This is a genomic window from Membranihabitans marinus (genome assembly GCF_021729155.1).
Lineage (GTDB): Bacteria > Bacteroidota > Bacteroidia > Chitinophagales > Saprospiraceae > Membranihabitans > Membranihabitans marinus.
On the sequence record NZ_JAJQYA010000019.1, the window covers coordinates 1 to 57,671 of the forward strand.

The 57,671-nt window shown below is 38.4% G+C and carries 35 protein-coding genes (1 of these 35 running past the window's edge); 33 read left to right on the plus strand and 2 right to left on the minus strand.

Annotation, left to right across the window (positions count from 1 at the left end; all coding sequences use genetic code 11):
* The 28 genes from LVD51_RS12465 to LVD51_RS12600 all read left to right on the plus strand — a co-directional run.
* A partial coding sequence (locus LVD51_RS12465) for a hypothetical protein (protein WP_236971709.1) occupies nt 1-492 on the plus strand: 492 nt, incomplete at its 5' end.
* A gap of 33 nt (nt 493-525) precedes the next feature.
* Entirely contained in the window at nt 526-9,903 is a 9,378-nt protein-coding gene (locus tag LVD51_RS12470; protein ID WP_236971710.1) for a hypothetical protein, read from the plus strand.
* Between the two features lie 631 nt (nt 9,904-10,534).
* Nucleotides 10,535-11,989 carry a glycosyltransferase family 39 protein gene (locus tag LVD51_RS12475; protein WP_236971711.1) on the plus strand — a complete coding sequence of 485 codons (1,455 nt, stop codon included), beginning with the start codon at nt 10,535-10,537 and terminating at the stop codon, nt 11,987-11,989.
* A gap of 115 nt (nt 11,990-12,104) precedes the next feature.
* Nucleotides 12,105-12,911 carry a hypothetical protein gene (locus LVD51_RS12480; RefSeq protein WP_236971712.1) on the plus strand — a complete coding sequence of 269 codons (807 nt, stop codon included), beginning with the start codon at nt 12,105-12,107 and terminating at the stop codon, nt 12,909-12,911.
* Between the two features lie 173 nt (nt 12,912-13,084).
* Nucleotides 13,085-14,404 (plus strand): DUF3472 domain-containing protein, encoded by a 1,320-nt coding sequence (locus LVD51_RS12485; RefSeq protein ID WP_236971713.1) that lies wholly within the window; start codon nt 13,085-13,087, stop codon nt 14,402-14,404.
* A gap of 426 nt (nt 14,405-14,830) precedes the next feature.
* Nucleotides 14,831-15,469 carry a GntR family transcriptional regulator gene (locus LVD51_RS12490; protein ID WP_236971714.1) on the plus strand — a complete coding sequence of 213 codons (639 nt, stop codon included), beginning with the start codon at nt 14,831-14,833 and terminating at the stop codon, nt 15,467-15,469.
* 1,041 nt (nt 15,470-16,510) lie between these two features.
* Nucleotides 16,511-19,693 (plus strand): SusC/RagA family TonB-linked outer membrane protein, encoded by a 3,183-nt coding sequence (locus LVD51_RS12495; RefSeq protein WP_236971715.1) that lies wholly within the window; start codon nt 16,511-16,513, stop codon nt 19,691-19,693.
* Between the two features lie 17 nt (nt 19,694-19,710).
* Nucleotides 19,711-21,504: a RagB/SusD family nutrient uptake outer membrane protein gene (locus LVD51_RS12500; RefSeq protein ID WP_236971716.1), complete on the plus strand. Its 1,794-nt coding sequence runs from the start codon at nt 19,711-19,713 to the stop codon at nt 21,502-21,504.
* A gap of 33 nt (nt 21,505-21,537) precedes the next feature.
* Nucleotides 21,538-22,446, plus strand: a complete 909-nt coding sequence (locus LVD51_RS12505; RefSeq protein ID WP_236971717.1) for a DMT family transporter — start codon at nt 21,538-21,540, stop codon at nt 22,444-22,446.
* Nucleotides 22,443-23,534 (plus strand): hypothetical protein, encoded by a 1,092-nt coding sequence (locus tag LVD51_RS12510; RefSeq protein ID WP_236971718.1) that lies wholly within the window; start codon nt 22,443-22,445, stop codon nt 23,532-23,534. Before LVD51_RS12505 ends, LVD51_RS12510 begins: the two co-directional genes overlap by 4 nt.
* A gap of 2 nt (nt 23,535-23,536) precedes the next feature.
* Nucleotides 23,537-24,922 carry a Gfo/Idh/MocA family protein gene (locus LVD51_RS12515; RefSeq protein ID WP_236971719.1) on the plus strand — a complete coding sequence of 462 codons (1,386 nt, stop codon included), beginning with the start codon at nt 23,537-23,539 and terminating at the stop codon, nt 24,920-24,922.
* Nucleotides 24,923-24,924: 2 nt separating this feature from the next.
* The gene (locus LVD51_RS12520) at nt 24,925-25,881 is read left to right on the plus strand and encodes a 3-hydroxyacyl-CoA dehydrogenase family protein (RefSeq protein WP_236971720.1); all 957 of its coding nucleotides are present in this window, start codon (nt 24,925-24,927) and stop codon (nt 25,879-25,881) included.
* A gap of 268 nt (nt 25,882-26,149) precedes the next feature.
* On the plus strand, nt 26,150-27,382 hold the full coding sequence (locus tag LVD51_RS12525; protein WP_236971721.1) for a Gfo/Idh/MocA family protein: 1,233 nt from the start codon (nt 26,150-26,152) through the stop codon (nt 27,380-27,382).
* A 132-nt stretch (nt 27,383-27,514) separates the two neighbouring features.
* Nucleotides 27,515-28,879, plus strand: a complete 1,365-nt coding sequence (locus tag LVD51_RS12530; RefSeq protein ID WP_236971722.1) for an aspartate aminotransferase family protein — start codon at nt 27,515-27,517, stop codon at nt 28,877-28,879.
* A complete protein-coding gene (dgoD, locus tag LVD51_RS12535) occupies nt 28,876-30,054 on the plus strand; it encodes a galactonate dehydratase (protein WP_236971723.1) in 1,179 nt (392 codons plus the stop codon). Before LVD51_RS12530 ends, dgoD begins: the two co-directional genes overlap by 4 nt.
* Before the next feature lie 38 nt (nt 30,055-30,092).
* Nucleotides 30,093-30,860 (plus strand): SDR family NAD(P)-dependent oxidoreductase, encoded by a 768-nt coding sequence (locus LVD51_RS12540; RefSeq protein WP_236971724.1) that lies wholly within the window; start codon nt 30,093-30,095, stop codon nt 30,858-30,860.
* Between the two features lie 6 nt (nt 30,861-30,866).
* Entirely contained in the window at nt 30,867-32,255 is a 1,389-nt protein-coding gene (locus tag LVD51_RS12545; protein WP_236971725.1) for a neutral/alkaline non-lysosomal ceramidase N-terminal domain-containing protein, read from the plus strand.
* A complete protein-coding gene (locus LVD51_RS12550) occupies nt 32,252-33,823 on the plus strand; it encodes an SLC5 family protein (protein ID WP_236971726.1) in 1,572 nt (523 codons plus the stop codon). Before LVD51_RS12545 ends, LVD51_RS12550 begins: the two co-directional genes overlap by 4 nt.
* A 344-nt stretch (nt 33,824-34,167) precedes the next feature.
* Nucleotides 34,168-34,731 carry an RNA polymerase sigma factor gene (locus tag LVD51_RS12555; protein ID WP_236971727.1) on the plus strand — a complete coding sequence of 188 codons (564 nt, stop codon included), beginning with the start codon at nt 34,168-34,170 and terminating at the stop codon, nt 34,729-34,731.
* Nucleotides 34,718-35,443, plus strand: coding sequence for a tetratricopeptide repeat protein (locus LVD51_RS12560; RefSeq protein WP_236971728.1), 726 nt, complete (start codon nt 34,718-34,720; stop codon nt 35,441-35,443). Before LVD51_RS12555 ends, LVD51_RS12560 begins: the two co-directional genes overlap by 14 nt.
* Nucleotides 35,444-35,554: 111 nt before the next feature.
* Nucleotides 35,555-38,110 (plus strand): CHAT domain-containing protein, encoded by a 2,556-nt coding sequence (locus LVD51_RS12565; RefSeq protein ID WP_236971729.1) that lies wholly within the window; start codon nt 35,555-35,557, stop codon nt 38,108-38,110.
* A 106-nt stretch (nt 38,111-38,216) separates the two neighbouring features.
* Nucleotides 38,217-38,915, plus strand: coding sequence for a hypothetical protein (locus LVD51_RS12570; RefSeq protein WP_236971730.1), 699 nt, complete (start codon nt 38,217-38,219; stop codon nt 38,913-38,915).
* Between the two features lie 95 nt (nt 38,916-39,010).
* The gene (locus tag LVD51_RS12575; RefSeq protein ID WP_236971731.1) at nt 39,011-40,222 is read left to right on the plus strand and encodes a hypothetical protein; all 1,212 of its coding nucleotides are present in this window, start codon (nt 39,011-39,013) and stop codon (nt 40,220-40,222) included.
* A 670-nt stretch (nt 40,223-40,892) separates the two neighbouring features.
* On the plus strand, nt 40,893-41,486 hold the full coding sequence (locus LVD51_RS12580) for an RNA polymerase sigma factor (RefSeq protein WP_236971732.1): 594 nt from the start codon (nt 40,893-40,895) through the stop codon (nt 41,484-41,486).
* Between the two features lie 219 nt (nt 41,487-41,705).
* Nucleotides 41,706-42,911, plus strand: a complete 1,206-nt coding sequence (locus LVD51_RS12585; protein WP_236971733.1) for a FecR family protein — start codon at nt 41,706-41,708, stop codon at nt 42,909-42,911.
* A 180-nt stretch (nt 42,912-43,091) separates the two neighbouring features.
* Complete coding sequence (locus tag LVD51_RS12590; RefSeq protein ID WP_236971734.1) at nt 43,092-46,394, plus strand: TonB-dependent receptor; 3,303 nt, start codon at nt 43,092-43,094, stop codon at nt 46,392-46,394.
* 19 nt (nt 46,395-46,413) lie between these two features.
* Nucleotides 46,414-47,946, plus strand: a complete 1,533-nt coding sequence (locus tag LVD51_RS12595) for a RagB/SusD family nutrient uptake outer membrane protein (RefSeq protein ID WP_236971735.1) — start codon at nt 46,414-46,416, stop codon at nt 47,944-47,946.
* 82 nt (nt 47,947-48,028) lie between these two features.
* Complete coding sequence (locus tag LVD51_RS12600) at nt 48,029-49,276, plus strand: ADP-ribosylglycohydrolase family protein (RefSeq protein WP_236971736.1); 1,248 nt, start codon at nt 48,029-48,031, stop codon at nt 49,274-49,276.
* Nucleotides 49,277-50,247: 971 nt separating this feature from the next.
* Here LVD51_RS12600 and LVD51_RS12605 read toward each other — a convergent pair.
* A complete protein-coding gene (locus tag LVD51_RS12605; protein WP_236971737.1) occupies nt 50,248-50,865 on the minus strand; it encodes a GNAT family N-acetyltransferase in 618 nt (205 codons plus the stop codon).
* Between the two features lie 122 nt (nt 50,866-50,987).
* Entirely contained in the window at nt 50,988-52,355 is a 1,368-nt protein-coding gene (locus LVD51_RS12610; protein WP_236971738.1) for a Gfo/Idh/MocA family protein, read from the minus strand.
* 537 nt (nt 52,356-52,892) lie between these two features.
* Here LVD51_RS12610 and LVD51_RS12615 point away from each other — a divergent pair.
* The 5 genes from LVD51_RS12615 to LVD51_RS12635 form a co-directional block, all read left to right on the plus strand.
* Complete coding sequence (locus LVD51_RS12615) at nt 52,893-53,732, plus strand: formate dehydrogenase accessory sulfurtransferase FdhD (protein ID WP_236971739.1); 840 nt, start codon at nt 52,893-52,895, stop codon at nt 53,730-53,732.
* Nucleotides 53,733-53,928: 196 nt separating this feature from the next.
* Nucleotides 53,929-54,813, plus strand: a complete 885-nt coding sequence (locus LVD51_RS12620) for an IS1595 family transposase (protein ID WP_236971740.1) — start codon at nt 53,929-53,931, stop codon at nt 54,811-54,813.
* 825 nt (nt 54,814-55,638) lie between these two features.
* Nucleotides 55,639-55,899, plus strand: coding sequence for a hypothetical protein (locus LVD51_RS12625; protein WP_236971741.1), 261 nt, complete (start codon nt 55,639-55,641; stop codon nt 55,897-55,899).
* 228 nt (nt 55,900-56,127) lie between these two features.
* Entirely contained in the window at nt 56,128-57,036 is a 909-nt protein-coding gene (locus tag LVD51_RS12630; protein ID WP_236971742.1) for a dihydrodipicolinate synthase family protein, read from the plus strand.
* 84 nt (nt 57,037-57,120) lie between these two features.
* Nucleotides 57,121-57,671 carry the 5' portion of a sialidase family protein gene (locus LVD51_RS12635; RefSeq protein WP_236971743.1) on the plus strand. Its footprint extends 541 nt past the window's final position, so the window shows 551 of its 1,092 coding nt (coding positions 1-551); its start codon is at nt 57,121-57,123; its stop codon lies beyond the right edge, outside the window.

Below are 57,671 nucleotides of genomic sequence, written 5' to 3' on the forward strand. Positions count from 1 at the left end.
GAATATATTGAGGACTTTGGTGTGGATAGTTTTTATGTGGAAGTGATCTTTAGCATTGATCCAAACATATTGACAGCTGAGAGTGCAGACTGCGATTACACCAACGATTTTGGAGGTAACAGTGGTTTGACCAACGTAGCCGTGATCAATGATGCAGTTCCATTGGATAGGGATACGGTATGTAGAGAGATTCCAATGCCAGGGGTATTGTTGACGAAGGATGTATTGGCTGAAGCCACACCTACAGGTAATGTGAATGAATTTACCATGACCTATGTCATCCGAGTAGAAGATACCACAGGTGTGAGAGCTTACTACGACTTAAGTGATACGATTAAGTATGGCTTGGGTGCAGACTTTATCAGTGCGGAAGTGACTTATGGCGGAGATGATGGCATACAGACTGGTATAGTTACTGCCAATCCGACGGATACTGCTTACCAGATAGTAGACGATGAATATATCGAGGACTTTGGTGTGGATAGCTTCTAAGTAGAGGTAATCTTTAGTATTGATCCTAATATATTGACAGCGGAAAGTGCAGACTGTGACTACACCAACGATTTTGGGGCCAACAGTGGTCTGACCAACGTGGCCGTGATCAATGATGCAGTTCCATTGGATAGGGATACGGTATGTAGAGAGATTCCAATGCCAGGAGTATTGATGACAAAGGATGTATTGGCTGAAGCTACTCCTACCGGTAACGTGAATGAATTTACCATGACTTATGTCATCCGAGTAGAAGATACCACAGGTGTAAGAGCCTACTACGACTTAAGTGACACGATTAAGTACGGCTTGGGTGCAGACTTTATCAGTGCACAGGTGACCTATGGAGGGGATGATAACTTACAGACCAGTATATTAAATGCCAATCCTATAGATACGGCCTACCAGATTGTCGATGATGAATATATCGAGGACTTTGGTGTGGATAGTTTCTATGTAGAGGTAATCTTTAGTATTGATCCTAATATATTGACAGCGGAAAGTGCAGACTGTGACTACAATAACGATTTTGGGGCGAATAGTGGTCTGACCAACGTAGCTGTGATCAATGATGCAGTTCCATTGGATAGGGATACGGTATGTAGAGAGATTCCGATGCCAGGAGTATTGTTGACGAAGGATGTATTGGCTGAAGCCACACCTACTGGTAATGTGAATGAATTTACCATGACCTATGTCATCCGAGTAGAAGATACCACAGGTGTAAGAGCCTACTACGACTTAAGTGACACGATAAAGTACGGCTTGGGTGCAGACTTTATCAGTGCAGAGGTGACTTATGGCGGAGATGATAACTTACAGACCAGTATAGTTACTGCCAATCCAACGGATACGGCCTACCAGATAGTCGATGATGAATATATCGAGGATTTTGGCGTGGATAGCTTCTATGTTGAGGTAATCTTTAGTATTGATCCGAATACATTGACAGCGGAGAGTGCAGACTGTGACTACAATAACGATTTTGGGGCAAATAGTGGTCTGACCAACGTAGCCGTGATCAATGATGCAGTTCCATTGGACAGAGATACGGTATGTAGAGAGATTCCAATGCCAGGAGTATTGTTGACGAAGGATGTATTGGCTGAAGCCACACCTACAGGTAATGTGAATGAATTTACCATGACTTATGTCATCCGAGTAGAAGATACCACAGGTGTAAGAGCATACTACGACTTAAGTGACACGATTAAGTATGGCTTGGGTGCAGATTTTATTAGTGCGGAAGTGACTTATGGCGGAGATGATAACTTACAGACCAGTATAGTTACTGCCAATCCAACGGATACGGCCTACCAGATCGTAGATGATGAATATATCGAGGACTTTGGGGTGGATAGTTTCTATGTAGAGGTAATCTTTAGCATTGATCCGAATATATTGACAGCGGAAAGTGCAGACTGTGACTACACCAACGATTTTGGGGCCAACAGTGGTTTGACCAACGTAGCCGTGATCAATGATGCAGTTCCATTGGATAGAGATACGGTATGTAGAGAGATTCCGATGCCAGGAGTATTGATGACGAAGGATGTATTGGTAGAAGCCACACCAACTGGTAATGTAAATGAGTTTACCATGACTTATGTCATCCGAGTAGAAGATACTACAGGTGTTAGAGCTTACTACGACTTAAGTGATACGATTAAGTATGGTTTGGGTGCAGACTTTATCAGTGCAGAGGTGACCTATGGAGGCGGTGATAACTTACAGACCAGTATAGTTACTGCCAACCCTGTGGATACAGCTTACCAGATCGTGGATGATGAATATATCGAAGACTTTGGTGTAGATAGTTTCTACGTAGAAGTAATCTTTAGTATTGATCCGAATATATTGACAGCGGAGAGTGCAGACTGTGATTATACCAATGATGGTGGGGCGAATAGTGGTCTGACCAACGTAGCTGTGATCAATGATGCAGTGCCGTTGGACAGGGATACGGTATGTAGAGAGATTCCGATGCCAGGAGTATTGTTGACGAAGGATGTATTGGCTGAAGCCACACCTACAGGTAATGTGAATGAATTTACCATGACCTATGTCATCCGAGTAGAAGATACAACAGGTACAAGAGCCTACTACGACTTAAGTGACACGATTAAGTATGGCTTGGGAGCTGACTTTATCAGTGCAGAGGTGACCTATGGCGGAGGTGATGGATTACAGACTGGTATTGTTACTAGTAATTCAATGGATACGGCTTATCAAATCGTAGACGATGAATATATCGAGGACTTTGGCGTGGATAGCTTCTATGTAGAAGTAATCTTTAGCATAGATCCGAATATATTGACTGCGGAGAGTGCTGACTGCGATTACACCAACGATTTCGGAGCCAACAGTGGTCTGACCAACGTAGCTGTGATCAATGATGCAGTTCCATTGGATAGAGATACGGTATGTAGAGAGATTCCGATGCCAGGAGTATTGTTGACCAAGGATGTATTGGCTGAAGCCACACCGACCGGTAATGTGAATGAATTTACCATGACCTATGTCATCCGAGTAGAAGATACTACAGGTACAAGAGCCTACTACGATTTAAGTGATACGATTAAGTATGGTTTGGGTGCTGACTTTATCAGTGCAGAGGTGACCTATGGCGGAGGTGATGGATTACAGACTGGTATTGTTACTAGTAATCCAATGGATACGGCCTACCAAATTGTAGACGACGAGTATATCGAGGACTTTGGTGTAGATAGTTACTATGTAGAAGTAATCTTTAGCATTGATCCCAACATATTGACTGCGGAGAGCGCTGACTGCGATTACAGTAATGACGGTGGAGGGAACAGTGGCCTGACCAACGTAGCTGTGATCAATGATGCAGTGCCATTGGATAGAGATACGGTATGTAGAGAGATTCCAATGCCAGGAGTATTGATGACGAAGGACGTATTGGTGGAAGCCACTCCGACGGGCAATATCAATGAATATACTATGACTTATGTCCTCCGAGTAGAAGATACGACAGGTACAAGAGCTTTCTATGACTTAAGTGATACGATTAAGTATGGTTTAGGAGCAGACTTTATCAGTGCAACTATTAATTATGTAGGGAGTAGTAGTTTGGAAAATGGTCTCGTTACATCTAGTACAACTGATACAGCATATCAGATTGTGGACGATGAAATCGTAGAAGACTTTGAGGTTGATAGTTTTGAAGTTGTGGTAATCTTTAGTATTGATCCTAATATAGGTACGCCAGAGAGTGCTGATTGTGATTACACAAATGATAATGGAGGTAACAGTGGATTAACCAACGTAGCTGTGATCAACGATGCGGTACCGTTGGAAAGAGATACGGTATGTCGAGAGATTCCGTTCCCAGGTGTATTGTTGACGAAGGAAATATTGGTGGAAGCGACACCTACAGGTGTAGTGAATCAATTTACAACGACTTATGTGATTCGTGTAGAAGATACGACAGGTAATCTGGCTTACTACGACTTAAGCGATACGATTAAATATGGTTTAGGAGCTGAATTTGAAAGTGCAACGGTAAGTTACGGAGGAAGTAATGGTTTACAGACTAATATTGTTACAGTAAATCCAACAGACACAGCATACCAAATTGTAAACGACGAGACTGTTGTCAATTTTGAAGTGGATAGTTACTTTGTAGAAGTGATCTTTAATGTTGATCCTAATGTGTTAACTGGTGCAAGTGCAGACTGTGATTATAGCAATGATGGAGGTGCTGCCAATAGTGGATTGACCAACGTAGCCGTCATTAATGATGCTGTACCATTGGATAGAGATACGATTTGTCAAGAAATACCCAAACCTGGTGTATTAATGACGAAGGAGATATTATTAAGTGCAAGTCCAACTGGTAATGTAAATGAGTTTACTACCACCTATGTAATCCGGGTAGAAGATACTACGGGGTATAGAGCCTACTACGACTTAAGCGATACGGTTAAGTATGGACTAGGAGCTGATTTCCTTAGTGCGGAAGTGAGTTATGGCGGTACAAATGGTTTACAGACGAATCTGGTGACTATGAATACAAATAATACATCATTCCAGATTGTAGATGATGAGTATATAGAAAACTTTGAAGTGGATAGTTTCTATGTGACTGTGACCTTTATGATAGATCCTAATGTAGTGACACTGGAGAGTGCTGACTGTGATTATACTAATGATGGAGGTGACAATAGTGGATTGACCAATGTAGCTGTCATCAATGATGCTGTACCATTGGCTAGAGATACGACTTGTCAAATGATACCGATTCCAAGGGCGGAGTTAATAAAAACAATAGTTGAAGGACCACTGCCTACTGGTAATACCTTAGAGTATTTAATTACTTATAAGATTTCGGTAAGAGATACTATGGGTATAGCAGTATTCTATGATCTTAGTGATACTTTAAAATACGGAGCTGGGGCAGATATTCAATCTATTTCGATTGAATATGTAGGAAGCCATGGTTTGCAAACATCGATTTTGAATCCAAATCCTAGTGATACAGCCTATCAAATTGTAATGAACGAATTGGTGGATAGTTATGATGTCGATGAGTATATGATAGATGTAGTATTTACTGTTAATCCGGCAACCTTTACTAAAGAGAGTGGAAAATGTGTAGATGGACTGATATCTAATGAAAACCGCGGTTTAACGAATATGGCAGTAATAGACAATGCTATACCGGTTGATCGAGATACTGCTTGTACTGATATTCCATCTCCATGTTTACCTGTAAACTGTCATGGAAGAATCAGTATGGGATTTGGAGATAATTGTGAAATTTTGGTCACTCCAGAAATGTTGTTAATTCATGATGGAATAGCGAGTATTTCTCCTGAATTGTACAAAGTAGAGTTATTTTATGGACCCGGTATCCCTATTCCTAATAACATACTGAGACCAGAGCATGTGGGTAGAACGATTACAGCTCGAGTTACTTTTTTGTTGGATGATTGTGGTGGTGGATATTGTGAATCAACGATAGTGTTGGAAAAACCTTCAGGTTGTATTATCGAAGGGAATTTGGATACTGTGGTTTACTGTATTGATCCGTTTTTGAATCTTGATGTTTTTGATGATGCATATCCTAGACCGTCTTTGAGACGACCGTGTTTACCTTCATCATCAGTTGAGTTGAGATATGGAGGAGAATGGATTGATGCTGATTTTGATTGTACTAGTGATACTGCTAAGATTATTTATCGACAGTGGGAAGGTATAACGAACCAAAATGATATTTGTACAGCTTACGATACCATAGTGGTTATGCAATTGCCTAAACTTCTTCCTACTTCATTTGTCGATTCGTCAGAACATCGAATTTATTGCGACTTGAATTCTCGCCTTAATTTAGAGAAAATAGACAAGCGTTACAATTCATGGAAACAAGCCATCGGATTGCATGATTATGAATTACCTGATAGTAAGCTACGAGGACTGGTTTATGCATTGCCAACAGAATTGATGATCGATCATTTGAACAAAGCCATAGATCAATCGCTGGAATCAGAGTATTTATCATGTGAAATATTGCGCAAGTCAAATGGAGAAGTGGTGACAATAGGTGAGATCTTAAATGGAGACTATATAGATAATCTATTGTCGACGTGGTCATCGCAAAGACTAGGCTATGGTATTTTAGATTTGATTGAATCTGGCCAAATATTACCTGAGAATGAAGGTGGATATACTTTCTATCCATACATTGTAATGGAAAAAGGAGACAGGGTATTGTCGGCCAATGGAGAATTTGAGGAAGTATTGTCATCATGGTTCTACAATGGTTCGGGTAATAGTCCTTATTGGTTTGCAGGAGGCTGGCCTGAATTATATGGAGGGGCATTCACAAGCTATTGTGATGGGTATATGGAAGAGGGGCCATCTCAATGTATTGGTGTGGTATTGCCAGCGTTGACTGCCGATGGATATAGTGAAACCTCATGTGATACATTGTGTTTGGCTGAAGGAGTTCATTGTGGAATAACCATATCATCGAAGGTAGAAGAGATGGCGGGACAATGTCCTCAGAAAGGTGGGGTTACTTATAAAATAACCCAGACCTGTTGGGCAAACAGTGAGTCGGCATCGAATGCTATGGCGGCTTGTAGCAATGGTGATCCAGATTGGGTGGATGATTATCGCGACAATAATAAGCGAGTGCAGATAGAACTGAGCAGATGGGAAGAGCGATGGGATACTATGGGACCGATTTTCGATTTCAACTATCCTATAGGTAGCGTTTTTGAAGGTTGTGAATCTATTGATGTTCCATCAGGTAATTGGGATGGAGAAGAAATAGAGGCTGCGATTCGATCGGGACAACAGTATGAGTATGCCAGGGCGTCAGAATTCTGTCAACCGACGATTTACACGATTACTGACCATGGATGTGATGTGAAAGTATATCTTCCATCGATCGATGTCATTGATCAATGTTCAGGAATTGCTCAGGTAAAGGCCAGTGTTGTTACTGGATTAGGAAGACAGTCGGTATTATTAGAGTTGTCTCACAGTCGACGTATTGTGTTAGATAATGGAGATAGTTGCACGGTCTTCACTTATGAGCATCGAAGTAAACCTGTTGTTCTTCCATTTATTGGCTGTGATGGAGATCTTTATGAGATTGAGTATGAGGCAGCGGATTCCTGTTGGAACCAAAGTTCATGGACTAAATTTGTGAAGATTGAAGATGGTACTGGGCCTATTTTGGTGGTCGATGATGAATTGGAAGTGTCTCTTGAAGGAGAATTCGGTTGGTTAAAAGCATCGTCGATATCAGAGGGTAGTTATGATAATTGTTCTACTGAAATGTCATTGGCACGTCGCAGTGATTATTTATCGGATAGTTTGTTTATTGGATTCTGTGAGGTGTTGAATAATGGAGAGGCATATTCAAATTATGTGGACATCTTAAGTGATCTCGGATTAGATAAAAACCAATTGATCCAGGCTGCTCAAGGTATTAACTTGCCTGCAGAGGCTGTGAATGATGAATTCGATATAGAAGCACTGGATAAATTATTTAATGTGAATGTGTTGGGCAATCATTATTTGAAGGATTTAAGATGGATGTGGGAAGATGGCTCCAAGTGTGGAGAAAAAGTGGTCCATGGATGGTTGTTTGCCTTGGCAGAATTTATAGGAGATCAATGTGGTGGTGTAGATGAACACGGAAATGCACTAAACAAACGCGACCTAATTACATTGTTTGATCATCTATTTGGAAAGGTTGGATATGGTGAAGAGCTCTATGTCTTAGGTGGAGGTTGGACCAAAGAAGTGGTATATAACTGCAGCGATGTCTGTGATAAGGTATCCACGGAATATTTGGCCTTAGATGTTTGTTGCAATTGGAGTAAAGCTTGGTTAGATGTAACGGTCAATGATGAATTTAAGGGCCAAGTATTACAACCATTGTCTGATCTATCGATATCGAGTGAAGCGTATTTATTGTTTTATCAAGAGATTTTCGACTCTGTATTAGAAAGTGGAGATTATTCGTTGTTGGATTCTCTATTTGGTAAGTACAATATTGAAGCCTGGTCAAATAATGGAGAAGATGAGGCGTGGTTGTATAAAACCGAAGGCTATAGCTATACTGATATTTCTTGTATAGAGGAAATAGTAAGTGAGAAGTTAAGTGTTGAAAATCATGACGGTACCTTGGATTGGAAAGATGTATCTCAATCGAAAACAGTATTGGATACACTGACTAAAGAAGGAAGAGATGGTTATGTACGATACAATTGTGCCAGCGAAGTGAGACAGGATGTATGGATAGATCTAGACGATTGCCGACAAGGTCGTATAAAACGACGTTTTTTCATCTATAACAACTGTGATAATTCAACGGATACATTGGTATTGGAACAGGTTATAGAGATAAATGCAGGATGTAATTTAGATTTATCCATGTTAGAATTGCCAGAAAACTTGGGCAGTATGGAGGATCCGCTGTGTTTGGGATCAGAATTGAGCTATAGTTATTTCCCCGATACCTTAGGGCGAATGAAGGTCAAGCCATTATTTGAAGAAGTGTTGGACAAATCTATAGCTATTGGACGTGAAATCTTTAACTATGAGATTGTAGGACAGCCGGAATTGACTAAATATGAGATCGTATGGACGGTATCAGATTGGTGCGCATCAGGAAGTCCTTCTTCTCTGACATATGTACAAACCATCATCGCTCAAACGTCTGGGGATTGTAATCCGATCCAAGAGGATTCCCTATCATTACAGGGCCGAATCTTAACGGAATTAGGTAGTACGGTTCAAGATGTGAAGATGAGGACAGTGGTCAATGATGAGGTTAAGATGGCAGACCTATTGTCTTCAAGTGGAGAGTTCAATATGACTTTGGCAGCGGGAGATTCCGTCATGGTATCGCCTTGGAAGAATATCAATCATTCAGAAGGAGTAAATACTTTGGATTTGATATCTATTCACAAGCATGTTATGGAGAAGGAAAAATTGTCTAGTCCTTACCGCATCAGTGCAGCCGATGTAAACAACAATGGTATTGTCGAGATCCAAGATGTATTAGAGCTTAGACAATTGGTGTTAAATCCCAAGCGAACTTTGAGCAACAATAGCAGCTGGCGATTCTACGACAAGGGTACTGGATTGGAATGGTATGAAGATGGTTCTGTAATAGAGGATGGAAATGTGGAATTCGTAGCGGTAAAAGTTGGTGATGTGAATCAATCTAGTGATCCATCGAGTCCGAATAGGAGAGCTGAAGGTGAATTAGAATTGACAATAGCCGATATTGAATTGGATCCTGGACAATTGTATCAAATGGATATTAAGTCAACCGACTTTGATGATGTTACTGGACTGCAGTATACACTGGAGTATGATGCTGTTAAATTTGAAATTGTAGGTGTGGTGTCTGGAAGATTGAATGTAGATGAGGACAATTATTATCATTATGCTCCGGGCCAAGTGACCTTTAGCTGGCATAGTTACCAGGGAATAACAGGGTCGAAGGATGATGTATTGTTCAGTTGGTTATTGCGTCCTAAAACTACTTTTGAATTGAGGGATGGATTGCGGATGAGCAGTCGAGTGGTTGAGACGGAAGCTTATCAGAGTACTGGTAGGGTATTGACTGTGAATTTATCCTATACATCCACTGGTGGAAAATATCGATTGTATCAGAACCGTCCGAATCCATTTACTGGAGAGACCATTGTAGGATTTGAGTTGCCGAATAATGCTGAGGCAGAGCTCAATGTATTCGATGTTCGAGGTCGGTTGTTATACAGTGAAAAGGCTTTCTATCACAAAGGATACAATGAGGTGAGATTCCGATTGGATGAGGGTACAACAGCAGGAGTTCTGTTCTATCAATTGAAATCAGGAAATTACAGATCTATGCGATCAATGATATTGATTAGATAAAGGAGTGATGTGTGAAATAAATTTTTAATTAACGGGAATCTGCGATTTATGAGAAGTGGAGACTCAAAATCTTGGGTCTCTACTTCAAATAAATAAATTAGAAGATAAGGCCAGAGTCAGGGGCTAAAAATTTATCGAATTATGTTGCAGTCACGCCTCCGCGTAGAGACATGACGGAATGAAGTACAAAGTACCCAATCGACTTAACGTCGATAGGATGAGTGAAGACGACCTCGGTGTCGTGAGTGGGTTGGCTTTGCGTCTTCGTTAATACAATTTAAGTATTACTGTAAAATCTAGTTAATAGAGGCTGCCCAACTCAAGATTTAAGACTTGTGTTGGGCATTTTTTTTATTCAATTTAAGCGAGTTAGCTAAATTTCGAAAATGGATATGGTGTTAACGACACCCAATTTAGGTGCCCGTAATGCCTTTTAGAATTCATTTCATATTAGATCTTTTGATATTGGGGGAATTAATTGAATTTGTATATAAATTAAATAAGCCCAGGTTATTAATTATTTAATTAAATCCAATTTTTTTCTTTATTTTCACGACTTCCATCATTTCATATTACGACTAACCCCTTATTTAGTATTGAATGGAAAAGGAATATAGGGTTAAGAATAAATATGAAAAAAATCCAAATAAATCAAAATACATGGATTGGCCTTTTTTGGGTAGGGCTGAATTTTGTGTCTAAAGTGTTGTTTTTATCTAAGCAAAATGTTGTAGGTGATGAGGCTTTCTCAATCTTTTATGCACAGATGTCAATACCACATCTTTTTGGAGAGTTGGTAAAAGGGAATAATCCACCTTTATATGAAATAATTCTACATGGGTGGACCTTTGTATTTGGGATTTCACCCATGTCTGTTCGATTTTTGTCTTGTGTTTTTGCCTCGATCACAGTTTATATCATCTATCAGATTGGGGTCCAGTTTTTTAGCAAAAGGATTGGATTGCTTGCTGCTGGATTTTATACGTTATCCAATTTCTTTATTTTCTTTTCACATGAAGCTAGGGTGTATGCACTTTTTGCATTACTGACTACTTGGTCTTTTTTATTGTTCTTCAAATTAGGAGATGGCCAAAAGAATTACCGTCGTATTTTTTTACTGGCTTTGGTAAATTCGTTATTGTTATACTCGCATTACTTTGGTACTGTCGTCATTTTTATCCAAGGATTGGCATTTATATTGATTAGAGGGTATCGGATTTTATTTTTAAAATCATATTTATGGTCTTATTTGATAACAGCTGGATTTTATTTGCCTTATGCTGGTTACTTTTTGAATAGGTTAAATTCTGTACACCAAGATGGTACTTGGCTAAAACCTCCGAATGGGTTAGAGCCGATTTATGCCCTCGTTGTCAAGATGAGTAATGCACCAGTTATAGCTGTATTTTTTCTATTGATATTGGTGATAGCATTAATCAAGACCATCAGATCGAAAAGACTCGAATCTATTTCGAAAGAACAATATGTCATTTTTATTTGGTTTCCAGTTTCCGTCTTATTGGTGTTTTTATTTTCTTTTGTAATGCCTTTGTTTTTAAATCGTTACCTTTTGTATTCGGGCATTGGTTTCTATTTTCTATTGGCTTTTTCGATTGAAATATGGAGGGAAAGAAGTTATTTAAGGTCAATATTGACTTTTTTATGTCTTGGTGGAATGTTGTTTACTATTGATCTGAATCCCAGCAATCACCGCGAGGTAAAATCAATGGTGAGTTATGTAAAAGAGCTCAATAAGGAATCCAATAATATAGTGTTTATGTGCCCAGATTATTTGCATTTATCCTATGTATATCACCATTCTCGAGATTGGTTTAATCGCGCTGAGGATTTTCAGAATGATGAAGCCTTTAAGGAGGTTTTGAGAGAAGAGAATATTTTTCCCATTTCTTCTAGTAAAGGATTGGATTTTAACAAAATTAAGACCTTTGATAAGGTTATTTATATCGATGCTGCAGCCAATTTTTCGTATCCCAACAATGCTATTCTACCTACCTTAGAAGATTCATTGAAATTAATTGGCAAGAATCATTTTGAGACTTTATTTGATGTTTATGTATTTGAATAATACGATTTTTGGAAATTATGCTCAATAATGTGATTTTATTATCTTAAAGTATAGGCAATTGTAAACTTTCTGGTTTTCAACTGGTTGAAATGTAGAATCAATTGAAATTTATACCATGTTAGATTATAATCAAATGGATAAATCCATTCACCAACTGAGTCAAATTATTGCGAAAGCCAATAGAAGTTATGTGCCCAAAGAGGCCGATGATGGACACACTAATTTTTATTATGATCCCTTATCTAACCGAATTTTGGGACGCTGGATAAAAGTGGGAAATCAAAGTGTGTTATTGGCTTTGGATTTAAATAGATTCGAATTTCAGTGGTTGAATAACTCATTACACCTATTATCGAGAATATCGATTGATGGTAAAACCAGCGAAGAGGTTGAATCTGAAATTGCTCAAACTTTACCTAAAATAGGTTTAGGAGTTGTAGGGGTGAATAAGGTAGGTTTTAGAGATGCATTGCATTTTGAGATTCCCAAATACTCATTCACAGAAAGACCTTACAGTGAATTTCCACCAACTAGTGTAAAATTATGGAGTGATTATCGCAAATACGCCAATGAAGTATGTTTCTCAGTTTTGGGATATTTGCAGGCCAAATCTGAGGTGAGAATATGGCCTCATCATTTCGACACCGGAATATATGCCGATTACAATGAGGATATGAATTTGGGTTTTGGTTGGGCAATGGCGGATACTATTGTAGATCAACCTTATTTTTATTTTGCGGCTTATGAAAAAGGTAATCACAGTATTTATTCAGAAACACTTCCCAGATTGACTTATGGTGAGTGGAAGGTTTCTACCAGTTGGAAAGGGGGAGTATTGCCTATGGATTTTATAGAATTATTGTCCAAAAACAAAGTAATAACTTTTGTTCGTGAAGTGGCCAATGTTTATTTGAGAGCTTAGGTAGAATTGATTAAATTAAAATTATTGCTGGTTTATTTATAATAATATTCATTTCTTTATTGAATGATATGCCTCAGTTTATTGAGATTGTATGTCATGATTAATATTTTCAATTAATATTTATTTTGCGTAATGTAATTCTTAACCAAGATTAAAATTTATCAAATATTGCTATGAAGGGATTGTTGGCATTATTAATTTTATTGATGAGTTGTAGCTCTGTCACCGAGGGAGAAAATGAATTGATTCAGTCAATCCCTGAAAATATAAGTTATAAAGTTCGGATATTGGCTGAAGGCAATAGTTGGGTTGTGGGTGGAGAAGAAATGGATGTTGATTTAATATCCGACCAAGGTATAGGTCAATGGCTAGATAAAGAAACTGTTATCCGCAATTATTTTAAGATAAATAAAACTGGAAAGATTGATTTGGGGATAAGGGCTAGAAATCAATCTGGTGAATCAACCATCTTGGTGAGGATGGGAGATGTAGAGAAAAAGTTGAAAACAGAGAATGTCGATTTTAAGGATTTGTATGTTGGCGAATTTGAGATTGTGGAAGTGGGTTATATTTATGTTGAAATTCAGGGAGATGACAAGTCTGGGACTGAGTTTGGCGAAATTGAAGCGTTTTTACTGGGAGGAGAGATAGAGGTTGACGATATCGTCTATGTAAAGGATGATTTTTACTGGGGACGGCGTGGTCCTTCAGTCCATTTAACTTATGAATTGCCCGATGAAAAAGATGTGGAATGGATGTATTCCGAGATTGAAGTAGAAGAAGGTCAAGATGTTTTGGGTTCATATTTTATGGCCAATGGATTTGCAGAGGGTTATTTTGGTATGCAGGTGAATTCACCCTCGGAGCGCAGGATTTTATTTTCGGTTTGGAGTCCATACAATACACAAAATCCCAACGATATACCAGAAGAATATAAAATACAGTTATTGGCCAAGGGACAAGATGTGTATACTGGGGAGTTTGGCAATGAGGGATCCGGTGGGCAGAGTTATTGGAAGTATAATTGGAAGGCAGGCTATACTTATCGGTTTTTGCTTAGAGGTAGACCAGTAGGGAATAACAGTACGGAATATTCTGCCTTTTTTTATGCACCGGAAATAGGAGAATGGAAATTGATTGCAGTATTTCAACGTCCATTTACCAATACTTACTTATCTAGATGCTATTCCTTTTTAGAAAATTTTATTACTAAAACAGGGTATATAGCGAGGCAGGCAAAGTATAAAAATCAATGGGTATTCGATAGTCAATCTCAAGCATATGAATTGACAAAGGCTAAATTTACCGCTGATGCGACAGCTCGAAAGGGCTCTAGATTAGACTATGATGGAGGGGTCTTAGGGGACGACTTTTTTATGAAAAACGATGGGTTTTTCAATGCCGAAACCCCGATCGATAGTTGGCATGAAAGAAGGGCTAATAACGTTGAGCCGACTTTGGATTTTGATGTGATAGAAAAACTAATTCCCTAGGCTGACCTTTAGGGTTTAATCAGTGGTTTCTGTATTTTGTATAACTAGGTGATGATATTGTAATTCAGCTCTACCGAACTCATATAAAGGTAATGCTAAGGGTGTATTCTAAATTTTTGTATACAAAAATAATGATTTAATTAATCGGTGTATATTGAATGGCTTTGTCGTTGATTTAATCAAAAAGTAAAAAAGATAGAATTGGGCTAATGGATTAAGTTGGCGAAAAATATTTTCTGTTGTTGAAGTTTTTAATTGTGTATAAGATTATTGTGTCTCGATTTTTTCATTTATATGGTGAGGTGAAAAATGTTTTATGTATTGGTGGAGGCTGGGTTATTCAAAAAAGTGGGTTTTTGTAGTAAGAATTAAATATTTATCTTTGCTAGGTATTATTACTCCCTATTCATAATTTATGTATACATAATGAAGCCAAACTCACTGTCTCATAAGGTCTATTTAGAGCTTAGAAAAAAAATATTATCCAATCAATTGGTTTCAGGAATGCGACTCAAGGAAGATGAATGGGCACAAAAGATGGAAGTCAGTCGGACGGCTATAAGGGAGGCTTTGACTCGGTTGTTGGGTGAAGGATTGGTGGTTTTTGGGGACAAGGGAGGATATTTTATTAAGTCGATGACGGTAGAGGATGTTGAGGAAATACGGGAATTGAGAGAAATCTTAGAGACTGGAGCACTTCGATTGGCTATAGAGCGGATTACAGATGAGGAATTACAAGAATTGGAATCTATTTGCGATGATTTTACCTCTATGGTGGAGAGAGGATATTTAGGTGGAGCATGTGAAGCCGATGTTAAATTTCACGAGTCTATAATTATGTATTCAGGTAATGCGAAGTTGCAGTATATCTATGAGCATAGCAATATACCTTTGTTTCACATGAAGTTGGGACAGACTATGAGTCATATGGATGATTATGAATTGACTGACCAAGAGCATAGAGAGCTTTTGGCCGCCATTAAATCAAAGGACTTTGCACAAGCAGAGAAAACACTGCATAAACATCTGATTAGAGGTCAATTGACGGCCTTGGATCTTTTGTAGGATGTATTTCATTTAAAACCAATTGTTTAGATGTAGACATTACGTCTTTCTACATTCAAAAATTATTGAAAGATCACACCACAGCGATTCCTTACCTACATAGGGAGCAATCACGCCGCGGCTCGGTGGCAATCTGCTGCTGAATTGCAGGGCAATCAAGTCTGGGCAGGGTGGTCTCGCTTCCATTATCACTATTTTAATATTAGGGCAATTAGTAGTTTATACCTGTCAATTTAAATGCAGTCTCATCGCAGCACAGTGGCTGACCCACCCGGAACGCGGAGGTTCCGGTTCCCTCGCCAAAGGTCGATTTACGACCTTTGATCCTTCGGATTTTGCTCGGTCACACCCGGAGCACAGTGGCTAAAATCCTATCGATTAACGGGGCAGTCACGCCTCGGCACAGTGGCCTCGGTTCCTTCGCCAAATGCCGATTTACGGCATTTGGTTGTCCTTCGGACAACTATGCTCAGTCATCCTGAAGGGATGATATATCTTAGCCGTGGGTTGAAAACCCACGGTTAAGTGGTAGTCTCAATTTGATTTGGCGGGATTTTTGCCAAGTTGAAATTAATTATTTTTAGATCTACAGATAATATTTCCATGGTTTTCACAATATCTAATTGCAAAAATCATGACAAATCCATGTGAATACATCAGTGATTCATTTCAAAGTCATAGATTATCGGATGACGAATTACGTTTCAATCACGCCTCAGCCGGATTCCCTATCGAATTACGGGGAAGTCTCATCGCAGCACAGTGACTGCGCCTCCTTAAATACAATATTGGAATTGTATTATTTCATCTGTCTATTATGGTCGCATATTTGTTTTCTATCGGGATTAAATCAATTTACTTACTAAATAAGGGGGAAAATTCAGTTTGAGAATAAATAAATATTTGTTTCAATTTTGAAGTATACAAAATAAAGTTATATTTGTATACATAAAATAGGCTTGGAGATTCCTTGTAAGGTGTTGTATGGCTTATTGTATGAGTCGATATTCATTTATTTATAACTTAATTTTGAAATCCATTATGAAAAAAAGTAGACAAATGTATACCAGAACTTGTAATCTGGTCCTTCTTATTTTCTTTATTGGTCTATGTGGCATGGCCCATGGCCAAAGTGCATATACACTATCGGGAGTGGTTTCAGATAGTATCGGCCAGGTCACCCTGCCCGGGGTAAATATTTTGATCAAGAGTACTGGTCAGGGAACGATCTCTGACGAAAACGGTGGCTTTAGTTTGCAAGTGGCACCTGACGATGTGATTGTTTTTTCCTATATAGGATATAAAACGAGAGAAATTCCCGTAGCTGGTAGAAGTCAATTGAATTTGCTGATGTCGACGGATGCTCAAGCTTTGGACGAATTGGTGGTAACTGGATATTCGGTTGAGCGTAAAAAAGATATTACAGGATCTGTGTCGGTAGTTGATATGGAGGCGGCAAAGTCACTGCCTACAGGGTCTACAATGCAGGCATTGCAAGGGCAAGCTTCAGGAGTAACCATTGTTAGTTCGGGAGCACCTGGGAGTAGTGGGAATATTTTTATTAGGGGTATTTCTTCCTTTGGTAGTACATCTCCATTGATTTTGGTTGATGGTGTAGAAGGTAGTCTTAATAATATTAATCCAAACGATATAGCCTCTGTTCAGATATTGAAGGATGCTGGAGCGGCCTCTATATATGGGGTCAGAGGAGCGAATGGTGTTGTCATTGTAACCACTAAAAAAGGAGAGTCGGGTGCACCAGTCATTAGTTATAATGCGTATGTGGGTATTCAAACTCCTCTACCAGGGAATCCGTTTAATATTCTAATGGACACAGATGAATTTGCTCGGCTATCATTAATTGCCGACTCAGAAAATCCTTTATTTAAAAATGGGATACCAGACTACATGTATTCTAGTCCTAATGGTTCAGGTATCGGATGGGAAGGGGACGCAGTGGTAGATCCTTCAAATTATAATTTGGATCTCGAAAATTCAGGTAATAATTACTTGATTCAAAAAACCAATAAAGAAGGTACAGATTGGTTTCATGAATATTTCCGCCCAGCTTTGCGTACAGATCACAACCTTTCGGTTAGTGGGGGTACAGAAAAAGCTAAATATTATGTGGCTATGGGGTATTTAGACGAACAAGGGACAGTCTTAGAAACCTATCTTAAAAGGTATTCAGGAAGAGTTAATACATCGTTTCAGGTAGGTAATCATATTACTATTGGCCAAAATCTAAATATGTATTATCGCCAGAATCCTGGGGTGTCGACCAGTAGTCAGTTTGCTGGGATAGCTACCTTGGCTAGGATGATGCCTATTATCCCTATACATGACATTATGGGCAATTATGCAGGAACAAGAAATGGTACCAATGTGGGGACCAATTCAAATCCAGTGGCTGATCAAGAAAGATCTGCCATCAATAATGGAAATTCTTGGAATGCAGAAGGGAATATATTTTTAGAGGTGGTTTTCTTGAAAGATTTTGTAGCTAGAACAAGTTTTGGAGGAGGATTGACTAATAATTATAATACTTCATTTAGTTATACACCGTATGAGCGAGCTGAAGGTTTTCAAAATCCCAATTCTTACGGTGAAAGTGCTTCTTTTTCGAGAAGGTTAACGTGGACCAATACCCTGAAATACCATAAATCATTTAATAAGCATACCGTTTCTGCTTTGATAGGAAGCGAGGCAATTGAGTCTTTTTCAAGATCTCTTTCAGGAAGCCGGCAGAATTATTTCACCACAAATCCTGACTACTTATTGTTGTCAACGGGAACTTCCAACATCGCAAACGGAAGTGGGGCTGGTGAAGAGGCTTTATCATCCTTGTTTTCTAAGGTAGATTATATTTTTAATGATAAGTATTTGATAGGGGCAACGGTAAGACGGGATGGTTCATCCAGATTTGGACCCGAAAGTAGATATGGAGTTTTTTCTTCGGTATCACTTGGATGGAGATTGTCGGAAGAAGCCTTTATGCGTAATATTAACTGGTTGAATGACCTTAAAGTACGGGGAAGTCATGGTGTGATGGGATCTCAGAACAATGTGAGTTCGATAAATCAGTTTGATTTGTACGGAGGCTCATTGGGTAATGCTTATTATGCTATTAATGGGGCTATTAACAGTGCTCAGCAGGGATTTTTTCAAACACGCAGTGGTAACTTGAGAACGAGTTGGGAGAGAAATATTGTGACAAATTTTGGTTTTGATGCGTCTATCTTTAATTATGCAATTGATATTTCGGTTGAATATTACCGCAAAGCAATTGATGGGCTATTGTTTAGTCAGGGAATACCAGCAATAGGAGGAGGTGCTTCTCCAGCAACGATCAATGTAGGAGATATTCAAAATCAAGGTTTAGATCTTAGTATGGGGTACCATGGGAATCGAGGTAAAGACTTTTCTTATTCGGTTTCTATGAATTTTACGACGTATAAAAACGAAGTAGTCAGTATTCCAGACCCCGGCTATTTTGATGCAGGTAGTCATCAACAATTGGGTACTATCGTTCGAAATCAAGAAGGTCAACCCGTAAGTACATTTTTTGGGTACAATGTAATTGGATTGTTTCAATCATCGGAAGATATAGAATCATCTCCTGATCAAGATGGAGCAGCTCCAGGTAGATTTAAATACGAAGATATTAATAATGACGGTCAAATAAATTCTGATGATAGAACTTTTATAGGTAGTCCTAATCCTGACTTTACCGTCGGTGTAAATCTAGGAGCTACTTATAAAAACTTTGATATGTCGGCTATTCTATATTCTTCATATGGAAATGAAGCGGTGAATACAATCAGAGTTCAGACGGATTTTTTTGGGACCTATGTTGGGGCCAAAAGTGCCATATTATTGGATGCATGGTCTCCTGAAAATACGGATTCAAATATTCCGGTAATTGAGAATCAAAATAGTTTTAGTACGGCAAGTGTATTCAACTCTTATTTTGTAGAAGATGCTTCTTTTTTGAAATTGAGATCTTTGGTTTTGGGTTATTCTTTTAATAATTCATCCTTACTTCAAAAGATAAAGATGGGGAAATTAAGAATATATCTCCAAGCATCTAATTTATTTACACTCACTAAATATACGGGTTTAGACCCTGAAATTGGGGGCAGTACTTCAAATTTTGGAATTGATTGGTCTAACTATCCCAATAATCAGTCCGCTTTCTTATTCGGTGTTAATCTTAATTTTTAATGAAAAAAATGAAAAAGATGAAAATCCAAAATATATTTAAATCCTTAGTACTATTATCTTTCCTCTCCATTTTGGTTAGTGGGTGTAAGGATAGTTTCCTTGAAAGAGCGCCCAAAGGGGCTGTATTCTCGGGTAGTTTGGCGACTGAATCAGGTATTCAAGGACTGTTAATAGGAGCTTATTCCATGTTAGATGAAGCGGGTTCTGGAGGGAATGGTTGGCATATGGGGCGGTGGATTTTTGGAGGTGTTGCCTCCGATGATGCCCACGTGGGAACTGAAGCCGGTGCTCTTCAACCCATTCCAGAATATGAAAATTATACTTGTACTCCAGCTACCCGTGGTCTTAATGATCGATGGCGAGTGTATTATGCTGCAGTACAAAGGGCCAATGATGTACTCCGTCTATTGGAAATTGCTGAAGCCGATGGAACTGTGTCAGAGACTTTCGTTGAGCAAACAAGGGCGGAAGCTATATTTTTAAGAGGACTCTATCATCTATATATCAAAATGATGTGGAAAAATATACCTTATGTAGATGAAAGTATAAGTGCAGGCTTGGGTAATTACTTTGTGCCTAATACTGAAGATGTATGGCCTAGAATTGAAGAAGATTTTAAATATGCCATTCAAAATCTAACAGAAACAAAAGCAGATGTCGGTAGAGCCAATAGTTGGGCGGCTAAAGCCTATTTAGTCAAGGCTTATATGTTTCAGAATAAGTATTCAGAAGCTAAACCAGTATTAGACGATATTATAGCGAATGGAGTGACATCCAATGGGTTAAAATACGATTTAAACGAACAGTTTTTTGATAATTTTAGACCATCGACCCGTAATGGTCCTGAGCAAGTATTTGCCATTATGTATTCGGTTAATGATGGGGCTAATGGTGGAAATGGCAATCAAGTGAGTGGGGAGGGTAATTCTGGACCTTACGGAGGGCCATTCCCAACTTATGGATTTTATCAACCGTCGTTTAGTTTGGTGAATTCGTATAAAACAGATCCTGAGACAGGTTTGCCCTATGTTTACGATTTTAATGATTTTGATGTGAAACACGACTTGGGGATTCCTTCTTCGGAAGAATTTGAACCGTATCAAGGTACTTTAGATTCTAGATTGGATTGGACAGTAGGACGTCGAGGTATACCTTATTTGGATTGGGGAGTCAATCCGGGTTTGGCGTGGGTGAGACAACAAAGTGTGGCTGGACCTTATCTGCATATTAAATTTGCCAATCCACAATCTGAGCCAGAGGCGAGAGAGCGACAGAGTAATGCAAGTACCTATAATCTGATTCGGTTTGCAGATGTTTTGCTTTGGGCAGCCGAGGTAGAGGTAGAAGTGGGTAGTTTGGCAAAAGCGGAAGAATATGTCAATAGAGTTAGAGCTAGGGCTGCCAATCCTGCAACATGGGTTAAAAAGTATTTGGATGATAGTCAGCCTTTGGCTGGATTTTCGGATGAGCCAGCTGCCAATTATAAAGTAGGATTGTATAATGGTGAGTTTACTCAACAGGGAAAAGATTTTGCAAGGGAGGCTGTTCGATTTGAAAGAAAATTAGAGTTGGGTATGGAACATCATCGATTCTTTGATCTTCAGCGCTATGACAATGGAAGCGGATATATGGCCGATTTGTTGAATGATTATATCCAACATGAAACGAGCATTCCGAATTATAATTTTTACTACATGGAAGGCGCTAAATTTACTAAGGGAAAGAATGAAATATATCCCATTCCATTGGAGCAAATTGATCTAAGTGTAAAGGATGGAGAACCGACTTTGATACAGAATCCTAATTACTAAAATTCATGTTCCGTCCCAAAACTGTACAACACGATGAGTAGAAATACAATTTCTTGGATTATTTTAATATCCTGCAACCTGATGTGGGCATTTCATTTTACCTGTATCAAATTAACTCAAGATCAAGTGGGACCTTATTTTACCGTTTGGGGACCGATGTTAATCTCAGTTATTTTGCTTTTGCCATATGTGATTAAAGATTTCAAGGCAAGTGGTAAGAAATTTAAGGATATGCTGATTTTTGTACAATTGGCCGCTTTGGGAGCTTTTCCCGCTCAGGTGTTGATGACTTGGGGGACACAGTATTCCTTAGCGAGTAATGCCTCCATACTAGTACTTTCTTTACCCATAGTAACAACCTTGTTTGCCTTTATAATATTAAAGGAAAAAATGAATGGAGTGAAATGGCTCAGTTTTGTAATTGCTATAATCGGGGTGTTGTTTTGTACATTTGAAAATATAAGAGACATCGACTTTGGGTCTAAATATGCTATTGGCAATCTTTTGATATTCTTGGCTATAGTAGGGAACGGCTACTACAATGTAGGCTGTAAGAAGATCGCCAATGAATATTCTGAAATTGAAATGGTGTTCTTTACCTATTTGATGATGGTAATCTTATTATTACCTTTTGTACTATATTACGAAATTGATGTTTTTCAACGTATTTCAAGTTTTACCACACAAACATGGATTGGAATGGGGGCATTAACAATTTTTCATAACTTCTTGTCTATGGTCTTATTCTTTAAGGCTCTCAAATATTTGCAAGCTACCCAAGTGGCTGTTTCCAATTATTTGATTACTTTTTTGGGGCTGCCAATTGCGGCTATATTTCTAGGTGAACAGCTTAATAGCCAGGGAATAATTGGAGGTGTGTTGGTGTTGACTTCCACATTGTTGCTATCTATTTATGATCGACCCAAAATCAGTATGGCATGATAACATCTGAGACTTCTTTTAAATTATTGAATATTTGGGATGGTGATTATTTTTCAAATCGCGATGGTGTGGTCAACAACCATCAATTGGAAATTCAATTGCAAATCCGTGCTGCTTTGAATAGTAAATTGCTTGTCAATGGAGAGGAAGTGATTGCCGATCAAACGGTATTCCATTGTCCTGTGACTTTGAAAAAGGGAGAGAATACGATTCATATTGTAGATCAGAAATCTGGTCATGAAAGAAAGCTAGTTGTATACTATTTGGATACATTTGAGAAGAAATATAGATTGTCTATCGACGATTGTATATGGTTTTTAAAAGACCTTCATGAACATCGACATCAATATAAGTCTCTCTTCGATAATCCGTATTTGAAGTTTCTCAAGCAATTACATGAGGATTATGAGACTAAGATCCATCTAAATTTATTCTACAGCACTGAGGATTTTAATCTTTCGGAGATGACGGATCAATATAAATCTGAATGGGAATCTAATGCAGATTGGATTCAATTGAGTTTTCATGCAGAGAGCGAGTTTCCAGATATGCCTTATGTTGATGCGAGTTATCAAAAGGTAGAAGAAGATTGTGCAAAAGTCCACAAGGAAATATTGAGGTTTGCAGGTCCTACATTATTGAGTACGACTACGACGGTCCATTGGGGTTCGGCAAACTTGGAAGGATGTAGAGCGCTTAAGGTGGCTGGATATAAGTCTTTGGTCGGATATTTTAATGTGGATGATGATTTGCCTCCGGTTTCCTATTATCTTTCTACTGATCAAAGGAGGCACTTAAAGCAACGCTATATTTGGCGAGACAAGGAAGAAGATCTTTTATTTGTTCGAGCCAGTATGGTTGTAGATACCGTTGCTTTAGAAGAAATTGATTCTCATTTGAATAAGAATGCAGATGAGGAGGGGCGATTGCCTCGATTCGCAGATTTTTTAGTGCATGAGCAATATTTTTATTCTCATTATTTCAATTATCAAAGAGATTATCGTGACCGAATCATTGCGGCTGTAAAATGGGCAAAGAAAAATGGTTATACCTCGGCATTTGTAGAAAATTCATTTAAAATTAAATAGGAATGGAAAAGAATAGAAGAGATTTTATAAAAAAGAGTGGATTAGCTTTAACGGGCTTAGGAGTCTTGCCGACAGCTGGATTTAGTAAATCAGCACCAGCAAGTAAGTCATCCACCTTTAATATGTCTGGCTATGCTGCACCTAGAATGGATAAAATTAGAATTGGATTTATTGGCGTTGGGAATCGAGGGACAGGAGCCGTTAAAAGGATGTGTCGAATCGAGGGCGTTGAAATAAAAGCGCTCTGTGATTTAAGGGCAGAAAAAGTGGCCTCAGCAAAAGAAGCTATAAAAGAATATGGACATGAACCTGATCTGTATTCAGGAGATCCTGAAATTTGGAGAAAGGTGTGTGAAAGATCGGATATTGATCTTATTTATATTTTGACTCCTTGGAAATTGCACACCCCTATGGCTGTATTTTCAATGAATCACGAAAAGCATGTATGTGTGGAAGTGCCGGCTGCCAAGACCATTGACGAATGCTGGGAATTGGTAGAGACCTCAGAACGGACACGCAAGCATTGCATGATGACGGAAAATTGTTGCTACGATTTTGTCGAATTATTGACATTGAATATGGCTAGGCAAGGTTTTTTCGGAGAAATATTGCATTGTGAAGGAGGGTATATTCATGAGTTAAAAGAATTGTTGTTCTCAAAGGAAAAGTTTTATCAAATGTGGGAGCTGCATGAAAACTATGAGCGCAAGGGCAATTTGTACCCGACCCATGGTTTGGGACCATTATGTCAAATAATGAACATAAATCGCGGGGATAAAATGGATTTTTTAGTCTCAGTTTCCACCAACGACTTTTCAATGCATCCATTGGCAACAAATAAATATCTAGAGGATTCCTTTTATAAACCATATATCGACAAGGATTTTAATGGAAATATGAGTACTTCAATTATTCGTACTCATTTGGGTAAATCTATTTTGTTGCAATACGATGTTTCTTCCGTTCGGCCATATTCTCGGATACATTTAGTAAGTGGTACGGAAGGCATTGTTCGAAAATATCCAGAACCAGCTCATTTTGCTAAAGGGCATAAATGGATGAATGAGAATGAAATAGAAGGATTGTATAAGGAATTTAATCCTGCCATTGTTCAGAAAATGGGCGAAATAGCTAAAGATCATGGAGGACATGGAGGAATGGATTTTTTAATGGATTGGAGAACGATTGATTGCTTGCGCAATGGTTTGCCAATGGATCAAGATGTTTACGATGCAGCATTGTGGAGTTCAATTGGGCCCTTGTCTGCTCAATCACTTAACAATAGGTCTAATTCAGTAGATGTGCCGGATTTTACAAGAGGGGGATGGAAAACCAATGCTCCAGTTGACATTTCAATGTCTCGGGGTGGAAATACGAAAGTAAAATAGGCATGGAGCAAAAGCAGAATCAAAATATTGGAGTAGTAGGTTTAGGTCTTATGGGAACTAGCATTGTCACTTGTCTTTTGGCATCAGGGCATCAAGTGGTAGGAATAGATAGAGAATTAATCAAGGTGAATGCGGTTCAAGAGCAGATAAAAATAAATTTAACTCAATTGCGCTCTGAAGGTTTGTTGGAAACTGAAGTCGACAATATAATGAGCAATTTTCAATTTGCGACAAAATTGGAAGGTCTAGTTCACTGTGATTTAATTGTAGAAACGATAACAGAAAATTTAGAAATTAAAATTCAATTACTTACAGAATTGGAGTCGATAGTGAGTCCAGCAGTGGTAATCGGAAGTAATACTTCTGCCATCCCAGTAAGTTTATTGCAAAAAGATCTTAAACATCCAGAGCGAATAATTGGGTTGCATTGGGCGGAACCTGCTCATATAACCAAGTTTATGGAAATAGTTTGTGGGGATCAGACCGATCTAACTTTAGCTAAAGAGATGATGGTACTCGTTGAAAGATGGGGTAAAGAACCATCACTTCTACAAAAAGATATCAAAGGTTTTATAACCAATCGAATAATGTATGCGATGTTAAGAGAAGCATTTTACTTAGTAGAAAATGGTTATGCATCCATAGAAAGTGTGGATAGGTCTCTGAGGAATGATTTAGGTTATTGGATATCATTTGCAGGGCCATTTCGATTTATGGATTTAACTGGGATCCCAGCTTATTTGACGGTAATGGAGGATTTGTTTCCCGATTTAGATAGAAGTACAGCAGCACCAAAAATGATGCAGAAGCTAGTAGATAGTGGTGCAAAAGGAGTGGATAATGCTCAAGGTTTTTATCCATATACTGAAGAAAGTGCAAATAAGTGGAAGGAAGATTTTACTCAATTTAGTTATGATATACGAAAACTGACAGAAAAGTATTCTTCAGAGAATGATTAAAATAGGATAATCGATTTGTTGATTATGCAGGTCAGTTTGATAGAGGGTTAGAATAAAGAACCAATGCTGGATAGTCTGAACAAATAAAACCCAATTTATTTGATAAGGGATTAGAACCGTTACAAATTGGACTAGAGCTGTAGAGAGATGGAGTTCCTAGTGAAATATGAAAATATTATAGGTGAAATAATAGCCATAACAATAAAAGATGATAGATATTATTAACATACTTTAGTAAAGTAAATTATTAACAATAAGATACAATATTATGAAAAGCGTAGAAAATATGAAGTCAAGTTCTTCTCGAAGAAAATTTTTAGGAATTTCAGCGCTGGCTGCTACTGGGATAGCTGTTTCCCCTCGGTTTGCTTTTGCTGGCATTCCAACATCATCACGTAAGGTTCGTGTGGGTGTAGTAGGAGGTAGATTTGGGTTGGGATTTTATTTCAATGAACACCCCAATGTGACGGTTGAAGCGGTAAGTGATTTGCGAGCTGACCGAAGAGCTGCCTTGATGAAAAGGTACGAGTGTAGTAAATCTTATGATTCCTTAGAAATATTACTCAAAGATCCCAAGATCGAGGCAGTGGGATTGTTTACCCCGGCCCCAGATCATGCCAATCATGTAGTACAAACCTTACGTGCAGGCAAGCATGCCTTATGCGCTGTACCTGCAGCTCTGACTATCGAGGATTGTTATCGTATTTTAGAAGCCGTCAGATCAACTGGGAAAAAATATATGATGGCTGAAACATCGACCTATAGACAAGAGACTATTACGGCTAAGAAAATGTATAAGGAAGGTAAATTCGGAAATTTATTTAGTAGTTCGGCTCAGTATTATCATCCCGGCTTAGAAGAATTATATTTTAATCCCGATGGCAGTGCCACTTGGCGACATGGGTTACCTCCTATGTTGTATCCTACCCATGTCACTGCCTTTTTGATTGCCGTCACCGGTGAGCGATTTACACATGTTACAGGATTAGGTTGGGGCGATGATGATCCAATGCTAAAAGGAAATCCTTACAATAATCCTTTCTGGAATGAAACTGCCTTTTTTAAGACGGATCGAGGTAATTCTTTTATTGGAGAAGTATGTTGGCGAGGAGCACTAGCTCACGGTGAGAGAGGGGAATGGCGAGGAGATAAGATGAGTTATTATATGGGACAAAAAAATGAACCGGTGCACACCGTTCATGCTGGAGATAAAATGGTGAAAGATGATGGTGGATTTACAGTTGCTCATCCTGAACTCAAACCATACGACCAAGAGAAATGGTATGAGACCGATGCCTTGCCAGAAGCCATGAGGCATAATAGTGGGCACGGGGGATCTCATACTTTTATAACCCATGAGTTTATCTCATCCATAATCGAAGATAGAGAACCAGAAATAAATATTTATGAGGCTTTGGCCTATACGGCTCCAGGCATTATTGCTCATGAATCGGCGCTTAATGATGGGGAATGTATGCGGATACCTAATTTTGATATATAGTAAATTAGTAAAAGATTGTTGAAGTTTTAATGATGGTGAGGAAGCTTCCAGAATATAGCCTAATAATCGTTAAGCTATGTTAAGGCGCTTTTACATTTATCAATCACTTGAGATTGTAATAAAGTAATAAAAATGATTAAAAGAGATAGATCGAATAAGATTCTAAAAGAAAATGAACAATGGATACCTGGAGGTGTGGTATCTCTAAATAGAAAATCAGATCCCAATATTTGTTTTACGAGAGGACATGGGAGTCATGTATGGGATGTAGATGGCAATGAGTATATCGATTATCAGGCCGGTTTTGCGGCTTCATTCTTGGGTCATAACGATGCTGATATCAATGCCGCTGTTGCTCAAACCATAGCCGATCAACAGATTCTGATGGGGGCTGGACCTACTGATTTAGAAGGTGATTTTGCCAAGTTGTTTTGTGATTCGGTACCCAATGTAGATAGTATTCAAATTACAACTACAGGGTCTGAAGCTACTTATCACGCTATTCGTATTGCTAGGGCGGCGACCAAAAAAGATCATATTATTGTGATGCAGGGTGGTTATAATGGTTGGCATAGTGATGTGGCATGTAATGTTATCAGCGCTTTGGATGATATTGGACCGAGAGTGAGCCCAGGGGAATATCCCATTGATTCCATTTCAGCTGGAATTCCTCAGAGAAGTAAGGATTTGGTTCATGTTGTCAATTTTAATGACTTGGATTCGGTAGAATATATTCTAAAAAGACATAAGGTCGCCTGTATTTTATTAGAACCTATTTTGCAGAATATTGGAATTGTTAAACCCCAGCCTGGGTATTTAGAAGGATTGCGGAGTTTGGCCGATCAACACGGTTTCCTACTGATCTTTGACGAGGTCAAAACAGGATTTAGACATTCGTTGGGAGGGTACCAAAGTATTTGTGGAGTCGTACCCGATTTGAGTACGTTCGGGAAGGCTGTTGCCAATGGTTATCCTTTGGGTGTTATTGGAGGGAAGAAGGAATATATGGATTACTTTGTACATCCTGATAAGAGGGAAAGAGTGTTGATTGCCGGTACTTTTAATGCCTTTCCATTGACTACTGCTGCAGCCATCGCTACCTTAAAGAAACTGGGTTCGGAAGAACACAAGGTCTATGATCATGTAGAGCGATTGGGTGCAAAATTGGAAGCTGGTTTAAATGAGATATTCTCAACCTATGCCATCGATTTTAAGGTGGCTCGACAAGGGTCGGCTTTATGCACTTATTTTATGGATCATCTTCCTGTTGATTATCACGATATATTGACTCATCACGATTTTAATTTTGATAAAAAGTATAGAATTAAGTTGATTGAAGCCGGTATTTTCAATTTCCCTCTACCCATTAAGCAAGGAAGTATTTCTTTCGCTCATACCGATGCTGATATTGATGCGACATTGGAAGCCACGGCGATGGTAATGGATAAGTTGATGTCGGATGTAAAAAAATCTAGAGTGATTAAAGAAGAAGTATGAAAATAACTGGGATTGAAACCATGGTTTGTCATGCTCGTATGAGAAACTGGATTTTCGTTAAAATAATTACCGATCAACCTGGACTTTGGGGGTGGGGTGAAGCCACTTTAGAATGGCATACTAGATCTGTAGTTGGTGCCATCGAAGATTTGTCGACTCTATTGATCGGGGAAGATCCTCGAAGAATAGAGCACTTGTGGCAAATGATGTATCGTCAACATTTTTGGCATGGCAATGGTATCGTTAGAGGTACCGCTATCAGTGGAATTGATATTGCATTGTGGGATATATTAGGAAAAATACACGGCGTACCCTGTCATCAATTGTGGGGAGGAAAGGTGAGAGATTCTATTCGATTATACTGTCATTTAGGCGGGGGTAAAATGGAGGATTTTTATGAAACCAAGATCAATGATGCTGGGCGGTTCGGGGATTTGGCTTTGGCAGCTGTTGAAGATGGATTTACTGCATTTAAATCGATGGCCGTCCCAGAAACCATGGCCTTAGAAGGATTGAAACCTATCCTTTATGCAGAATCATGTGTGCAAGCTATGCGAGAAGCTGTTGGAGATGATATCGATATTATGGTGGATTGTCACGCTCGCCCTAGTCCGCGTATGGGCATGTTGTTTGCCAAAGCATTGGAGCCTTATAATTTATACTTTTTTGAAGAACCTTGTTGGCCAGAAACCATGGAAGATATTGCCCTTATCCAACGATCGGTAAAGACGCCGATTGCCAGTGGGGAACGATTGATTGGTGTGCATGGCTTTAGAGATATGTTGGAAAAACGGGCTGTCAGCGTAATTCAACCCGATATTACCCATTGTGGAGGTTTGAGTGAAGTCCGGAAAATTGCCGCATTGGCTGAGGCATATCGGGTGGCTATCGCTCCACATAATCCTCAGGGGCCTGTGAGTACAGCTGCTTCCATTGAATTTGGTTTTTCTTGCTCATCCTATATTATATGTGAGAGTGTGCACAGTGATGTACCTTGGAGAAATGAGGTGGTGACGGAAGGTTACACCTTGCAAAAGCAAGGAAGGACGGTTGGGCCAAATACAAAGCCTGGCCTGGGGATAGAAATCGATGAGGATGTGGTGAAAAAACATCCATTCCAACAAGAAATATTGCAACGTAGCTTCTATAAGGATGGCAGTGTGGGTGATTGGTAAATGTTTCGATTTTTTTAGAACAGAATAAAACAATCATAATGAAAAGACAACATCAAGACAAGGTCGCCATTATCAGTGGAGGGCTTGGAGATATAGGTAGAGCTACCGCCAAAGCTTTGGCGGTAGCGGGGGCTGATATCGCCATCTGTGATATTCTTCCTGAAGAGGAGGCTAGAGAATGGGTTTGGGAGTTGGAAAAATTGGATGTTCAAGCAAAATACAATAGGGTAGATATAGCTCAAGTGGATCAAGTTCATGCTTGGTTGAATGAAGTGGAAGCGAAATTGGGTTTGCCCTCTATTATCATATCCAATGCTGGCATTGCCACTCTAGGAGGGATACATGAAATAATGCCTGCTCAATGGGATAGAGAAATTCAAATCAATCTCAATGGGAGTTTTTATATGACGCAAGACGCTACACGGCGAATGGTAGCTTCTAATCTGTCTGGCCGAGTAGTATTTGTTGGGAGTTGGGCGGCTCATGCCGTACATCAAAACTTACCTGCATATTGTGTGTCTAAAGCGGGTGTCCGAATGCTTTGTCAATGTATGGCTTTGGAATTGGCCCCTTATCAAATATTGGTTAACGAGATTGCCCCAGGATTTGTGGATGCTGGATTGAGTGGTCGAATTTGGGCTGATCATCCATCATTAAAGGAAGAGGCAGTAGCTAAAGTGCCTATAGGCAATGTAATGTCTGCCGATGCAGTAGCTAGACAGATTCTTCAGCTTTGTCATCCTGACAATGACCAAATGACGGGAAGTACAATTTTAATGGACGGAGGATTATCCTTGTTAAAATAGTGTTGTATGAAATCGAAGGTTATCCACTCAATAGAACCCTCTACATTTACTGGTATTATCGGTGTTGCTGAGGTTGATATAACACCTCCGATAGGGATTTATACTGGAAACTGGGGGGCAGCAAAACAACACGTAGCTACTGGGATACATAGTCCTTTGTACTTAACGTGTTTGACTCTTCAGGATTCTGATCAAAATCAGCCCTTGGTGATGATTTCAATGGATCTAGGGTGGTGGAAGGATGGCAATGATGAGAAGAGAGTTCGAGCAGCCGTATTAAGTGCATTGAATTTGTCAGAAGAAAATCTTATGATTTGTCTGACTCACACCCATGCTGGACCAAGTATTTGCAGTGGGGATATAAATAAACCAGGTGGTGACCATATTGAAAGATATTTGTCTCGTCTAGAGGATGCCATGATTAAAGCCATTAGTCAAGCCATAGGCACGGCAAAGCGATCAACTTTGACTTGGCAATACGGAAGCTGTGACTTGGCCAAAAATAGAGATATGTCTGATATCCATCAAGATAGAATGTTGGTGGGTTACAATGCCGAGGTTGAAGCTGATAATACCTTGCTTGTTGGACGAGTGACAGATGAAGATCATACGACAAGGGCAATATTGGTGAATTATGCTTGCCACCCTACAACTCTGGCATGGGAGAATACGGAAATTTCACCTGATTATATCGGTGCTATGCGAGCCTTGTTAAGGAAGGAAACAGGAGCTATATGTTTGTTTTTGCAGGGGGCATCGGGTGAATTATCACCGATTGTTCAATATGTGGGGCAACAATCTGTCGCCGATCAACACGGTCGTATGCTGGGATATGCCGTACTATCTACCTTGGAAGCAATGCCTAGAGCGAATCATCAATTATCCTTAGATGGAGTAGTGGAATCGGGTGCACCATTGGCAGTGTGGAAAGAGAAGCCTATTTCTGTAGTTTCCCTGTGTAAAGCTTATAAAATTACAGTGACCTTACCTTTGAAGTCAATGCCCATTGCAGCCGAATTACAAGCTCAATATGAAGCAGAAACGGATGCGGTATTAAAAGAGAGATTGTGGCGAAAACTTTGTATCCGGCGAGCGATTGGTGATGGTTTTGAAATGGAGTCTTCGGTTTGGATATGGAAATTGGGATCTTCATATTTGGTTGGACAATCCAATGAGACGTATTCTATATTTCAACAAAGATTGCGGCAAATCATATCTCCTCATACCATTGCTGTCATGAACTTAGTGAATGGATCGGTTGGGTATTTACCTCCTCAATCCTATTACGACAAGAATGTATATTCTGTTTGGCAAACCCCATTTGAAAAAGGTAGCCTAGAAATATTAATGGATCAGTTGGCTATTACTTTGGATTCAATCAAAAATAGAAAATGAATTTAAACTTATCTACAATAGACATTACCATATTTGTTATTTATTTATTGGCCATTATTGTTATTGGTATCATTGCTTCCCGAAAGGGGCAGAAAACAAAGCGAGATTATTTTTTAGCTGGCGATAAGTTGCCCTGGTATATGGTCGGAGGTAGCATAATTGCCGCCAATATTAGCAGTCATCATTTGGTAGGGGCTATGGGTGTGGCCTATGAACGAGGTTTTGTCGCGGTAGTGATTGAGTGGGGCGCTATCCTAATTGGTTTCAATGTTCTTTTGTGGATCTTTTTACCTTTCTATATTAGAAATGGATTTTATACGGTTCCTGAATTTTTACATAAGCGATTTGGTACTGGCGCAAGGACGGTATATTCTGTACTTATCCTATTTACCTATGTCTTGGTGGAAATCAGTGGGGTGTTATATCTAGGGGCTTTAGCCTTACATTCACTCATTGATATTCCTATTATGACTAGTGTATTAGTACTTGCTATACTTACTGGTGTATATACGATAGCTGGAGGTCTTCGGGCTGTTGTATGGACTGAAATGTTGCAATTGACCATACTGATCATTGGAGGGATTACCCTTACTTTTGCAACCTTGAATGCCACAGGGGGATGGTCTGCGGTGTGGGAAACCTCTAAAGATTGGGATTTAGTATTGCCGGCTAACGATCCAGATTTTCCATGGACCATGTATTTGGGAGGTATGTTGTGCATTAGTGTGTTTTATTGTGCCACCAATCAGTTTATGGTACAGCGGGTGATGGCTGCCAAAAACGAGTGGCATGCCCGTATGGGGGTGATTTTTGGAGATTATTTAAAATTTTTAGTTCCCCTCATTATAGTGGTTCCCGCTTTGGTTGCACCGAAGATATTCCCCAATTTGGAACAACCTGATTTGTTGTTTCCGATGTTGGTCGAAGAGTTATTGCCAGCCGGTTTGGTAGGTTTAGTGATGGCTGGTTTGATCTCAGCTATTATGTCTCATCTGTCTGGTGCTATTAATTCTTGTACAACCATACTTACTGTGGATGTATATTTACCTTATTTTAAGAAAAATGCATCTGACAAGCAAGCCGTGCGATTTGGTCGTATATCAGGAACGGTTGTCATTATTATTGGCATTTTGTGTACGGGGCTGTTTTTAAATCATTCTGATAAACCAGTATTTTTATATTTACTAAATGCCTATGGATTGTTTACTCCAGGGATTGCGGCTATGTTTTTGTTGGGTATTTTGTGGAAACGAACCACTCATGCTGGTGCTCTGGCTGCTGGACTATTGACTATTCCTATGTCCATAGCAATGGAAATTCTATTTCCAGAAATGCCATTTTTTAATCGGACGGGAATCGTTTTCTGGGCTTGTATGCTGCTATGTGTAGGCGTTAGTTTATTGACCAAACCCAAACCAGAATCACAGCTCGTCGGCCTTATTTGGACGAGAGATAGTTTGTCCCTGCCTGAAGAAGAGCGAGGTCTTAATAAAGGGGTTCGGAATCCATTTATCTGGTGGGCTTTAATAACTCTGGTTGTATTGTATTTTTATATTCGATATGCCTAAGGGCCGGGAGGGAATTCGTTAAAAATGGATTATTTAAATAAAAAAGACAGGGGGCTAAAGTTTTAATCAAGTAGTTTTTGAATTTTTAAAGAGGTTTTTGTTATTGTATTTGAATCGAGAAAGTCTTTCAGTTGTCTTATTGCCATGATGATATTTTCAATTTAAAGTTCAACTTCCAGAAAATTATTTTCCTTATATATTTCTAGATTGACAAATATAGGACGATGGCCGTAATTAATGACAACCTATGTGTAAGCTTGTTAATACAAGTCTTGTTTTTCTCAACTATGTTTTGATTATTTTTAATTACATTGGGTTAACCTTTTCTAACTCAAAAAACACTAATGCAGAAAGTTAGTTTTGAAAAATTATCTAAACAACTTCAAAATGGTAATAAGGAAGAATTTAAACTTCTGTATTTGCAACTTAGACCCCAATTTATACGATTTAGTAAGCGCATGGGTTGTACAAAAGAAGAAATAGAGGAAGCTTACAACGATACCTTTGTTTCACTTTATGAGAATATTGTGCATCGAAAAATAGAATCCCTAAAAAGCTCACTCAAAACCTATGTTTTCGGTATAGGAAAACATATGTTGTTGGCAAAAATAAAATCTCGTGATAACCAGAGTCTGTCTAGGCAGCAGTCTGTTGAATACAAGGATTTTGTGTATAATATTCCCAATGATAATAGCCCTTTGATTGAGATGATTAAATGGGGTGTATCTTCTATGGGAGCCCAATGTCAAGAAATATTGCATTTGTATTATTATCAAAGGTATAGTATCGATGCGATTTGCCATCATTTGAAATACAAGAATAGCAATACCGTAAAAGCACAGAAATCTAGATGTATGAAAAAATTGAGGGAAATAATTACTTTAAAAATAGAGAATGGAAATCACTGAAAAAGAACTTGATTTAATCGATCGATATTTAAGTGATGCACTTTCAGATAGCGATAAGATTTATTTTGCTGAGTTGGAAAATGATTTAGATTTTAAATCTGCTCTTAAACAAAGAAAGGACCTCGTTGAAGGAATTCATGCACAGGGACGAGAAATCTTGAAAGCGGAGTTTAAATCTTGGGTAATCGATTCGGGAAAACGGAAAAAATATTTCACTATTTCATGGTCATTCGCCGCAGCCGTTGCGGCTCTGCTGATAGGATTTTTTTATTTTAATTCTTCTCCTCATTTAGATCTATCTAAATATGACAGCCCATTTGTCGATATAATTAGCGAGCAAAAGAGGACGATTCAAAACGATCAAAGTCCATATGCTGAATTGATGAAGGCTTATAATGCCAAAGATTGGGGACTTGCAGCAAATGAATTGACAAATTTTTATCGAGAAAATCCTGACGAAATACATGTGCTTATGTATGCTGGTATTGCTTCATATCACAATGAGATGTATGAAGAATCTATTGTGTTATTCAAAGAATTGAATAATAAGAGCAAAGACTCTACCTCCAATGAAGTGGCAGAGTGGTTTCTAATATTGTCTTATATACAAGAAGATCAATTTGAAATGGCAAAAGACTTGCTTCGTGATTTATCTAAAACCAATCATTATAAAAAAGATCAAGCGCTTCAACTTCTTAAAGAATTAAACTAGATGTAGATTTTATTTTCTCGTTTAAATGGTTTGTTTTAAATCTAAACAGTTCGTCAAAATTGATAGAAAAATGGTATATTGACGTCTAATGTTTTAAATTAATACAATCAGTTGAAAGTAAAATTCTGGAGCTTCGGTATTATTATATTAGTCTGTATCGGAGGTATATCAGTGGTTCATTTAAGTGCTCAATCCACAGATTTTGGGGACAAGATAGTCGCCTCGAAGGATTCACTTCCTTATTGGGATAGTTTGAGTACAAATTATATCTTTTCAGGGAGTTACGATTCTAGTAAAATCATTTTGTTGAAGGGCTTACCCATTATTAAATCCAGTCAAGACTGGGATTTGTTAGTCTTTTTCTTATTTAAATTGGGTTATATAAAAGAACAGTTGGGGAAAGATCCAGCATCTGAATATTTGGAAGCGGTTCGAATAGCTGAAAAGTATAATGTCAAAAAGCATCTCGCCATGTTGTACCAAAAGGTAGCTTATGTGGAGAAAAATCGAGGTCGATTACCCCTGGCTGTTGAAAATGCTGAAAAAGCAATTAAACTAGCAATTGAATTAAATGGAAGGCCAGATGCCGCGCAATTGGTTAATTTAAGTTGGTTTCGTCATGAAAACAAAGAACCATTAAAGGACTGTTTGGAAAGTTTGAATAGAGGTGAATCATTATTTGCTAATGAACCAGGTTCTTTACAGTTAATTTATCACGGTTTTTCAGAATTGTATTTGTTTAAACGAGAGGATTATTCAAAAGCATTGATATATTTAGATAAGGCTCTTGCCGTGAAGTCTGACAGATATAGGACGAAATCATTGGCCAATAAGGCCATGGCTTTGGATGAATTGGGGCGTTCATTGGAAGCGTTGGAATATCAGCAATTGGCAATGGAATCGTATTTTCCTGATTATGAAAGAGAAGATATACTTTCTATCCCTAGATTGAATCCCAATCTGACTTTTAAACAGCATTGGTATCCCCAAAAACTGGGTAAATATTTGCTTCGTATGGGCTTGGAAACAGAGGATGTCGAGTCTTTACAATCTGCGCTAGTGGCCATCGATCGCTCTGTAGAAATGTTAGATTTTTATCGACTTTCCTTAAATCGGACCGAAAAAAATACTTTCGCCAAGTATCAGAGGAAAAATGTGGAATTGGGCATAGAAATATGCTACCAACTTTGGCTACATTCTAAGGATCAACATTATCTCGATCGCATATTGGGATTTATGGATCACGGAAGATCGATGGTATTATTAGAGAAAGAAACTTGGCTTGAAATTTCAACCAATACCCAAGAGTTTCGACAAATAGATAGTCTGTCACGTGAAATTCAATCCATATCAATAAATCCTGAAATCGAATCGACAAAAGTTAGCGATTCCTTAGTGGCCGAGATGACGGATGATTTAATTCGGTTAAAGAACGAGTTGAGAAAGGATAATACAGGGTTGTTTGAAAGTCAATTTCCTGACTTTATAAGTTTAGAAGAGGTCTTGGATCAAATAAGTTCAACGAATCATGCTGTTATTAGTTATTTTACAACAGCTCATCATGTTTACACTTTAGGAATATCGAAAGATACCGTATTTGTGATTCAAAATAAAAATATTGGTATTGATTCCATTGCTTCCAAACTTCACAGTCTCTTAAAGACTAAGTCGTCAAAATATCAATCATTGACAGGAGTTTTATACGATGAACTTATTGCCCCTATTTATCCGCAATTGCCTCAGAAGCATTGGACTATCGTTCAGGATTATTCATTTGATTTTATTCCCATTGAAATATTGCAAACCAGCTCTGTGGGGGCAGGAAGGGAAATTCTTTTACGGGAAAAAATTATTAAAAAAGCACCTAGTATTACGCTGTTTTTTAAATCTAATAAGAGGACTTTTAAGCAAGAAATGCTGGCCATGGCCCCTAGTTTTCAAGAAAATTTCAGTGATAATAATCAACGAGGCGATGACGTAGGTCTTGTCCAGCTTCAAGGAGCAAATGATGAAATAGAGGAATTAAAATCTATTTATTCAGGCAGGTTTTTATCTGGGAAGGAAGCAACAAAATCATTCTTTTTGGACAATGCCCATAAATATAAATATTTGCATTTAGCTACTCATGCCATCATTAATGAAGATCGTCCTGATGCCACGAGTTTGGCTTTTTATTCAGCGGAAGCAATTGGAAATGAGGATGGGTTTTTGCGTCAACATGAATTATATGGGCTTCAATTAAGTTCGGAATTGGTTACTTTGAGTGCGTGCAATACGGGAATCGGCAAAGTTTATCTTGGAGAGGGAATCTCTAGTTTGGCAAAGGCTATAGTTCATGCGGGTAGCAATAATGTATTGATGAGTTTGTGGCCAGTAGACGATGCTGTTACTTCCGATTTAATGATTTCTTTTTATGATAATTTATCTCGAGGATATCAGGTGTCCGAGGCATTATCTAAAGCCAAAATTGATTTTATTAATTCCCATCCAGGAGACTTAAAACATCCCTTTTATTGGTCGGGTTTTGTATTGTTGGGAAAACAGTCAGAAGTCGTTACTTCATCAGGATTATATTTTATTAAATCAAATGCAGTATGGATAGGAGCGGGTCTGTTCCTATTCGTTGTTATAATTTTTTCGATTAAAAATATATTTTTTAAAAATTAGCGTTAACCTTTAAGTAAATAAAGTCCACCAATCATTTTAGAATCGCATCTCCCAGACCATGAATGTGTCTCGGCGATCAATTTTTTATAACCTAGAAAATTTTAAAATGAAAATTACCAACTTTTATTTCCTTGCTTTGACATTCGCGATGTTTTTGTGGACTAATTCCATAAATGCACAAGATTTTTCCAATAAGAAAACCACGATTGTACAGTTTGATTTTATGATATTTGAAAGCTTTTATAATGCATTAGATCCTTATTCACCAACGACAAGCCGAGAGAAATCTGATTATAAAACGGCTAAGGAATATGCGAATAAATTGTTTTTAGATAAGTTAAATGAAATGGTTTCAGAAAAATTAAAGACAGAAGTAGCCATTCAATTGGAACCCATGACTGCATTGGAAGACTATAAGGTCGTATACAATCACTATGGTTTTCCTAATACCATCATAGCAAAACCAGTGATTAAAAAGGTTAGTAAAAATGGATATAGTTCAGATTATTATTTGGCAGTTAAGACGAATATTCAAGCGTCAACCGATATTTTGGGGAAGGCCAAGCTGGTGAATCAAGTGAAAGATCAAATAGATGTTGTCATCGTCCTATATGACGATAAAGGCAATAAACTCGATAAATTTGAAGGGAAGTATAAAGCTAAAGAAGCCAAAAAAGCGAAAAGTTTTCCTTCTGGAAAGTTCAATAAATTGGAAAGTGACTATATGGATCATTTGGTTGAAATGCTCCTGCCTGGTATCGAAGAAGCAGTGGATAAGGCTGTAGTTAATATGGTTGGAAGTTAAAGACTAAATTTTAAGTATTATTTAAATGCAACATTGTTGCATGTGACTAACGGATAGTTATATTTGCATCATTATTGCATTTAAATTATACATTGATGATTAAAACTTTTTTAAATCCTTTTGTCGTATTTCTTTTAATGGGCTCACTTCTATTTTCTTGTGAAAAGGATGATATGGATATAGAAGTTGGTGAGGAAGACAAAGAATTTAGATATGTTCGTTTACTGGTTTCCGATGAATTGAATACTGATCTTTCTTATCTCAATCCCTTTAATGAAACCATTGAATCTTTCCATGCCCAGTATCCTGGATCTAGTTTGTATGCCACCGAATCTAAAAGGTATGCAGCTCTTATTCATCGAAGTAATAATTTGTTGGAAACATTCGATACTGGATTGGAATTCCACGGTGACCACGTAGATGTAAGGGGAACTCCGAAATTTGGTGCATTGATAGGAAATTCTGCTCAACCCACTCATTTTAAGAGTAGTAGAGGAGAGTTGATTACCTTTAATGATGGAGATGGAACTTTGTCTTTTGGCAAAGAGAGTGATATTCATACGGTTGGGGCAGAGATGGAGAGTTTGGATCTCGGTTTAGAAAAGCATCACGGTGCTATGGCTTCTTTTTCAGATGGGACTTATGCAGTAACCGAAAAGGATTACAGTATTGAAGGTACTTTACCTGAAAAAGTGAAGATAGTAGATGGTGATGGAAATACGGTTCACGAGGCTGTGATTTCTACTCAAGGTATTCACGGAAATGCTTCAGATGGTGTCTATGCGGTCTTTGGATCTGTTGATGGAATATTGGTTGTGGAAAGCGATGGCAATCAGAAAATTATTGATTATCCCGGAGATTTTGGAACGGCATGGATTGGAAGTATATACGAGACCAATGTGTCAAATAAATTTATCGGTTTTACTGCTACCAAGGGAGCCTATTTAATCGATGTTGCTGAAAATTCGATAACTGCCATTTTAGAAGACACTGAAATTATGAAATGTGTTCCCAGTTTTGATGGCAATCGTCTGGGTTTATTGTTGTATTCTGGGGTTTTAAAAGTATATGATTTACATACTAATTCTGTGGATGAGGAAATTCAAGCCATCTCCCTTGTAGACAAAGATGAAGAAGGTAAGCCCAATATGAAATTGACTTCAAAATATGCCTATGTAATCTTCCCCAATAGCGGTGAATTATGGCAAATTCCCATAACTGATGATGGAATCAAGAAGGTGTATGCCTTGGGAGGAAGACCGTATCAGTTGGAGATTTTGGGGTATGAAACCAACGAAAGTCACTAAATGTTAGAAGTATAGAGAATATATTAATTAAGAGTATAAGTGTTGTGTGTAATCACCTCATGATTTTAACTGGAAAGTGAATCATGGGGTGATGTTTTTTTAGAGATCACTCAATTATTATTGGCAGAATTCTAATTATTTGACTGGAAGGTAAAACTTATATTGGTTCTTTCTATGTAAACACTAGCCAGTATAGCGGTGAATATTAGAGTATTTGCCTCGTGCAAATACATGATTTTTTTCGTAATGACTGAATTTATATTATTCTCTATTAGATAGATCAACACTTAAATTTCAATTGATGATCACATAAAAATGAAAACAATGCATGTTATTATTTTCCAATTACCTCACAGTGTTTATTCTTCACCAATATTATAAAAGGGATGAGATTGATCATTTAAAGGGAGACTAAAATTGGAATTTTCTGTATTGAAATAAGAGAAAGTGGAGTATTTAAAAAAATATAAAAACCTTCCATAGGACACCAGTTTAATATAAAAAATTCGGTAATGTTTACTTATGTCCAAATTAATTATTAATATTGTTTCGAAAAGATTAGCAAAAATATATTGGTTCTGAAATAGATATGATCGAATTTATGGAATTCGAATGAAGAAAGGGCGGATTAAAAAATTCGGATTTTGTCTAATAAGGAAGGAAATGGAATATGGGAAACGGTAATGTGAATAGTGATTTTCAACTAGTAAAGGCATTTATCAATCAAGATGATGACGGTTTTAGTCAATTGTTTGATCGATATAAGGACGATGTATATACCTATTCCTTGAGTTTGTTGAAGCGTGAAGATTTTGCTGAAGAAATAGTCCAAGAAGTTTTTATGAAAATTTGGCTATACCGAGATCGACTCGATATGAATCAAAATTTTAAATCATTTCTCTTTACACTAACCCGAAATTTTACCTTCAATTTTATGAAGAAGGCCGCCGGTGATCGCAAATTGAGGGAAGAAGTGTTCAGTTTAAACACTGAAGAATTTAGTCCTATCGAAACCGCCATTCAAGAAGAGGCCATGGAGAGTATAAAGCGAGAAGCCCTCGACTTATTGCCGCCCAGACGTAGAGAAATTTTTCAGATGTCGCGATTTGATGGTAAAAGTTATCAAGAAATAAGTCAAGAGCTGGGCATTTCTCTTAGTACGGTCAAAAGTCAAATGAGTAAGGCCTTGGAAACAATGCGCGATTTTATGAATCTTCATCGCGATATAACCATCTCTCTTGTCTTTGTGATGATGTATTTATAAGTCCTTATTACTCCATACTTTAGGTGGGTTGCTCGGCTTTGGTATAATTGCGTGTAATGTTTGTGCAGGGGAATGAAGTATGGATTTATTTCAGTGTGTCGATATAAAATTTATATTTTTTAAGGTAGGAGTAGTACTTTTTATTTTTTGAATTGTATTCTATTTAATAAGATTGGTTTTGTCCTCATTTTGGCAATTTCATTCTAGTGAATACAATACATGGAAAAGGGAAATAACATTCAGAAAGTACTGAGGAAATTTGTTGATAATACATGTTCCGAAGAAGAGCTTCAACAAATTATTGATCACATCAATAGTGGTAAGGCATCACCAGATGAAGTACCTACCGTTGAAGAGGTATTGTCTATATTGGAGTCCAGACAAAAGTTAAGTGACAAAGCTGCCGCGGGAATTTATACTAATATTGTCGGTTCTAAAATCGCTCGAGAACGTGAGCCCAATCCTAAGTTGAGATATTTGAAAATGCATTGGAAATCTGTGGCTGCTGTAGCCGCCATTATTATAATGACCGGTTATGGTATTTGGACAACTACAGTTAATCCAGCTGAAAATAATAAGGATATAGTAGAACTTGTTGAAAGTCAATTGAATCTGGGTGAAGAAATGATCACCTTGGAATTGGACAATGGCAAAGTGGAAATTATTCGTCCAGATGGCAGTGTTGTATTACAAGATGAAGAAGGAAATATACTGGGACGGCAAGATCAATCTGGATTAAATTATACAGAGAATAATGTGGAAGTACTGACCTTTAATACTTTGAAAGTGCCCTACGGAAAGCGATTCAAGGTGGAATTGTCTGATGGGACGACGGTGAATTTAAATGCCGGTACTTCACTTCGATATCCAGTGAAATTTTTAGAAGACGAAGAAAGTCGATCGGTTTATTTAATGGGAGAAGCCTATTTTGATGTGGCCAAAAAGGAGGATCAACCCTTTATTGTACACTCCGAAGGTGTGGAAGTAGCTGTACTCGGCACGGCTTTTAATATGTCAAACTATCCTGAGGATGAAAACACAGACGTTGTCTTGGTAGAAGGATTGGTTCAATTGCAGACCGATAAGAAAGAGACCAATGACGATTCCGCTCACCTTCTCCAGCCTGGGTATAAGGCTAGTTTTGATAAACAGGAAAAGACTTTTTCTCAACAAGAGGTATCTACGTCCATATACACTTCATGGGTAAATGGAGGTTTGATCTTTCGAAATATGGCCTTTGAAGATATTCTCATTAAGCTAGAGCGCAAGTATAATGTAGAGATAAACAACACCAATGCCGCGTTAGCCGATGTCAAGTTCAATGCGAGTTTTGAAGATGAACCCATTGCCAATGTGCTGGAATATTTTAAAACCGTCTATGAGATAGATTTTAATATAGAAAACAACGTAATTATTATTCAATAAAAAATTGCTTATGAAATAAGAACGACGAAAATAAAAATCGGGAATATGTTGGCGCACTTCCCGATTCATTATTAATGTGATTACACGTAATTATTTAACCACACAAAACTATTTAAAGGTATGAAAAAACTTCTTTACAAAATAAGAAGCGGCCATCTTATTACAAAAATTGATTTAAAGATGAAGCTAAGCGTTTTTATTTTCTTCTCTACTTTCTTGACCATTCAGGCGAATACCAGTTATTCGCAGAAGGCAGATATAAGTATGAAGATGAATGGAGTGACGGTCGAACGCTTATTGGAAGAGTTGGAAAGTTCGACAGAATACAACTTTGTTTACAAGATTGAAGATGTTGATCTCAAGAGAACGGTGTCTGTAGATGTAGCCAATGAAAGTATTGAGAATCTTTTGGATCATTTGTTTTACAACACAAAAACTGGATATAAGATAATCAAAAAACAGGTGTTTTTGGTCAAACAAAAACCTACTAGGTTAAACCGTATTTTACGGTTTTTACAGCCTAAAGACAACCAATTAAAGATCGTTCCAGCTGTTGTCGTAGATTCATTGACTGGTATGGTGGTCGATGAGTCGGGAAACCCACTCATCGGTGTAAATGTCTTGATAAAGGACAGCGATCGCGGTGTAGCCACCGATTTTGATGGTCGATTTTATTTGTCCGATGTCGATGATGAAGATGTTCTATTGATATCTTATATCGGATATCAAACCACCCAAGTGCCGATTGAAGGTAAAAAGTCATTAACAATAACCTTACGCGAGGATTTGCAAACTTTAGACGAGGTTGTCGTAGTCGGTTATGGGGTTCAGCGAAAGAGTGATTTGACTGGTTCTGTAGCTCAAGTAAAGGCTGCTGATTTGCAGGCCTATCCTTCCACTGGTATTACCCAAGCTCTGCAAGGTAGAGCGGCCGGTGTTTCTGTACAGACCAATAATGGAGGAGAGCCAGGCTCTTCTTTTAAGGTCAGAGTGAGAGGATCGACATCGATCAATGCAGGTTCAGATCCATTGTATGTAGTTGACGGATTTCCCGGTGGGAGTGTGCCCCCAGCGGAAGATATAGCCTCTGTAGAGGTGTTGAAAGATGCTTCGGCTGCTTCGATTTATGGATCCCGTGGCGCCAATGGTGTTATATTAATCACTACTAAAAAAGGAAAAACGGGAGCACCGATGATTCAGTTGAATTCTTCAATTTCGTCGCAAAAAGTGTCTAAATATATGCCAGTAATGGAGAGGGACGACTACTTGGATTATATCAATGAGATAGAGCCGGGAAGATTTGATTTGACAGGAAATTATCCCAATACAGATTGGCAACGGGAGGTGTTCCGCAATGGATTGCAACAAAACCATCAATTGGCTGTATCTGGAGGAGCCGATAAAGTCGATTACTACCTATCAGGGGTGATATACGATCAAGAAGGTATCATTATTAACTCTGAGGCCAAAAGATATACCCTCACCAGTAATTTCAATGTTCAATTAAAGGATAATATTAAATTAGGAGCTAACTTTTATGGAACTCAGTCTTCCAATCAAGGAGTATTGACTCAAGAGGGTACTGGAGGATCCGGCAATACCGGAGTCGTGTCTGGTGTATTGATTATGGAACCCATTGTTCCTATCTACAATGCTGATGGTAGTTATGCTATCTCTCCTACTGGAGATCCCCATGACAATCCGGTTGCAATAGCCACTGAAAGAATTAATGAATCATTGGGTCATGGATTTCAAGGGAATTTTTTCACAGAAATTTCTTTGCTTAAGGATTTTACATGGAAGTCTACCCTAGGGTTTAATAATTGGAGTTCTAGGGCAGGTAGTTTTATTCCAACTACCCTAAACGCAGGACAGCAAATCAATGGTGAAGGCTCTATCACTAATAGTAAAAGCTATAATATGGTCACTGAGCACTATCTTACTTATAGTAAGGAGTTGGCGAACATCCATAATTTGACACTCTTAGGAGGGTATTCTTTTCAAGAGTTTAATTATGAATCTTCCAATGCTGCCAGTCGAGATTTTATAACCGATGCTTTTGAATATTGGAATTTGGGAGGAGGAGCTTTGGCTAGAAATCCGAGTTCTACCTTTGTGGAATCTGAGTTGGCATCGTATTTTGGAAGAATTAATTATCGATTGTTTGACAAATATTTATTGACCTTAAATGCTCGATACGATGGGTCATCAAGATTTGCCAAGAACCATAAATGGGCCTTCTTCCCATCTGGAGCTATTGCCTGGAATTTGGGCAAAGAAGAATTTTTGAAAAATATAGCCGCCATTAATGAAGTCAAATTGCGTACTAGTTATGGTATTACAGGAAATCAGGCCATAGGAGCTTACCAATCTTTGGCTCGATTTAGAACCATACCCAGTACCGTTATCAACAATACTTTGGTCAATGCTGTGGCACCCAATACAGTGGCCAATAACAACTTGAAATGGGAAAGTACAGGTCAGTTAAATGTTGGTTTGGACGTAGCGATCTTAGATCGTCGTATATCATTTACTGCAGAATATTATAATATGCGGACTAAGGATTTGCTATTTAATCTTCCATTGCCGCAGTATTCTGGTTATACCAGTTTGTTGAAAAACATTGGGGTGGTTGAAAACATTGGCTACGAATTTTCAATTTCTACGGTGAATATTGAAGATGAATTGAGATGGACTACCGACTTTAATTTCTCTACAAACAAGAATAAGATCATAGAATTGCCGAATGGAAACGATATTTTTTCAAGTTCAGCGCCAGGACATATGGTAGGTGTGGGCGCGACTCAGGTATTAAGAGAAAATTACCCCACTGGGCAGTTTTTTGGCTATATATATGAAGGAGTGTATCAGGAAGGTGATGAATTTTTACCCGGAGCTGGTTTTGAACAAGAGGCAGGAGGAGAAAAGTTTAAGGATTTAAACGGAGACGGAAAATTAGATAATCAGGATAGAACCATTATAGGTGATCCCAATCCCGATTTTACATGGGGTTTAAATAATTCCTTAGAGTATAAGGGGTTTGATTTAAATGTCTTTGTTCATGGTGTGATAGGAGGAGACATCTATAGTTTTTCGATTTATGAACTGGAAACATTGAATGGTTATTCCAATACTACATTGAATGCACTAAACCGTTGGACGCCACAGAATACCAATACCGATGTGCCTAAGGCCAATGGAGACCGAGCAAGAGTTTCGTCCGATCGATTTATTTACGATGGTAGTTTTGTAAGAATTAAAAATATTTCATTGGGCTACAGTGTGCCGAAAAAAGTGTTGTCTCGATTTGGGATTATGGATACACGACTTTATGTAAGTGGTCAAAACTTGTGGACGATTACCGATTATCCTGGGTATGATCCCGAAGTCAATTGGCGAGGTAGCAATACTAATCAAGGCATGGACTATGGAGGATATCCCTATACGCGTTCAATGACGATAGGACTTCAGGTTAAGTTTTAATTCAATAAAATGGAATACAATGAAAAATATAAAATATAAATCAATTCAAATAAAAGGAATCAGTAGACAATTGCTGATGTGTTTAATACCATTGTTCTTGTTCAATTGTACAGATTTAAAGGAGGATCCCATTGGGGTTTTAGCGCCTGAAGGCTTTTTTAAAACGGAAAAGGATGTTCAATTGGCCATCAATGGAGCCTATGGCAAGATCGCTGCCGATGACTATTGGGGCCGAGAACTGTCTTTAGCTATTGGGTTAAGTGGTGATATGATGGATATAGGCAATCGAGGAACGGTGGCTGCAAGAATTCAGATTAATGATTTTAACGCCAATGCTTTTAATTCACTTATAGGCAGGTTTTGGCCAGCATCTTACTCGATTATCAGTACAGTAAATACTGCGATGGAAGGGGCTGAAGTAGTGGAAAATGAGGAAGTCAAGAATGCCTTAATCGCTGAGGCTCGATTTTTACGTGCCTTTACCTATTTTAATTTAGTGCGTCTGTTTGGCGATATTCCCTATATTGACAAAGCCGTAGTAGATCCAGAGGCAGTAGGGGAAATTTCAAAAACATCAGCCACTGTAGTCTATGAAAAAATTATAGAGGATTTAAATTTTGCCATCGATCACCTACCGATGAATCACATTCAAAATGTGAGAAGTAGACCATCGAAGGGAACAGCTCATACGATGTTGGCCGATGTATATTTGACCTTGTCCAACTGGCAGGAGGCATACAACCATGCCAAATACGTGATCGACAATGCCAATACTCTTGGTTATGGGTTAATTGATGACTATCAAACCCTGTACAAAGCCACTGAGCAAGATGGGTTGGCTGAGCATGTTTTTGCCATTGATTTTAAGGGCAATGAAGGATCTTGGCCTTATAATGTGGACAGTCATCCTGCTTTTACAGGTACTGGTGGTTCAGATGATATGGAAGGTTGGGATGTAGAGGTGCCCAGCATGGCAGTCTACGACACATGGGATGATAGAGATTATCGCAAGTCAGTGGCCATGTTTGACAGTGCCTATTTTGATGGAGTCAAAAAGTCTTATTTGGATTTTAATACTCCACGACCTCATATTGCCAAATATAGACGATTTCCTGGGAATGCTCAATCTACCGGAAACACCGGGGATACCAATTACGCAATCTATCGATATGCCGAGGTGTTGTTAACGGCAGCAGAAGCCCTTAACGAACTCAATGGTGTCAGTCAAGAGGCTATAAATTATGTAAATCAAGTCCGGGAAAGAGCTAGAAATTGGGCTGGTACTGCCACTGATTTTCCAGAAGATTTATCAAGTGGGTTGAGTCAGGACGAGTTTAGAACAGCTGTATTAGAAGAGCGCAGACTGGAATTGAGTTTCGAGTTTAAGCGATGGTGGGATATAAAGAGAAGAAATATGGGTGAAGAGGTTTTTAAAGGTCCAAATTCATTGGAACCTCGAGAAAATTTTACTGATAATCACTACTTACTTCCTTTGCCTCAAGGAGAGTTGGATCGAAATCCCAATTTACTACCCCAGAATCCAGGTTACTAATCAAATAATATATCAATGCCCTTATCCTAAATAAGCTAATTAAAAACTGATTTAGGGTAAGGTCATTTTTAAAATGAAGATAATGTTGAAAAATTTTTATGTGAGCTTAATCGTATTGGTTTTTCTGAACCAAAACCTTTATGCACAGAAAGAATTTGTGTTAAATGAAACTGAATTATACGATAAAATAACGGGCTATTGGAATGGTCAGTTGGTCGGTAACTATATGGGCTTTCCTTTTGAAAACATCTACGACAGAGAACCTCTACCGGTTTTTGTGGACAGATATTACGATTATGGAGATCTCGATACGATTGATGTAAAGATGAATTTAAATGATCGGCGATCCTTTGTTCGTATTATGGCAGATGCCATGGGAGGGGCATGGAGTGACGATGATACAGATATAGAATTCGTTATGTTGCATGGATTGGAAAAATATGGGTTAGATATAACCTATGCCGAAGTTGCAGAATTGCGTAAGAGTCATGTCAATCGATTTATTTGGGCGGCCAATGCCAATGTTCATCGATTGTTGAACGAAGGAGTTTTACCTCCAGAGACGGGCAGCAAAGCCAATAATGATTTTTGGTACGGTTTGACTTCTCAATTAATCAATGAATTGTGGGGAGTAATCTATCCCGGTATGATTGATAAAGCTGCACATTGGTCTTCTTGGGGCGGTCATATCACCAATGACGATTGGGCTACACATCCTACCATTTTTTATGGTGCAATGTATAGTGCGGGTTTTTTTGTTGACGATATCCATGAATTGATTAAAATAGGAATGCGGAAATTACCCAAAGACAGTCCTTTTTTGGCCGGCATTCAAGATGTTTTGAAGTGGCATAAAGAGGAAGTGGATTGGAAAATGTGTAGACAAAAAATCCACGATAAATATTTTAGAGAAGTAGATGGATTTAGAATCCCATTTCCGATTATGGGGTCGACAGTGAATGGTTTAAATGCCGTGATGGCTTTGCTCTATGGAGAGGGAGATTTTACCCAGACCATGGGAATAGCTATCAGTACGGGATACGACTGCGATAATCAAGCGGCCACTCTTGGCGGATTGTTGGGAGTAATGTACGGCAGTGAGGTAATCCCGAAACATTTTACCCATAACTTGCCTTCTAGGGGTCAATGGGAGTTGCCTTTTAATGATACTTATATTAATTATTCGAGAGATAATCTGCCCAATTACAATAAAATAAGTGATATCGTCAAGCGAATAATGGCCATAACAGAAGATGCTATCCTCGAGAATAATGGAAAAATAGAAATTGCAGACGGCGAAAAGCTTTATTATATTGATTCTGACTTGTAGCGATTAATAATACGAATTACATTTATAATTTATAAGCTCACCCACCCACGACACGGGGGGCGTGGTGCCCTCGTTGAAGGTAGATTTACTACCTTCAGTACTTCGTACTTTACTCGGTTATCTTTCGATTTATTGTAGAGCCGCAATGCCAACCCATCCGAAACACTGAGGTTCACCCACCCGAAGCACAGTGACTTCGGTTCCCTCGCCAAATGTCCATTAAGGACATTTGGTTGCTCTAAGGAGCAACTTTGCTCGGTCATCTTCATCAAATGCCCTCAGTGGGCATTTGGTAGTCTTTCAGACTACTTCATTCAGTCGTGGCTTAAATATTGTGGATTAAGACGTAATGCTATACTGGTAGTAGTATCTTAACTAGGAATTCCAGGGCAATCACGCCTCGGCACAGTGGCGAACCCACCCGGAGCGCAGTGGCTCCGGTTCCCTCATCCGGCTTACCCACCCAAAGCCAGTGGCTTTGGTGCCTTCGTCATTGGTAGATTGACTACCAATGGTCCTGCGGACCCTACTCAGTTAGATTTAGTCCATCGAGTTGCTCTAAAGAGCAACTACATTCGGTCATCTTCGTCAAAGGTCGATTTACGACCTTTGGTTGCCATTCTAGCAACTTTACTCAGTCACGCCGTAGCTAAGGCTATGCTGGCAATCCCTCCCGAAACGCGGAGGTTTCGGCTCCTTCATCATTGACCGATTTACGGTCAATGGCTCTTTGAGCTTCATTCAGTCGTAGCCTCGTCAAACTTCAAATACTCCCGAAATCTTTTCCGTCATTATAAAATGTAATTTGTATAAAATGTATTTCATATAATTTGATATATTTTTATTTGAGAAGAAAAATACAGCGATGAGAGGATAGACGGATTATCCTTATAACCGCATCTGGTATATTATGGGAGGAAAGACAGATATTGAAGAATGGAATTCGTAATTATCAGCTAATGGTGTACAGACTATGCCTTTATTATATTGGAGGTTAAATCATTCAATCGTTTGTACCAAAATTGTAGTTCTTTTTTACTTTCGGATTTTTCAGTAATGTCTTTCCAAACCATGGTACAGATGAAATTATTTTTCTTTTGATATCCTCGATTCTTCCAGAACTGGTCAAGCTTTGTATAGCCAGAGGGAGTTAAAAGATGATTATTCGGTCGTAAAACTGCACAGAATACAGCGAAGTTGTATAATAATTTACGGGCCCAAGATTCCCTTTCTTCAAAAAATTTAAGTCCAATTCCCTGACCACGATATTTTTTTTGGAGTACAGATTCACTGAAATAAAAAATTTCATCAATAGGTGGTTCGGAGTTTATCCATGGAGCTTTTACGTTGTCGGGTTCATATTTTAGCGGTAGGCCAGTAGATACGCCGATGACTTGGTCATCGTCAAATGCGACTACAATGATGGCTTGTTTTGCATTGAGGAAGGCTTCGAGATATTCAGATTCTGAGTCCAGCGATCCGTCATATAGATATGGAAATTCTCTAAATACTTCTATTCTCAATTTGGCTAAATCCTGAATATAGGGTTGTGCTTCTGACGCTGTAAATGATTGAACTCGTATGGCCATAGATGGGATTGGTTTATCGAATAATCTTTATGCATTAATGCTAAATGAATTTATCTAAATGAATAGATAGGTGTCATTTTTGCGCTATATAATATTTAAACATAGTATAATTTCATCCAAGTTTAGAACATTTCTTCCGCAGGATGTTTCCATGGCTGTCGATACTTACGCAAAAGTAAGGCCGTGGCTTCAGCATCGTTTTCAATAGATTTTTTAATTGGATCGTAAACCAGAGGTCGGCCAAGTTGCATAGATAAATTGGCAAGTATACAACTGGCAGAGGATATATGGCCTTCTTCAATATCGGCAATGGGTCGGTGTCCATTTTCAATAGCTGATAAAAAATCTCTCATATGTCGTCTTGTTGCCGGTGCTGCATGTAATTCGATATCTTTTTCGGTAAGATCTTCAGGGTATAACTCTCTTTCGTAGACTACATCTTTTTGAATGGGGGATAAGTTTTTGTCTGTAGGAGAATATTCATAACGCTGCACACTAGCCTTTAAGGTGCCTTTGTCTCCGTATATTTTAAAAGACCAAGGATAATCTGGATCAGTGGCTTGACCCCAGGTCCGATGTTGCCATAGGCAGTTGAGGTCATCGTATTCAAACAGAGCAGATTGTGTATCGGAAATATTGGATTTGCTTTCGGTTTGCACATAAATGCCGCCAGTAGAGCTAATGCGTTTAGGCCATTTTAGATCCAACATCCATCTTACGGTATCAAACATGTGGACACACATATCTCCAGTGATACCATTGCCATATTCCATAAAGGCTCTCCACCATCTGCGGTGGGGAATACCATCATAGGGCCGTAAAGGAGCAGGACCGGTCCACATATCGTAATCTAAATAGTCTGGAACATCCATGATTGATGGTTGGCCTTTGGCGCGCATATGGTAATAGCAGCACATCTCCACATGAGCGATCTTGCCTAACAATCCAGCATCGACGATATTTTTTTTGGCATCTATGAGGTGAGGGGTACTTTTTCGCTGTGTGCCTACTTGAACGACTTTGTTGTATTTTCTCGCGGCTGCGACCATGGCTTCTCCTTCCATTACATCTACACTGATGGGTTTTTGCACATAGACATGAGCGCCAGCTTTTAGTGCTTCAATGGCTTGTAGACAATGCCAATGATCGGGGCTACCAATTATTACAATATCTAGTTTCTGCTCATTTAGCATTTTTCTATAGTCGCTGTAAGTCAGTGGTTTTTTGTCTGATTTTTGCCGTTGCACAATGAGGTTAGCTGCCTCTGCCAACATGTTTTGGTCGACATCGCATATACATACTACATCGACGTCGGTGACCTGCATAAGTCTGAATAGATCACTTTTGCCATACCATCCACTGCCGATTAAGCCAACGCGCCAAGCTTGGTTGGGTTTTTTGTGATTGACATTGAAGTCGCCAAGGGAAGAAAGGACTAGGGATGCGGTGCCGCCTTTAATAAAGTGTCGTCTATCGATGTTGAAATCCATAATTCTTTATTTTATACAAACTTTAGATGTTGAAATAAAGTTATAATATTTTGTATAAAATGGGTTGTAAATTTTGAAAATTGATTGTAAAAACAGCGGTATATATTAGGTTATGAGTATTGTCGAGAGAATTATTGGGGGCTAGGGTCAATGTTTTTATAATTGACGGTAGTATTGTGTCAATGATGCTGCACACTTCGCTGGACAATCTTGACCAAAGGTAGATTCACGACCTTTGCCACCAGCCCTCTATTAGGTCATTCATTATCTAATTCATTCTTGATAATATGCATTTAGTATACTTTCTAAGTACTGAGTAAATCGTAAATTTCTTTATGTGAAGAAGATTGAAGGGCAGATGAAAATATTGTTTTTAATTTTTAACTTGTTGAATGCTGGTATATTTTGAGAAAGGAATTGTCATTTGGGTAATGGTTTCTTAAAACATGGTAACTTTAATGACGATAAATAAACTGATGTTTGATTCTATATTTGTATGAATATCAGTATCCTTTTATACACCATATAATACTAGATTTGAGCAATTCATCTACCATAATAAAATCCATTACTACTATTCGAGGTGGTCATGCAGAATTAAAACAAGATTCATTGACCATTGAAGAAGCTTTAGTGATCAAGGTCAGTGTTCCTACGGCACAACCTCCGATTGAGGGGAAGAATATTTCTATTGTGATGCGCACACCTGGAGCTGATGTAGATCTCGCTTTGGGGTTTTTATTTACAGAGGGAATTTTGACAACTTTCAGTCAAGTCAATGATGTGAGAATGATGGGGAGCAGTATTGAAGTGGTATTAAATGAATCAGAAGACATTGATTTTAGTAAAAATGAAAAGAGGTTTTACAAATTAATAAGGCGTGGTGTAAGTAGAAAAGTCAATATAGAATCTATAAAGTCGGTCTGCAGTTTGGATCTAACTACAGGATCAATGCGAATAGGTAAGGGATTGATATTGGGGTTTCCTCGTCGATTAAGAAGTGGTCAAAGGGTATATAATGATTTAGAGTCTTTATATGCTGCTGCCTTATTTGATCAAGGCGGGAGGTTGTTGTCTTTTCGCGAAGATTTAGAGAGTCATTATGCTTTGGATAAATTAATTGGTCATTATTTTCAAGAGGGCAAATCACTCTTGAATAGCGGTATTTTGTTCTTGAATGGGGGAGTGGGTTTTGAGTTAATACAAAAAGCGGCTATGGCCGGTATTCAAATGGTATTGGCTAGTGGGTCGCCTTCGAGTTTGGCTGTAGATTTGGCCAGAGAATTTGACATTACTTTAATAGGGTGTTTAAAGGCCGATCGGTACAATATTTATCACGATTCAGGGCGGGTGGTGATAGAAGATGATATGATATAGAGAATGTGGAAGAAGGTAAGGATTGATAGATTGGGTTGGCAATTTATTAGATAGAGTATGGTTGTTGAAGTTTTTTGTTTTTAATTAGGTATTTGTAATTCAGGTGGTTAGGATTGGGTTTGTGATTTAGATTTTTCAAATAGGTAGTTAGGCGATAAGGGTTTTTTTCCGTATTTTATGGAAAAAAGTTGTTGTTATGGAAGCTAAATATAAAAGCTTGTCAATTGACGACTTTCAAAAACGTTTCCCAGATAATGAAAGTTGTTTAGTTTATTTGGCAAATAAAAAATGGAAATCTGGGTTTAAATGCCATCGATGTGGGCATAATCGATACTGTAAAGGAGGTAAAAACCATGTACGCCAATGTACATCATGTCGATATAAAGAATCTCCGACGGCAAATACTCTATTTCACAAAGTGAAGTTTAGTTTGTATAAAGCCTTCACCGTGGTATATTTTGTTTCGACGAATAAAAAGGGAATATCGTCGACTGAATTGAGTCGAAAGTTACAGATTGGACAAAAAACATGTTGGCTTTTCAGGCAAAAAGTTTTAAAAGCCATGGAGAGTAAAAATAGATTTGGACTATCTGGTAACATTGAAGTGACGGATTTTGTGCTCGGGAAAAGAAAGATAATAGAAGAGGGTAAAGTCAAGTATATCAAGAGAAGAGTGATATTAGGAATTGAAAAGAAAGGACGTGGTATATCCCATGTCTATGCTGCTTGGATTAAAGATCGAAGTTTTAAAGAGATCAAAAAATACATGAAAAAATATGTGTTGAGCGATTCTATTATTAAGTGTTATCATTGGTCTGGATACGATAAGCTTGACCAAGATTATGATAAAGTGATACGAGTTAGAAAGAGTGAATCCCAACTGGCTTTGTCTAAAAGAATGGAAAAAAGCCTGGTAGATTGGTTAAAGGGAATGCATCATGATGTTGATTTACTTCAGAATTATTTAAATGAATTTTGTTATCGATTTAATCGAAATCAGATGAAGGAAGAGATTTTTGATCATCTTTTAGATCGAATGGTCAATCATGGGAAGTGGACCTATAAAAACATTATCGCTTAACTTACTATTTAGATGCCACCGGTTGCCATTATTCCTATTCCTTCCTCGATATCCATTCAACTTTTACCCCCTTTAAATGGTCAAATACATAGGTAGGATATCTTGAAAATAATCAAGAATCTTTAAGAACAAAATTCTATGAACTGACTGATGCCAAATGCATTGGGTATAATAGGAATTACATTTATAATTTTATTGAAAAATGAAATTTAATACTGATCATTATAAATTCAGTCTCGTCGTAGCACAGTGGCTAAAATCCTATCGAATTACGGGGCAGTCACGCCTCGGTCGAGAGGCCTCCGTATCTTCAATGGTATTATATAATATTGAAAAATGGAATTTATACCAATCAATATAAATGCTGTCTCGTCGAAGCACAGTGGCTGAAATCCTATCGAATTACGAGGCAGTCACGCCTCGGCCGGATTCCCTATTTAATTACGGAGCTGTCTCGTCGCAGCACAGTAAAGATTACCATGAAATTTTATTGATACTACGCCGGAGCCAGTGGCACTCCCTCCCGAAACGCGGAGGTTTCGGCTAAATATCCTCGGCACAGTGGCTAAAATCCTATCGAATTACGGGGCAGTCACGCCTCGGCCGGATTCCCTATTTAATTACGGAGCTGTCTCGTCGCAGCGCAGTAAAGATTACCATGAAATTTTATTGATACTACGCCGGAGCCAGTGGCACTCCCTCCCGAAACGCGGAGGTTTCGGCTAAATATCCTCGGCACAGTGGCTAAAATCCTATCGAATTACGGGGCAGTCACGCCTCGGCCGGATTCCCTATTTAATTACGAAGCTGTCTCGTCGCAGCGCAGTGGCTGCGACTTCTCTCGCCCAATGTCCATTTAGGACATTGGGTGCTTCGCACTTCGCTCGTTCACCCACCCACGACCAGTGGTCGTGGTTCCCTCATCAAATGTCCATTAAGGACATTTGGTTGCCCTTTGGGCAACTTTATTCGGTCATCCTCGCCAAAGGTCGATTTACGACCTTTGATCCTTCGGATTTTGCTCGGTCATCCTCATCTATTGCCATGCCTATTGGAATATCGAATGCTATTTTTGTCATTTGCTAATATATACACCAACTTCAAAATTCTTCAATTTCAATAGTATTCAATTAATATCTGGCCTATCGGTGGACTTGTGGTCTAAATTAGTATTTCAGTCCTAGATCTTCATTGATGATGTTATCATTCATTAGTTGAAGTCCAAAAAAACTTCGGCAACCCATCGAGGTCAACATTTTATTATTTGGTCGATTGTTTTCTTTGTGTAGATTTGTATAAAGGAATTTAACTATTATGAATATTAAAGGTCTCATTGCCGCAACCTATGCCCCATTAAATACAGATGAATCACTCAATCTCAATCTCGTCCCCGCTTATGGTGACTTTTTAAAGAGAAATGCTGTGTCGGGTTGCTTTATTAATGGTTCTACTGGTGACTTTGCCTCTTTAACGGTGCAAGAAAGAAAAGACTTGTTCATTGCATGGGCTCAAAATAAACCTGATGACTTTTATCTCATTAATCATGTCGGTCATACCAGTATTAAAGTGGCCAAAGAATTGGCTCAACATTCAGCTCAAAATAAGGCCGATGCCATAGCTGCCTTGTCTCCATTTTATTTTAGATTGCCCAGTGTTTCCCATCTCGTAGAATTTTGTGCTCAAGTAGCCAATGCTGCACCTGATCTGCCATTTTATTATTACCATATTCCCGTTTTAGCCGGTGCTGAATTTTCTATGCAAGAATTTCTAGAACTAGCCCAAGATAGAATACCCAATTTGGCGGGAATAAAATATACCTATAACAATATGGTCGATTTTAAATATTGCCTTGATTATTCCAATGGCAAATACGATATCTTGTTTGGCATCGACGAAGTCTTTTTATCTAGTTTGCCCTTCGGAGCCGAAGGCTGGGTAGGAAGTACATACAATCATTTGGCTCCATTGTATCACCTTATAAGAAAGGCCTATGAATCAGGAGATCAAGAAAAGGCAGCCAATTTGCAAGCCAAATCCATGCAATTTGTCGACTTGCTAAATGCAAGAGGTGGATTTAATGGTGCAGCTAAATCTTTTATGAAAGTATTGGGTATGGACTGTGGTCCAAGTCGATTTCCTCATGTGACCTTATCCGTTGAAGAACTGGTGGAAGTTGAAAAAGAATTAACCGATATTGGTATCATCGATTATTTGTCTCGTTAAAAAAGATACAAATTTTTTAAACATTGTAAACTATTTCCCATGGCCAGCAACATTAAAATTACATTCTGTTTATTTGTCCTTTGTATGAGTCAATCATGGGCACAAAATCAGTCCTTTTCTATAGATTCAGGCGTGATTTTACATCATGATCTGTTCAATGCCAAAGACAATGAAGAAATATCATGTTATAGAATTCCCGCTATAGCGACTGCTCCCAATGGTGATCTGATTGCAGCCATCGATGAAAGAGTGCCTTCTTGTGGAGACTTAAAATGGAGTAATGATATCAATATAGTGATTAGAAGGAGTAAAAACAATGGCAAGTCATGGAAGGCGATTCAAACTGTAGTGGATTTGCCTTTGGGCCAATCTGCCTCCGATCCATCGATGATCGTAGATCGGGTTACTGGAACCATTTTTCTATTCTATAATTATATGAATTTAGAAACAGAAAAAGATATTTATTACCTACACGTGATTAGGAGTGAAGATAACGGCAAAACATGGAGTAATGCAGTGGACATTACCGATCAAATAGCTAAAAAGGAATGGCATAAAAACTTTAAATTTATTACATCTGGTCGAGGTATTCAGACCAGGTCAGGTACCTTATTGCATTGTATGGTCAATATAGA

Coding starts and splice junctions, on each gene's coding strand:
- LVD51_RS12555 (WP_236971727.1), top strand. CDS start 34,168: ATGCAGAAAGTTAGTTTTGAAAAATTATCTAAACAACTTCAAAATGGT.
- LVD51_RS12580 (WP_236971732.1), top strand. CDS start 40,893: ATGGGAAACGGTAATGTGAATAGTGATTTTCAACTAGTAAAGGCATTT.
- LVD51_RS12480 (WP_236971712.1), top strand. CDS start 12,105: ATGTTAGATTATAATCAAATGGATAAATCCATTCACCAACTGAGTCAA.
- LVD51_RS12590 (WP_236971734.1), top strand. CDS start 43,092: ATGAAGCTAAGCGTTTTTATTTTCTTCTCTACTTTCTTGACCATTCAG.
- LVD51_RS12495 (WP_236971715.1), top strand. CDS start 16,511: ATGAAAAAAAGTAGACAAATGTATACCAGAACTTGTAATCTGGTCCTT.
- LVD51_RS12500 (WP_236971716.1), top strand. CDS start 19,711: ATGAAAATCCAAAATATATTTAAATCCTTAGTACTATTATCTTTCCTC.
- LVD51_RS12530 (WP_236971722.1), top strand. CDS start 27,515: ATGATTAAAAGAGATAGATCGAATAAGATTCTAAAAGAAAATGAACAA.
- LVD51_RS12595 (WP_236971735.1), top strand. CDS start 46,414: ATGAAAAATATAAAATATAAATCAATTCAAATAAAAGGAATCAGTAGA.
- LVD51_RS12605 (WP_236971737.1), bottom strand. CDS start 50,865: ATGGCCATACGAGTTCAATCATTTACAGCGTCAGAAGCACAACCCTAT.
- LVD51_RS12550 (WP_236971726.1), top strand. CDS start 32,252: ATGAATTTAAACTTATCTACAATAGACATTACCATATTTGTTATTTAT.
- LVD51_RS12490 (WP_236971714.1), top strand. CDS start 14,831: ATGAAGCCAAACTCACTGTCTCATAAGGTCTATTTAGAGCTTAGAAAA.
- LVD51_RS12475 (WP_236971711.1), top strand. CDS start 10,535: ATGAAAAAAATCCAAATAAATCAAAATACATGGATTGGCCTTTTTTGG.
- LVD51_RS12515 (WP_236971719.1), top strand. CDS start 23,537: ATGGAAAAGAATAGAAGAGATTTTATAAAAAAGAGTGGATTAGCTTTA.
- LVD51_RS12540 (WP_236971724.1), top strand. CDS start 30,093: ATGAAAAGACAACATCAAGACAAGGTCGCCATTATCAGTGGAGGGCTT.
- LVD51_RS12570 (WP_236971730.1), top strand. CDS start 38,217: ATGAAAATTACCAACTTTTATTTCCTTGCTTTGACATTCGCGATGTTT.
- LVD51_RS12630 (WP_236971742.1), top strand. CDS start 56,128: ATGAATATTAAAGGTCTCATTGCCGCAACCTATGCCCCATTAAATACA.
- LVD51_RS12545 (WP_236971725.1), top strand. CDS start 30,867: ATGAAATCGAAGGTTATCCACTCAATAGAACCCTCTACATTTACTGGT.
- LVD51_RS12620 (WP_236971740.1), top strand. CDS start 53,929: ATGGAAGCTAAATATAAAAGCTTGTCAATTGACGACTTTCAAAAACGT.
- dgoD (WP_236971723.1), top strand. CDS start 28,876: ATGAAAATAACTGGGATTGAAACCATGGTTTGTCATGCTCGTATGAGA.
- LVD51_RS12485 (WP_236971713.1), top strand. CDS start 13,085: ATGAAGGGATTGTTGGCATTATTAATTTTATTGATGAGTTGTAGCTCT.
- LVD51_RS12520 (WP_236971720.1), top strand. CDS start 24,925: ATGGAGCAAAAGCAGAATCAAAATATTGGAGTAGTAGGTTTAGGTCTT.
- LVD51_RS12575 (WP_236971731.1), top strand. CDS start 39,011: ATGATTAAAACTTTTTTAAATCCTTTTGTCGTATTTCTTTTAATGGGC.
- LVD51_RS12610 (WP_236971738.1), bottom strand. CDS start 52,355: ATGGATTTCAACATCGATAGACGACACTTTATTAAAGGCGGCACCGCA.
- LVD51_RS12600 (WP_236971736.1), top strand. CDS start 48,029: ATGTTGAAAAATTTTTATGTGAGCTTAATCGTATTGGTTTTTCTGAAC.
- LVD51_RS12505 (WP_236971717.1), top strand. CDS start 21,538: ATGAGTAGAAATACAATTTCTTGGATTATTTTAATATCCTGCAACCTG.
- LVD51_RS12525 (WP_236971721.1), top strand. CDS start 26,150: ATGAAAAGCGTAGAAAATATGAAGTCAAGTTCTTCTCGAAGAAAATTT.
- LVD51_RS12510 (WP_236971718.1), top strand. CDS start 22,443: ATGATAACATCTGAGACTTCTTTTAAATTATTGAATATTTGGGATGGT.
- LVD51_RS12560 (WP_236971728.1), top strand. CDS start 34,718: ATGGAAATCACTGAAAAAGAACTTGATTTAATCGATCGATATTTAAGT.
- LVD51_RS12585 (WP_236971733.1), top strand. CDS start 41,706: ATGGAAAAGGGAAATAACATTCAGAAAGTACTGAGGAAATTTGTTGAT.